The organism is Acinetobacter sp. WU_MDCI_Abxe161 (assembly GCF_025514355.1).
Classification (GTDB): domain Bacteria; phylum Pseudomonadota; class Gammaproteobacteria; order Pseudomonadales; family Moraxellaceae; genus Acinetobacter; species Acinetobacter pittii_E.
This window is the reverse complement of record NZ_JAHPTU010000007.1, coordinates 115,344-173,014: the sequence shown is the minus strand read 5'-3', so window position 1 is coordinate 173,014 and position 57,671 is coordinate 115,344. Positions and strand designations below refer to the sequence as shown.

Sequence of the window (57,671 nt, the reverse complement as noted above, 5' to 3'; positions counted from 1 at the left end):
CTGTAGATATGCCGGATCAAGAGCTATCTAATCAGGGACAAATTAAAATTTCGGTATTACGTTAAAAATAAATAGGAATGATGATGAGTAAAATTTTTTTATTACCTTTTGCATTATCCACATTGGCAATTGTATTAAATGGTTGCGGTGGTGGTGGCTCAACAATTAATGAAGATCCTACTCAAGGTGGAGGTGAAATTCCAACCACTAATTTGGATTGTAAAGCTGCTAATATTTCAGATGAGTCTTGTTTAAACTTTGAATTAAATTATCCAGTTGCTGGATTGAATTTTGATTGTAGCTTATCACCGAATCAGCATTATATTACTAAATTGGTTGGTAACTCGGTGGGTGGTGCTTGTAGTATCAGTAGTAGTAAATCTGATGAAACAATTACGCTTTATCTACAAGGTAGTAATACCCGCAAGATTGCGTTAGGTACGATAAAGCTCGATACATTAGGAAAATACGGAACAACACATTTAACAGTTTTGGACATGGCAACAGCATTAACTGGCCAGCCTCCAGCTTCAATGAGTAGTTCTGATCCAACGATTAAAGTAGCAATTGCTTTAGTTAAGTTATTCCAAAGTATTGGCGTTGAACGTCGCGATAATGTGGTAGGAGATTTACAACCAACCCAATTTACTCAAGATAAGAAAAACCTGTTGACGAGTTTGACACAAGATATAACCGCAACAGAATGGAAAAATGGACAATATGCAACTCTTCTCAAACCTTGGTTAGATGTAAGCAAAGTGTCTGATGCACAAGCTTATGCACTTGTAGTTCAAGTAACGAACTTAGCAAATGCTGCATTATTCCAGGCAACTGAAGCAACTTATGCAGGATTTGCAGATCCTGTAAGTTCTCCACTACCGCTTGGGTTTTATGGTTGTAATCAGGCATTAACAGATTGCTTTAATAAATCTACCACTAATTTACGTCATATGATGGCTAACCTGTTCATGCTGACTGACCGTGAAGGTTATGCAATGGGATATGGTCTGCAATGGCGCGGTGATGCTACTTTCTATAAAGATGATAAAGGAAACGTGACTGGTGTTGCTCCACCAGTTTTATTGTGGACCAAAGCAAAACCAATGCAAATGCTGGTTGCTACCCAACAAAATGGCTGGCTCAACCCAATTTCAAAAGATATTCAATCGACTCAGCCATTACGTTTGAGCGTTGATAGCAATGCGAATAATGATTTGCAAATCTATCAAGGTAAGTTTATGAACGATTATGCTGTTGCGGGTAGTGAAGGTTTTTATAAGCAATTAACACGTTCAACAACAGGGAATATGCAGCATTATGGTTTATGGCGACAAACAGTAGGCACAGAAAACTATAAGGGTTCACTTGATATTATTAAAGCCAATCCAATTAGTTATCTTGGAAAAGAAATCTTTAAGACAGCAGCTAATGTGAGTTCTGGTCAACGTTATGTCTTCCCATTATATGCAACCTTAACATTCAGATTTGATACGACAGGGATAGCTCCTATCGATTTAGGTATTGTTGTTAATGAAAAGGGAGATATTCGTACGGATATTAAACCAACTGCAACTGCAACAGATATGTCTGGTCAATGTGCAACAGTAGCAGACAATAGCTTAATTGATAGTAATGGAGTACAACAATATAGACTTGGTACTACTGGAGGAACGCAGTCATCTGAAAATGATAGCTCTATTCCTGTTCGTATGATTTTATCACACCCTCAGTTAGGTAACCTTAATGGGATTTTGATGGGACTTAACTCTGTAATCAAACCAGATTCTGACCCAGAAGATAAGATAGATGACTCAATTTCAGTGGGTGGCGCTAAGATTAACCTCTATAATCTATTAGCAGGTCAAAACAGCAGTAGTAGTATTAATTTAAGTGATTATGACAACAAGACTGCGCGTTGGGTTAATCTGTATGCTTTCTATCAAGCTGTCTATAATAATATTAAGGATATTAGTCCCGCACCAACAGATGAAGAAAAAGCATTAGCACAACGTATTACTGGAACCGTGTCAATTAAACTTGCCGATCAGTCTATTCCAGCTTGTAAAGCAATTAAAACTAAGTCTTAAAAATAAAAGGTAAATAAAAAAGACCGCTAAAGCGGTCTTTTTTATTATCTAATTGATTAACCTGTATGGTCTAAACGAGTCCCCAAAGTTTCAAGATGGGTTGGGAACACTTGTTTTTTACGGTCTTCAAAATAATGTCTTAAAGTGTGTTCAACACTAGGGAAGGCTAGTTCTCCCCATGGAATTTCATGCTCTTCAAACAGACGACTCTCAATACTTTCTTCACCTGCACCAAAAATGCCATCTTTCAGCTGTGCTTTGAAAAGTACATAAATTTGACCAATACGCGGAATATTGTACATACAGTACAGTTGTTCTATTTCTATCTCGGCTTCTGCTTCTTCACGAGTTTCGCGTGCTGCACCTTGTTCCATGGTTTCGAACAATTCCATATACCCGGCAGGCAAAGTCCATAAACCATAACGAGGTTCAATCGCACGACGACAGAGTAATACTTTGTCTTCCCATAACGCTAAGGCACCGCAGATTACTTTGGGATTTTCATAGTGAATATTTCCACAATGAGTACAAACACGGCGTACTTTATGATCACCTAAAGGAATTTTTTGTTCGGTTTTATGCCCACACGCTACACAGAAACTCATAATTATCATCGAGTATAGAGATGCCTCAGCATAACTGAATTTTTAGACTTACGCATCAACTCTATTCCCTAAGTTTGATTTTCAGATATGATGCAAAGAGAGACAGAATAATAGGTGAAAGGTATGGAAGAGCACTTGCTAACACAAAAGTTACAGCAAAGATTGCGCTTTTCCACCCGCATACAAGAAGCACAAGCAGCAGTACTCATTGCAATTACGAATGAGAATAATCCAAAGGTACTGCTTACACGCCGTTCAATACATATGAACAACCATGCGGGGGAAGTTTCTTTTCCGGGTGGAAAGCGTGATCCTAGTGATACCAGTAATATTGTTGTAGCGTTAAGAGAAGCTCAGGAAGAGACAGCTTTAAATCCGTTTGATGTACAGTTGTTAGGTGATTTGCCGATGCAGCGTGCAAGAAGCGGTTTGTCTGTAAAACCAATCGTTGGGCTTATTCCTCCAGAGGTGACTTTAATACCTCAGCCCACCGAAATTGATCGAATTTTCTTTGTACCGTTACAGCAACTTATCGAGACGCGTCCGACACCCTATGAAGTTCGATATGCTCATCAGTCTTTATATTTTCCAAGCCTACAGATTGATAATGAAATTATTTGGGGTTTAACTGCTCGTATGTTAGTTGCACTGTTTAAATATGGATTAGGTTATCAAAAAGATTGGCCATTTTTACTTAACTCACCAACCTTTGGAATGCCAAAGTTTTCTCATAAAAAATAAAGATCAGGATTGATAAATTATGATGTATAGCTATCAAGGCCAGCACCCAAAAGCCTTACATGAACCATGGGATGGTTGGGTTGCTCCAACTGCAACGCTTATTGGGCAGGTAGAACTAGGCCGTCAGGTCAGTATTTGGTTTGGTGCGGTAGTGCGTGCTGATAACTGTGTCGTTCGAATTGGTAATTTTTCTAATATTCAAGAAAATTCTGTACTACATACCGATGCTGGACTTGAGTTAAATATTGGTGAATATGTCACGGTCGGTCATAAAGTCATGCTGCATGGTTGTACGATTGGTGATAATAGTTTGATTGGTATGAACGCCGTAATTTTAAATCGGGCTGTGATTGGTAAAAATTGTATTATCGGTGCTAATGCTTTAATTCCTGAAGGGAAGGTGATTCCAGATAATTCAGTGGTGATGGGCTCACCTGGCAAAATTGTCAAAACTTTAGATGAAGATGGCGCTGCAAAAATACGATTGAGTGCATTGCATTATGCAGAGCACTTTAAGAACTATGCAGATTTAAAAGAATTCCACTTTTAAAATTTGAGTAAGATATGTTCTGTGCCAAGCACAAGCTTGGCATTTTTATTTAGACAGAGAACAACTCGCCTATCAGAGCCGAGTGGGGTATCATAACCCTCGTTTTTAATCTGATTTAATACTAAGGTTGTGCATGAAATTGCTGGCGTTGGAAACTGCAAATGAGCAGTGTTCTATTTCATTAGTCGATGAAACCCAAGAACTGTTTTTTCAACTCGATACGCGGGCGAAAGCACAAACCCAGACCATTTTGCCCATGATTGAGCAGGGGCTACAAGAAACAGGTCTTGAAGTTGCTGGTTTAGATGCAATTGCCTTTAGCCGTGGGCCAGGTTCTTTTAGTGGTGTCCGAATTAATGCAGCTGTGACTCAGGCATTGGCATGGTCACAAGATTTACTAGTCATTCCAGTTTCTACTTTACAAGCTTTAGCTCAAGCGGCATACCGACTTGAAGGTTTGAAACAAGTGACTGCGGTACTCGATGCGCGTATGAATGAAGTTTATATCGCAAGTTTTGTTCTAAATGAACAAGGTATCATGCAGTGTATTGATGAAGAAAAATTAATGGGTTACGAGCTAGCAGCTATTTACGCAAAGCATTGCTTAATTGGTTCTGGCGCAAAACTACTTCAAGCTGATGCAGAGCATCAAACAATCACCGCAACTGCACAAGATATTGCTTCGATTGCACGTGTTTATGCAGCGCAAAAGCAGTGGGTTGATGCCGAACATGCTTTGCCAGTTTATTTACGTGATGATGCATGGAAAAAGATAGCGGATCAGGGTAAAGCAAAATAAAGGCTAATCATGCACATATATTTTGAAGTAGATTTTCAAGAACAAGCACAGCACTACCAAGCTGTGCTTTGTTCTAGAGGTGTGACTGTCGATTTGCAGTTAGTTGAAAAACTGAATGCACGTTTTTTACGTTTAAATCCTGAGTTGGCACTGTGTGTAGATGAAAATGGATTATGGCTATCTGCAAATGGCATGAAAATGCAGCCTGACTGGAAAGCTGAAATTCCCCGTTTAAAGCGTGCAAGTCTTAAATCAGAAATGATTGCCCGTGCTTGTCAGTTAGGTGAAAAACCCATACTTGTTGATGCTACAGCAGGCTTAGGTCACGATAGTTTACTCATGGCTTACCTTGGTGCACAAATACAATTGGTTGAACGCCATCCAATTTTGTTTACCTTACTTGAAGATGCAAAAGCACAAGCTGAACAAGATAGTTTTTTAAGCCAGTTTATGGATCGGATTCAACTGATCTTTGCTGATTCTGCAACTTATTTACAACAGTTACAGCAGGAAGCCCAAACGGTTGATGTGGTGTATTTAGATCCGATGTTTCCGCAGCGTGACCAGAATCACCAAGCCATCAAAAAACAAGCTCAAGTCAAAAAACAGATGCAGCTTTTACATCTTCTTTTACCCGAAGATGGTGAAATGGATTTAGGGGATAATTTGCTGGTTTTGGCGCAGAAAGTTGCTAAACGTGTAGTTGTTAAACGGCCACGACATGCTATTTTTTTGGCAAATCAAGAGCCAGCTCATCAATGGCAAGGAGATGCTTGTCGTTTTGATGCGTATTTTCAGTAGGCTTATGTAAGGTTAGGTTTTATTGCTTGAATAATGCACAAATATATGTGATATAGTTCAAAAGCATGATTGCTAAAATTCTTAGCAGGCATACACTTAAGATGCCTGTCAAAAACGAAATTTTTGAAAACCTTCTATGATTGATCTTAAACCCTCCATTAACTTTTGGCATGATTTTAAAAGCAACCAAATTGCCGGAATGTGGCTGTTTTTGGGGTCAAGACGTTCTTTACAGATAGTGCATCCATCTATCCTTCAGCTCATCGTTTGGGGGATTTTAGGAGGGTGTACCAACTCTCTTTATAGTTGGCTTGTGGCGGGTCAAATCGGTGATTTCAATTCACAAGGTTTAATTGGTTATGCACTTTGGCCATTTATTGCCTTAATTGTTGGTATTTTCTTATCACAGCGAACCAATCAACCTCGCTTAATGCTAGTACCTGCTTTATTGTGGTTGGTTCTAGATACCAATATCTTATTAATTCAATGTTTAATTCAATATTTAGGTTCTAACGGTTATCTCAACTTTATTCCCGATGCTATTTATAACGGAATATTGCCGAGCTTATTTGTAGCTTTGTTTGTATGGCAAAGTTTAGCAGTAATTTGGGTTTTCTCACGTGAACTCAAGTGGCCTTGGTGGGAACGTGCACTGGTTATGGTTGCGACTATTGCAACGATGGTGGTGTGGCAACTTTCTGTAAAAGACCAACCGATTTGGAAGGTAGAAGATTCTGCTCCAACGTTTGCTGAAGATGCTTTTTATGCGCAAAGTAAACTATTAAATGATTCTTTGGAGCAAGTCCAATATGGTGAACTTGCTAAGAGTCATTGGTATTTTTTAGGTGTTGCTGGCGATAGTTATCAAGACGTTTTTAAATCGGAAGTGGTCCGTATTAAAGAACAGTTTGATACACGCTTTGGAACAATTGGGCGCTCAATGATGCTGGTCAATAATCCAGACACCCGCACAGAAATTCCGATTGCATCTAAAACAAGTATCGAGTTAGCCCTACGCCGTATGGGCCAGCAAATGAACCGTGATAGTGATGTTTTATTTCTATATATGACTTCACACGGTGAACAAAATCATTTTGAAATTGAAAATGCACCACTAGATTTAGGACAAGTCGATCCGAAATGGTTGCGAGAAACACTTGATAAATCTGGTATTCGCTGGCGTGTGATCGTTATCTCAGCCTGCTATTCAGGAAGTTTTATTCCTGCTTTACAGTCTCCAGATACTTTAATTATTACTGCTTCAGCTGCTGATAAAACTTCTTTTGGGTGTAATAACGAAGCTGACTATACCTATTTTGGTCGAGCTTTCTTTGATTTGGCGATGCGAGAGCAATCGTCGATGAAAGATTCGTTTAACACAGCTAAGCAAACTGTAACCAAATGGGAAGTGGCTCAAGGTGTTGAACCTTCAGAGCCTCAGTGGATGATCGGTAAAAATATGGAACTTATGCTACCTCAGTTGGAAAAATATCTATTTCCTCAGCAAAATACGGGTAGTGTAGATATTGCTCAAACAAAAACAGAGGCTAAAAACGATGCAACTCCTGCAAAAAAACCGCTGCTTTGAGGGCGAGCAGCGTATATACCAATTTGAATCTTCTTATTTAAAAGGATCAGCTAAGTTTGGTGTTTATTTACCACCGGCAGCTTTAGAAGGTAAAGCTTGCTCAACTTTATTTTACTTAGCTGGTTTAACGTGTACTGAAGAAACCTTTGCCATAAAAGCGCATGCACAGCATATGGCAGCACAACTAAGCCTCATACTGATTACACCTGATACTTCTCCTCGTGGAGAACAAGTCGCAGCAGGGGATCATTGGGATATTGGGCAAGGCGCGGGCTTTTATATTAATGCAACACAAGCACCTTGGTCTGAGCATTATCAAATGGAAAGTTATTTAATAGATGAGTTATATCCACTCATTTTAAAAAGCTTTCCTGTAAATGCTCAACAAGTCGGTATCTTTGGGCACTCAATGGGTGGTCACGGTGCATTAACTTTAGCGTTTAAATATCCAGAAAAGTTTAAGTCAGTATCTGCTTTTGCTCCGATCTGTGCACCAACTGAATGTGCATGGGGAGACAAAGCCTTTAGCCATTATTTGGGTGCAGACCGCGAAAGCTGGTTGGCTCATGATGCTACAGCGTTGGTCTCAAAAAATGGGGCAGTATTTGACGAAATTTTGGTTGATCAGGGCTTAGATGACCAATTTTATGAACAACTTCACCCTGAAAAATTTAAGCAAGCATGTTTAAAAGCGGGACAGCCTTTAACTTTAAGACAACATGCTGGTTATGACCATGGCTATTACTTTATTCAAACCTTTATGGATGAGCACTTACAGTTTCATGCAATCCAGTTAGAAAAGGTTGGCGGCTAATTAGTGCTGCCACTCTACCTGAAATTCTTGTTGAGCCATACGGTTTAGATGATCAAGGACAACTTTTTCTAAGTGGTCGTGGTCATCTAATTGGCTATCAATAGCAACATTTAACTGCTCTGTTTCTGGTGCAAGTGTAATCGTTGCTGTAGGCATTAAGATTTTAAAGTCTTGTTCAGTTTCTTGTACTTCGAACTTGTGTTTCCAATGATTAACCAGACGTTTTGCAATGCGTTTTCCATCGTTTGTTAATAGATAAGTTGTGCTTTTCATTATCAATCCTCACATTGGTTTAATGTACCTTAACAAATTCGTTTAGACGTTAGCATTCTATTGTTGCAACGTTACGTTTCAAGTTTGAAATGTTGTCATTTAAACAAGGAAGCGCGGGCCAAGTAGTTTCTTTTTTGTTATAATTTTAAGCCTCTCCTTAAATTTTTAGCCAGGTCATTCACCTATGTCCAAGCCCTACTTAATTGCTCCTTCTATTTTATCTGCCGATTTTGCTCGTTTAGGCGAAGATGTAGACAAAGTGTTAGCCGCAGGTGCCGATGTAGTACATTTTGATGTGATGGATAATCACTACGTTCCAAATTTAACTTTTGGTGCAGGTGTATGTAAGGCTTTAAAAAATTATGGGATTACAGCGCCAGTTGATGTGCATCTAATGGTATCTCCAGTTGACCGAATTATTGGAGACTTTTTGGAAGCTGGCGCAGATATTATTACATTCCACCCAGAAGCATCTCACCACATTGATCGTTCACTACAGCTGATTAAGTCTGGTGGTGCTAAAGCAGGCTTAGTTTTCAACCCAGCAACGCCATTGCACTATCTTGATTATGTACTTGATAAAGTTGACCAAATTTTATTAATGAGTGTAAACCCAGGTTTTGGTGGACAAAAGTTCATTCCAATGACTTTAGAAAAATTACGTGAAGCTCGTAAAATCATTGATGCAAGTGGTCGTGATATTCGTTTAGAAGTTGATGGTGGCGTTGGCCCTGCAAATATCCGTGAAATTGCAGAAGCTGGGGCAGATATGTTTGTTGCAGGTTCAGCAATTTTTGGTCAACCAGATTATAAAGTTGTGATTGATCAAATGCGTGCAGAACTTGCAAAAGTAGGTAGCGTAGACGCTTAAAAAAGATATTGATCTGAGAATAAGCTTGTGGATAACTTTGTTTATAACTGTATGGATAACTGTGTTGATAACCGTATGGATAAGGTGTTGGTAAAATAAACAAAATTAGATCAACCGTTTATTCTCTAGACAAAAATGATGAAAAAAGAACGTTTTGGCGTTCTTTTTTTATGCGCACTGTATATTTTATTATCTGGTTTTTTATTAAGCTTTACTAAAAAATAACCTGTGTAAAAAACGAGATGGCTCTGTGTAAAACTTTTTGTGAATAGTTCGGTATAAAACTGTAAAAGTGTCATGAAAAATAAAGCTAAATTTGTTTTAATAAGATTTTAGCCAGAGATTTAGATAATTAATGTCGATAAAAATTTTAGCGGTAGATATGGATGGGACTTTTCTTAATTCTAAGAAGCAGTACAACAAAACACGTTTTTTAAATCAGTACGAACAATTAAAACGAAATAATATTCATTTTGTGGTCGCAAGCGGAAACCAACTCGCAAAGCTTATTACCTATTTCCCAGAAATTAGTCATGAAATTACTTTTATTGCAGAAAATGGTGCGCACGTTGTAGATGCAGGACAAGAGTTAGCATTTGCTCATTTAAGCCAAGAACAATTTACTGAAATTTTAAAAGCGATTGACTCTACATATATTTCTAAAATGGTCATTTGTGGGAAACAAAGTGCTTATGTACATCGCAGTATGAATGCAGAGGACTATGCCAAAGTCGCTCGATATTTTGAAAAGCTGACAGTTGTAGATGACTTTTATGCACTAGATGACTTGGTATGTAAAATTACCTTTACTGCCGATGAGAATGAAAGCTTTACGATTTTTGAACATTTCCAGAAGCAAAGTTTTGTGAAAGATAAGGTCTTAGTACCTGTTTCAAGTGGTTTTAATTTTATTGATTTAATCCTTCCAGACCAACATAAAGCCCATGGTTTAAAGCTATTACTACAAAAATGGCAGGTTGAACCTGATCAGGTAGTCGCGATTGGTGATAACAATAATGATATTCAGATGATTAAAGCTGTGGGGTATGGGTTTGCTGTTGAAAATGCAGTAGAAGCTTTAAAAGCTGTAGCTCCTTATGCAACTGTAAGTAACGAACAAGAGGGGGCATTACATGTGATTGATTTAGTGCTTCAGCAACAAACACCATTTTCTTAATCACCTAAAAACAAACAGTTAAGAATGAAAATTGTATCTGTTTTAAAACTTGGTTATGCTAATGGAGTTAAGATTAATCGTCGGTTCTAGGCAATAAGCTCTAATGACTCTACAACACTTACGCAAGTATGCTTGGTTTGTGTTCCTAATGACTTTGGTCATTGGGTGGAGTGGCGTGTCTATTGCTCAGACGCCGATGCAGCATGATCTTCCTACTATGCCGTGTCATAGTGAAAAAATTTCGCATACCAATATGCATAGTCATGCTAGTGATCAAGCCATATGCCATGAGTCTATGGATCAGGTTTCTCACTCGCATGGTGAGCATTGTCAGGACTGTAACCCGGTTCATTGTCAGATTGTGAATCTGGCATTACAGCAAGCGTTACCGGATCTTGAATCACAATTCATTCCTATTTCCTCTCAATTTAGCAGTATTTATCAGGCTCAGCATTTAGCTGGATACTGGCAAGAGATTTTACGCCCACCTAAAGCTTAATCCTTTCTTACTTATTTTTTTAATTAAAAAGGATTACTGCAATGTCTCATAAAACAATTAGCAGCCTCGTCGCTGTATTTGGTCTATTGGTTTCACCATGGACTCTTGCCGCAATTAAGGAATATCACCTGAATATTAATGAACAACAGGTGAATATTACGGGTCAACCGCTAAAGCGAATTACCGTAAATGGAAAATTTACAGCCCCACTTCTTGAGTTTGAGGAAGGGGATGAGGCTGTGATTCATGTTCATAATCAATTAAAGAATCAAGACACGTCTTTACACTGGCATGGGTTGTTACTGCCAGGGTTAATGGATGGCGTACCGGGTTTCAATGGTTTTAAAGGAATCGCGCCAAATGGAGATTTTGTTTACCGCTTTAAGGTGAAACAAAACGGTACCTATTGGTATCACGCCCATAGTAAAGGCCAAGAGCAAGATGGTTTATATGGCCCGCTCGTGATTTATCCAAAAGGGAAAATACCCGTAGCTGCACATGAAAAAACTGATCGTGATTATGTAGTGATGCTTTCAGATTTTCATCATTCTTCTAGCGATAGCATTATGAAGAATTTGAAAAAATCTGCTGAGTATTATCAAAACCGCCGTGAAACCGTATCGGATGTTTGGAAGCAAGTTAAAGCACAAGGCTTAAAAGCAACTTGGCAAGATCGTTCGATGTGGAATCAGATGCGGATGTTAAAAACCGATATGTCTGATGTGACGGGCTATACTTTCTTAGTCAACGGTAAGACACCACAGCAAAACTGGACAGGTAATTTTAAAGCTGGCGAGAAGGTTCGATTACGATTTATTAATGCATCGGCAATGTCATTCTTTGACGTTAGAATCCCAAATTTGAAAATGACAGTTGTAAGTGCAGATGGGCAGCCAGTTAAGCCTGTAGCAATTGATGAGTTTCGTATTGGTACAGCCGAAACTTATGATGTCATTGTAGAACCTAAACAGCCAAATTATCAGATTGAAGCAGAGTCCATTGACCGTAGTGGTTTTGCCATTGGGACTTTGCACAATGAAAATACTCAGGTGGTTGGACCAGTTCAAATGCCAGAGCCACGTCCACGTTCTTTGCTAACCATGGATGATATGGGCATGAGTCATGGCAATGGGGCGAGTGATAAATATGCTGGCCATCAAATGAACATGCAACATGACATGTCGACTATGCCTGACATGAAAAAAGAGGTGGGCCAGACTAATCATGATCATGCAATGATGAGCATGGATCATGACATGAAAAATATGTCATCTAGCCAACATGATCATTCTATGATGCAAATGAAGCACGACATGTCAGCGATGCCTGAGATGAAGCATGATATGCCGGCAATTCCATCGGGTGAGCATGACCACGCTATGATGAATATGAATCATGAGATGCCGACTCAATCTGAGAATAAGCCTAAAAAGGATGAACCAGTTTATGGCTGGGCAAATGCTTCAACGCCAGCGGGTATGAAAGCACTGCAATATAGCGATTTGCAGTCTTTAAGTCCTCAACCAGATACACGTGCGCCAGAGCGAGAGTTAGTCATTCGTTTAGGCGGCAACATGGAGCGCTATATCTGGACTATTAATGGCAAGAAATTTAGCGAAGCTGCGCCCTTGCAAGTTAAATATGGCGAACGTATTCGCTTGAAGTTTGTGAATGACAGCATGATGGCGCATCCAATGCATTTACATGGCATGTTTATGCAATTGGAAAATGGTCAGCAAGCTGAAAACTTACCGAATAAACATACCGTTATTGTTCCATCAGGAAAGACAGTTACTGCGTTATTGACAGCCGATGCCTTAGGAGAATGGGCGATTCATTGCCACCTGCTTTATCACATGAGTGCTGGAATGATGAATAAATTGATTGTGGCTCAAGTGAATGATGGAGCAGTAGATGCATCTCAAGCACCTGTTCAATCTGAAAATGAAAAAGGAGCGAGTCATGCGCATCACTAAGTTATTTTCTCAAATGATATGTTGCGGTATTTTCTCTGGCATCTCTATATTTAGTTTTGCTCAAGACCCCTTAACGCATGATCATTTACGTGAACATGGTGGTCAGGTTTATCAAGCAACAAAAATTGATACTGGCTGGACTCAAAACGAAGAAGAAGAAGGTAGTTTTTCTTCTGAATTAGAAACTTGGGTGGGAACGGATGAAAACAAATTGTTCATTAAAGCCCATGTTGATAAAGCCGAGTCGGAAGATGCTAATTACGGCGGTTCAGTACTTTACAGTCGAAATATAGCTGACTATTGGGATGTACAGGCTGGGGTAAACTACGAGCGTTCGCAGAGGGAAGATGAAAAGCAAGATCGCTGGGCTGGTGTAGTAGGTTTACATGGCATGGCACCTTACTTTTTTGAAACTGATGCTTATCTTTATGCAGGTGAAGATCAGCTATGGAAGTTAAGTTTAGAAACGGAAAGGGACTTACTCTTTACCCAAAAGTTAATTGGTAAACCTTATTTAAAAGTAGATGTTATTTTGCAAGATGAATCTCGCTATGCAAGTAAAACAGGTTTATCAAATTTACAAGCTGGTTTTCAAACTCGTTATGAAATCAACAAAAAAGTGATGCCGTTTGTTGATGTTGGTTACGGCTATGAAAAAGGTTTAAAACAAACTGCTTGGCAAACTGGAACCGACTCTGAACATGGTTGGTATTATGGAGCAGGGTTAACACTTAAGTTCTAATTGCTGAACAAAAATTAAGCTTAATGACATGCCATTGGTTTATACTAATGGCATTGTTTTTTGTGTCAGTTATGGTGCACAGATGGCTTTAGAAAAACAACAGAATCAAATACATTTAAGTAAAACTAGTTCTAGCTGCGGGTGCTCAAGCGTACCGTCTCAGGAGTATTCCACTCCTAGTGAACCTGTGACTAGAAAGAGTCAATGGGTAAGTTATTATCATATTCCTCGTATGGATTGTGCAGCCGAAGAGCAAATGGTGAGGATGGCTTTGGCCTCTTACGCTGACGATATCCAAGAGCTTCATTTTGACTTGCCAGCACGACATTTGGCGATTTATCACAGTGTTCAAGCTGAAATGATTACTCAAAGTCTACAGCGTTTAGGGCTAGGGGCTGAACTACAACAAACACAGCCACATTATGAACCCGTTGAAAAACCAAAAAAGGTACGAGCCAGTTCTTCAAGTAATGCAGCACAAAAGCAAGTTTTACAATGGTTGTTGCTGATTAATGGGGTCATGTTTGTCATTGAGTTGATGGCAGGCATTATTGCTTCATCGACAGGTTTAATTGCTGACTCGCTTGATATGTTTGCCGATGCTGCAATTTATGGCATTGCTTTATTTGTGGTAGGTAAAAATCTAAATGCACAATTAAAGGCTGCGCATCTTTCTGGATGGTTTCAGTTCGCTTTAGCCATGATTGTGTTAATCGATGTATTGCGTCGTTTTATTTACGGCAGTGAACCTGTTTCAATTCTCATGATTTTAATTGGCGGATTAGCGCTTGCGGCCAATATTAGTTGCCTTTATTTAATGAGAGACCATAAAGAGAGCGGGGCACATATGAAGGCAAGTTATATCTTTTCTGCAAATGATGTCATCGTAAACTTAGGTGTCATTGTTGCGGGAATATTGGTTGCCATGACAGGCTCTCGTTATCCTGATTTGATTATTGGATTAATTATTGTTTTGTTTGTCTTAAATGGTGCACGAAAAATTCTACAGTTAAAAAGTGAATAAGATTCTCTAAGACAGGCAAGCTTTAGATAGGGTTTGCCTTCATTTTTTATTTTAAAGTAAACTGAGTCCTCACATAAAGGAGGAACGACCTCCCCCATATTGGGTAATCATGTCGGGACGACCTGACACTATAAAAATTAGTGAATGTTATGGCTTGGGCTATTTTAATTTTAGCAGGTGTATTTGAAATCATTTGGGCATACTCTATGAAAATGTCCGAAGGTTTTACCCGTTTAACCCCTATTATTATTACCGTAGTTTTTATGATTTTGAGTGTAGTTCTACTTTCAATTTCAATGAAAACGTTACCCCTTGGCACTGCCTATACGGTTTGGACAGGAATTGGCGCAATTGGGTCATTTTTAGTCGGTATTTTCTTTCTTCATGAGCCTATTGGCGCTATGCGAATGATTGCCGCTGTCTTGATTGTGTCAGGTTTGGTTTTAATGAAAATTTCATCGCCGTCCTAAGAGAATAAACTATGTTGCTGTCTTATAAGTATATCAATTCGCCTGTTGGGCAATTAAAGCTAGTTGCGAATGAAAATGCTTTGGTGGCAGTACTCTGGGACAATGAAAATCCAAAACGTGTTCGACTGGCCGAGCTGGTCGAACAACTTGAACATCCCGTTTTATTAAAGACCGAACAACAATTAGAAGAATATTTTGAAGGTAAGCGCCGTGAGTTTACATTGCCACTAGATTTTGAAGGGACTGCATTTCAAAAGCTGGTCTGGTCTGCTTTACTGACCATCCCTTATGGCGAAACAAGAAGTTATAAAGATATTGCTGTTCAAATTGGAAATGAAAAAGCGGTGAGAGCAGTGGGCGCGGCAAATGGCAAAAACCCGATTTCAATTATTGCACCTTGTCACCGAGTCATTGGTGCGGGTGGTGCTTTAGTGGGTTTTGCTGGCGGGCTTGATAAGAAAGATATTTTATTAAAACTAGAGCAACAATGAGCCGTTTTTGCGCTCGATTTTTTTAGACTTTTCTACTAAGCTGTCAATTACGATATTTCATAAGGCTGGTGCTTCATTGCATCACTTTTTTTGAAATATTGATCTTATTCAACAAACTTTGGATGTTCTAAAAATGGCTGTCGGTGACGTAACAATGCCACAAATGCATGTGGTAAAAGGTGTAAAAATTGGCTCAACAGAAGCATATGTACGTTACCAAAACCGACGAGATTTAGTCATTTTTGAGTTTGCAGAAGGTTCAAATGTTGCTGGTGTATTTACTCAAAATGCATTTTGTGCAGCGCCTGTTCATGTCTCTAAAGCCCATCTTGCCGAAGGTAACCCTCGTTATTTAGTGATTAATACGGGTAATGCCAATGCGGGAACTGGGCCTACGGGTTTGAAAAATGCTCAGGATACTTGCGCGAAGTTAGCGGAGCTTGCTGGAGTAAACAGTTTTGAAGTTCTTCCATTTTCTACGGGTGTGATTGGTGAGCAGCTTCCAATGGAGCGTTTACTTGCTGGGCTGCAGCCGGCGTTAAATACTTTGCAAGACACGGCATGGAATGACGCTGCATCTGGCATCATGACGACAGACACCGTACCTAAAGGTGCATCTGAACAATTTGAGCTTGATGGTATGACTTATACCATGACAGGTATTAGTAAAGGCGCGGGAATGATTCGCCCGAACATGGCAACCATGTTGAGCTTTGTGGCCACAGACGCACCTATTCGCCGTGATTTAGTACAAAAGCTATTAAAGACCACGGTTGAGCATTCATTTAACCGTATTACGATTGATGGCGATACCTCAACAAATGACTCTTGTATTTTTGTAGCAACAGGTCAGGCTGGTGGTGCTGAAATTACATCAGAGAGCGATGCACGCTACGCTAAAGTGTTAGAAGTACTTGCTCGTGTAATGAATCGTTTAGCACAGTTAATTGTCCGTGATGGCGAAGGCGCGACGAAGTTTATTACTGTGGTTGTAGAAGGCGGCGCAAATACTCAAGAATGTTGTGACATTGCTTATAGCATTGCGCATTCACCACTTGTCAAAACTGCACTTTTTGCGTCGGACCCGAACTGGGGACGTATTTTAGCTGCAATTGGCTATGCAGGAGTTAAAGACTTAGACGTGTCTAAAATTCAAGTGTGGTTAGACGATGTACAAATCTGTAAAGACGGCGGCGCAGCTGAGGACTATACCGAAGAAGCGGGCGCGCGCGTTATGGCTCAAACCGAAATTACCATTCGTGTTGATTTAGGACGTGGTCAGGCCAAAGACACGGTATATACCTGTGACTTATCTTACGACTATGTCAAAATTAATGCTGATTACCGTTCTTAAATATCAGTTATAATCAAGCCTCGACAAAGAGGCTTTTTTATTAGCCCCATCTTTTGATATTAAATGATTCAATCCATAAATCATTTAAGCAGTAACGTTATATGCGAGCAGGTATGCCAGCATGAAGGATAGAGAAGACGTTTTATGAGTGATGCGACTTTAATTGCCAACGATGCAAAAAACATTGTACAAGCGCATTTAGACCGTTTAGGTGAGCCAAAAGACAATCGCTTAAGTGAAGAAGCAAAACAACAAAAGTTTGCACAGATCGAAGCAGAGCTCAAAAAACGTGATGCTGTCCTTGTTGCTCATTACTATTGCGATCCCGAAGTACAAGAACTTGCCGAAAAAACAGGTGGATGCGTTTCTGACTCTTTAGAAATGGCCCGTTTTGGACGAGATCATGCTGCCTCAACACTCGTAGTTGCGGGTGTAAAATTTATGGGAGAAACAGCTAAAATTCTGTCTCCTGAAAAAACAATTTTAATGCCGACGCTTGAAGCAACCTGTTCACTTGACTTAGGTTGTCCAGTTGACGAGTTCACAGCATTTTGTGATCAGCACCCAGACCACACCGTAGTCGTGTATGCCAATACATCGGCTGCTGTGAAAGCACGGGCAGATTGGGTCGTGACTTCAAGCTGTGCTGTTGAAATTGTTGAGCATCTAGATAGCTTAGGTGAAAAAATTATTTGGGCACCAGATCAGCACTTAGGTCGCTATATTCAAAAGAAAACTGGTGCAGATATGTTGCTTTGGGATGGCGCATGTATTGTGCATGAAGAATTCCGTGCACGTGGCATTGCCAACATGAAAGCACTATACCCAGACGCTGCGGTATTGGTACATCCGGAGTCACCAGAGTCGGTTGTAGAAATTGCCGATGCGGTAGGTAGTACTTCTCAACTGATTAAAGCTGCGCAGACTTTGCCAAATGAAAGACTCATTGTGGCAACTGACCGTGGTATTTTCTACAAAATGCAGCAAGCAGTGCCTAATAAGATTTTAGTTGAGGCACCAACAGCGGGTGAGGGAGCAACTTGTCGTTCATGTGCTCACTGTCCGTGGATGGCAATGAATGAACTCGACGGAATTTTAGAAGTTTTACAAAAAGGTGATCAGGAAATACACGTTGATCCAGCGCTTGCTGAGCGTGCCAAAATGCCTTTAGATCGAATGTTAGCCTTTAGCGCATCGTTAAAACGTTAAAAAACCTCAAAATGCTTGTTAAATATACATTTGATAAGGATTTTTAACTTTTTTTGAGAATAGGTGTTGACGTCTGAGGGCGTCGCGCCTAGAATGCACACCGTACCGCACGATGTGCGATACAGCAAAAGCTGAGATAGATCGGAGCATAGCACAGCCTGGTAGTGCACCTGGTTTGGGACCAGGGGGTCGTAGGTTCGAATCCTACTGCTCCGACCACTTAAAATAATATTTTAAGATCGGCGAAGTATCGCATGATAAGCATCATCGGTTAAGCGCCTGTAGCTCAGTTGGATAGAGCATCCGCCTTCTAAGCGGATGGTCACAGGTTCGAATCCTGTCAGGCGCGCCATTCGGTAGCTTGGTACATAGAACTTATTTGATGGTGGATGTAGCTCAGTTGGTAGAGCCCTGGATTGTGATTCCAGTTGTCGCGGGTTCGAATCCCGTCATTCACCCCAATTTCGGAGCATAGCACAGCCTGGTAGTGCACCTGGTTTGGGACCAGGGGGTCGTAGGTTCGAATCCTACTGCTCCGACCATATTTAAAAGCGTTCAAGCTTTCTAAAATATCCCAAATATTAAAATCATTTCTTCTAGTCTTACAGATAGAAGGGATTTTTTTGTTTTCTAGTTCGAAATTTTAATTCATACATACTCCAATCTTTGAATTTCTTTATATAAGCTCTGTTCTCTGTTCTCTGTTCTCTGTTCTCTGTTCTCTGTTCTCTGTTCTCTGTTCTCTGTTCTCTGTTCTCTGTTATTGATATTTTTGCCTTAACTCATCTTTTTCTTGTTCTGATAAGAATGCGATCTTTAGTCCATTTTCTTGAGCTGTATAAATTTGCTCAGGACTTAAACCAGCTAAAGGGGCAGCAGTTAAATACTCATGTTGTATCTCAATGCCTTCTACCGCAGGGTCATCTGTATTAATAGTGGCAAGTACACCATGTTCTAAAAAAGTCTTTAATGGGTGCTCTGCTAAAGAAGGCACTGTGTTAGTTTGAATGTTTGAAGTGAGACAAGACTCAATACCAATCTGGTGTTTAGCTAAATAATCTAAAAGTTTTAAATCCTGAACTGCTTTAACACCATGTCCAATTCGTTCAGCACCTAATTCTTCAATGGCTTGCCAAATACTTTCAGGACCAGCAGCTTCGCCTGCATGTACTGTAATATGCCAACCTGCATCACGTGCTCTTTTAAAGTGATCAATAAATAAATTGCCCGGAAAACCAAGCTCATCTCCAGCGAGATCCAACGCTTTAATATCATTTTTATGGGCGAGTAGAGCATTTAACTCTTTTTCGCAGGCTTCTTGACCAAAAGTACGGCTCATAATGCCAATTAAATTCGCTTTTACCCCGTAAGCTTGACTGCCTTCTTTCACACCAGCAATAACTGCTTCGACAACACCTTCAAGGGGGAGTTGATGTGTCATTCCCATATAACCCGGTGAAAAACGCAGCTCTACATAATCTAGCCCTTGTTGTGCTGCATCTTGCATGTTTTCAAAAGCAATACGTTTGCAGGCATCTAGGCTCGCTAATACCTTTACGCCCCAATCGAGCTTTGATAAGAAACTTAATAAGTCAGGTTGGTTATCCATCACTTGTACATGCGGGCGTAAAGATTCAATGTCGTAGGCAGGTAAATCTAAATTGTATTGTTGCCCCAAGTCTAAAATGGTTTGAATGCGGATGTTGCCATCAAGATGACGGTGTATATCTGTAAGCGGGAGCGTTTTTGTAATCATAAATCTCTTCTTATCTGTTTGTATTAATTCATCATGCCTGTTTAAGACTGCTGATAAAAGTTTGGTTTTGCTATGTTTTTGTGAAAAGCGTTGAGTTGAGTTTTTTGAACTTACTATATTTGTATAAGTTTTAATTTTGATGAAATTGTTCTGGCCTAAGAAGATAACGCAGTCTGTGTAAGATACAAGCACCAAGATTTTTACTGTTTTTAACTTCGCTGAGCCTATTTTTTGTTGACTCTTCAAGAGTGGAATGGCTGAAGAATGGTCATTGGTATTTTGCCTTTTAGTTGTAAAGATGAATAAAGGCTTGCTAAAGACCAAACTGATAAAGCGATTAATTTATCTGTAGAAATCTATTTCTGGCAAGTAAATGGAAAAAGAAGAAATAGGAAGCACTCAAATGAAGTCGGTACTTTGTCATCAAGCAAAATTACAAGTGGTGGACCAACCGAACTTAACGCCTGCAAAAGGGCAGGTGTTATTGGAAGTGGTGCGATGTGGAATTTGTGGCTCTGATTTACATATGCAGCATCACTGCGACCACATGCATGATCTGGCGGCACGTGTCGGGTTTCATGGTTTAGCCAAGTCTACAGATCCGTTTGTACTAGGACATGAGTTCTGTGGCAAGGTTTTAGATTATGGTCCAAAAACACGCCACAAACTTAAAGCCGATACACTTGTTTGTGCAATGCCACTTTTAAATGTAGATCAACATGGTTATTTGTCTACGGGACTTTCTCCAAATGCTTCCGGCGGTTATGCCGAGCAAGTATTGGCTCAATCAAGCTTGATGTTTGAAGTGCCCAATGGTCTAGATGCAGATAGTGCCGCCATGACTGAACCTATGGCGGTTGCATTGCATGCTGTTCGCCGTAGCCGTGTGAAAACCAGTGAGCCTGCTATTGTGATTGGCTGTGGTCCTGTCGGGTTAGGTGTCATATTAATGCTTAAAGCAGCTGGGGTAAAAACCGTAGTTGCCAGCGACTTTTCACCTAACCGCCGTAAGCTTGCTGAGCAATGCGGTGCCGATATTGTGGTAGACCCTAAAGAGACATCACCATTTGCTAACTGGAAAGAATTTGGTTTGCTTGGCAATGTTTCTGATGCCATTAACATGGGCATGGGGCTGTTTGATAAGTTACAAGCGACTCGCTTACCGTGGTGGCATGGGTGGCGCATGATTGATAAGTTAGGCGCTCTGCCAAAACGTCCAGTTATTTTTGAATGTGTAGGCGTACCGGGTGTTTTGCAGCAAATTATTGAAGGTGCACCTTTGTTTTCCCGAATTGTTGGGGTGGGTGTGTGTATGCAAAGTGACAAAATCGAACCCGCACTTGCGATTAATAAAGAGTTAGAAATTCAGTTCGTATTGGGATATACACCGCTTGAGTTTAGAGATGCGCTGCATATGATTGCAGAAGGTAAAGTGAACTGCTCACCGCTCATTACCGGTGTTGTCGGCTTAGAGGGTGTTACGAGTGCATTTGAAGCATTACGTGACCCTGAACAACATGCCAAAATCTTGATTGACCCTAAACTTAGCGGTTCAGATATTCAATTGATGAGTCATTAATTCAAAGTCATTTATGCTTAACTAAAAAGATTGTGATCTCATCAATTACAATCTTTTTTTATGCGTATAGATCGCACAAAGTGACTCAGCTAATTTGAATTGCTCTTTAGTTGTTCTAACTCTTGGTAAATCCACTCAACAAATTTTTGAATAGTCGGTGAGATGTCTTGGCTTGAGTGAATGAGATAGTACTTTCGGCTGCCTTTTAGTTTTTTATTAGAAACAATCACCAGTTCTTTTTTTTGTAGTTCAGATTCAATCAACATTTGCGGAATTAAAGCCATTCCCATGTCATGACTGGCGGCAACGGCAAGCATTGAAAATAACTCATGGCGCTGTCCATCAAAAGGTTTAGGGTGCTGCATGTGATGAGTCAGAAACCATTCTTGCCAAATGCTAGGCCGAGTCGTTTGTTGTAGGAGAGGGATTTTTAATAAATCTTCTGGGCTTAAATCATAGGTATTTTCATTAATCATCACCACATCTGGAAAATACTTTTCGATGAGTCTTGGTGAGCACACAGGTACAATTTCTTCATCCATTAAATAATGTGCTTGTATGCCGGGCCAGTGGTCAATTTGCTGCTGTGTACCCGCAAAAATAGCGGCATCAAAAATATTGTCATTAAATAAAAATGGCTTGGTACTCGTTTCTAAATGAACGGTAATTTCAGGATACTTTTGATTTAAAAGATGAAGTTTAGGTAACAGCCAGCGCGTTGCAAAGGTAGGAACGACGCCTAATTTTAGAGTTCCGCCTAAACCTTTGTGAGAAATCACATCGGCCGTACATTTCTCTAACCCCAATAAATAGGGCTTAATACTTTTGAAATATTGTTGTCCTGCAATGGTCAGCTCAACACCATGTCGAGTACGAATAAATAATTCAACTCCTAAGAAGTCTTCTAACTGCTGAATTTGACGAGAAACTGCACTTTGCGTAATACATAACTCTTGCGCAGCATAGGTATAACTTAGATGTTTTGCTGCACTTTCAAAGCAAATCAGACCCTGAATGGATGGGATACTTCTTCGCATACATAAAATCCTTTTATTTGTCGTCATATTTCAAAACGACATATGACCTAAATGCAGATATTAGAGTTTAGTATAAAAATAAGCCATTTTTAATGAAATACAACGAATTAAATATCTAAATTGAAAATGACTTATTTAAAATATGCTTAAGTCGCATATCTGCATGAACATTTATCGTTTGATTACTGCATTTTTCACGCATAACATCGAGTTAAATAAAGAAGATTAAATCAAGCAGAGGATGCGATGAATCACATGGTGACAACAAAAAAAGCAAAAGTTCAATTTAACTGGCAAGACCCATTTTTAATTGAGCAGCAGCTTACCGAAGATGAGCGCATGATTCGTGATGCGGCTCATGCCTATTGCCAAGAACGACTGCAACCCCGTGTACTTGAACAATTCCGTCATGAAAAAACAGATCCGTCTATTTTTCGTGAAATGGGAGAGCTTGGTTTACTTGGTCCAACCATTCCTGAGCAATATGGCGGCGCGGGTTTAAACTATGTGAGTTATGGTTTGGTTGCGCGTGAAATTGAATATGTCGATTCGGGCTACCGCTCTATGGCGAGCGTGCAAAGCTCATTGGTGATGGTCCCAATTAATGAATTTGGTACCGAAGAACAAAAGCAAAAGTACTTACCTAAACTGGCCACTGGTGAATATATTGGTTGTTTTGGTTTGACCGAACCTGATCATGGCTCAGACCCGGGCAGTATGATTACCCGTGCTAAAAAAGTTGACGGTGGTTACCGTTTAAGTGGCGCAAAAATGTGGATTACCAACAGTCCGATTGCCGATGTATTTGTCGTCTGGGCAAAAGAAGTTTCTGCTGAAGGTAACGTTGGTGATATTCGAGGCTTCATTTTAGAAAAGGGCTGGGAAGGTTTATCTGCGCCAGCAATCCATGGCAAGGTCGGTTTACGTGCATCGATTACGGGTGAAATTGTAATGGATAACGTATTTATACCTGAAGAGAACGCATTCCCTGAAATTCGAGGTTTAAAAGGCCCATTTACCTGTCTAAATAGCGCCCGTTATGGTATTGCATGGGGCGCAATGGGAGCTGCCGAGTTCTGCTGGTATACTGCCCATCAATACACCATGGACCGCAAACAATTTGGCCGTCCGTTGGCTGCAAATCAGTTGATTCAAAAGAAACTGGCAGATATGCAAACTGAAATTGCGTTGGGTCTGCAAGTGGCGTTACGTTTCGGTCGTATGAAAGATGAAGGCATTGCTTCAGTTGAAGGTACGTCTTTAATTAAGCGCAATAACTGTGGGAAAGCGCTTGATATTGCTCGCATGGCACGTGACATGATGGGTGGAAATGGCATTAGTGACGAATTCGGCGTAGCACGCCATTTGGTTAACCTTGAAGTCGTAAATACCTATGAAGGTACACATGATGTTCATGCTTTAATTTTAGGCCGCGCACAAACAGGCATTGCCGCATTTAGTAACTAACTCATTCATTTTTAAAAGATCGAGGTGTTCTTTCGAGAGCACCTTTAGGGATTTTTACGCAAAAATTTATGGAAAATGACAAGATTCATCGTAAGGATACTCATGTAAAGATGCGCCTCTGTGTACTTAAAACCAAATGTAAAATGATGAAAATATAAAAGATTAAGTCATACAGAAAACATAAGTAGGCTACCGATGACTCATTTGGGAAAATGAGGAACTAAAGATGAACAATGACGTTCAAGTAATATCGAAAGAGTTAAGAACTACATTTCCAAGTAACCTTGGAACATATGAAAAGATTGGACCAAATACATGGAAATGGGCGTTGTTATTTGCCTATTTTGCAATGGTGGTCGATGGCATTGATATTATGCTGCTGTCTTATAGCTTGACCAGTTTAAAGGCAGAGTTTGGTTTAAGTACCTTTCAAGCAGGTGCTTTAGGCAGTGCTTCTTTGGCTGGGATGGGTATTGGCGGTATTTTGGGTGGTTGGGCATGTGATAAGTTTGGTCGTGTACGAACGATTGCTAACTCGGTAACCTTCTTTTCGGTAGCGACCTGTTTATTGGGTTTTACGCAAAGCTTCGAGCAATTTATGGCTTTACGTTTTATTGGTGCTTTAGGAATTGGAGCACTCTATATGGCATGTAATACCTTAATGGCTGAATATGTGCCAACCACTTACCGTACAACGGTCTTGGGTACGCTACAGACGGGTCAGACCGTAGGTTATATTGCGGCAACATTATTAGCAGGGGCGATTATTCCAGATCATGGCTGGCGCGTTTTATTCTTCCTGACTGTAGTACCTGCTTTCGTCAATATTTTCCTACAACGATTTGTGCCGGAGCCAAAATCTTGGCAGCTCACCAAAATTGAAAGCTTGCAAGGCAACAAACAGCCTAAAGAAATAGCTGTAGCTGAAAAGCCCAAGAGTGGCAGTATCTACAAACAAATTTTTAATAACTTTAAGCACCGTAAAATGTTTTTGTTGTGGATGACCACAGCATTCTTCTTGCAGTTCGGTTATTACGGCATTAACAACTGGATGCCAAGTTATTTAGAAACAGAAGTGCATATGAACTTTAAAAACTTAACCAGTTATATGGTGGGTTCATATACCGCAATGATTTTAGGCAAAATTTTAGCAGGGTATCTTGCTGACAAATTTAATCGCCGTGCTGTTTTTGTGTTTGGCACAATTGCCAGTGCTGTGTTTTTGCCAATCATTATTTTCTTCAATACCCCGGACAATATTTTGTATTTATTAATCACTTTTGGCTTCTTATATGGCATTCCATACGGTGTGAATGCGACTTATATGGCTGAAAGTTTTTCAACTGATGTGCGCGGAACAGCCATTGGCGGTGCTTATAACATTGGTCGTGTCGGGGCAGCGATTGCACCAGCTACCATTGGTTTCTTGGCATCGGGCGGTACGTTTACCATGGCCTTTATTGTGATGGGCGCTGCGTATTTTGTTGCAGGTGTATTGCCGGGCTTATTTATTAAAGATCGTCAGTACGATCCGCAAAAACAATCATAAACAATGACAAGAAGGTGTGTTGAGTACCTTCTAAAAAGATAAGGGTATCGTTATGGGTGCATTACAAGGAATTCGGGTTTTAGATTTAAGTCGTGTGCTTGCAGGGCCTTGGTGCGGACAGATCTTGGCAGACCTTGGCGCGGAAGTCATTAAAATTGAACGTCCTCGAGTCGGTGATGACACCCGTATGTGGGGGCCACCATGGATGCCCGATCAAGATGGAAACATGACTCGTGAATCTGGTTATTTTCAGTGTACTAACCGCAATAAATATTCGGTTGCAGTGGACATTACCACACCTGAAGGTCAGGCTTTAATTTATGAAATTGCTAAAACTGCCGATGTCGTTATTGAAAATTACAAAACAGGGTCTTTGGCTAAATATGGCTTGGACTATGCGTCATTAAGCGAGCTCAACCCAAATATTGTTTATTGCTCGATTACCGGTTTTGGACAGGACGGACCTCGTGCAGAAGAACCTGGCTATGATTTCATTATTCAAGGGATGTCCGGCTTAATGAGCATTACCGGTGAACCTGATGATGTGGCAGGCGGTGGTGCACAAAAAGTTGGCGTGGCTGTTGTAGATATTCAAACGGGGTTGTATTCCACCATTGCGATTCAAGCTGCCTTGATTGCACGCTCGCACACGGGGCGCGGCCAATATATTGATATGTCACTCCTTGATGTGCAGGTCGCGGCACTGGCAAATCAGGGAATGAACTATTTAGCTTCAGGTAAAGCCCCGCAGCGCATGGGTAATCAACATCCGAGTATTGTGCCGTATCAAACTTTTAAGGCTAAAGATAAAGAATTTATTATTGCGTGTGGTAACGACAAACAGTTTAAAGATTTGTGCATTGCGATTGATTATCCAGAACTGCTCGAAAATGAAAAGTTTGTGCGCAACCAAGACCGCGTCAAGTATCGAAATGAATTGATTCCTTTATTGTCGGAGCACTTTCTGCAGAAAACTGCCAAAGAATGGGTCGACATGATTCATGCCTTAAAAGTACCTGTAGGTGTTATCAACTCTATTGAGGACGCTTTGGCTGAACCACAAATCGTACATCGCAATTTGGTAGTGAATATTCCTCATCGTTTAAATGAAAACTTCCAAACCATTGGCTCACCCATCAAGCTATCTGATACTCCCGTTGAATATCATCATGCACCGCCAGAGCTGGGTGAACATACTGCTCAAATCTTATCGAGATTTAAAACAGCAGAAGAACTGGCCGCGTTAAAGGAAAACGGCATTATTGATGGAAAAATTGCTTAATCAAAATCTCATCTATTCAATTGCAGCTCTAGGGCTGCAATTATAAATTTTGATTGATATTACATAATTGATTAATCGAATTTTTCATGTTTATCGCAAGTGTTTCATCGAAACCATCGACTAAAAAGCGGCTAATTAAGCCTTCAATCACCGTATAGATCAGCTCAGATAAAGCTTCACCATTTGGCATATTACAGTTTGCGACGATGAGTTCTTTAATCCATTGTTTATGGGCTTTTGAAATCGAAATGATGTCTTGATCATCTTGGTTAGATTCTGCGACTGCTCTTACAAATAAACAGCCTTTAAAAAAATCTTGCCTAAACCAGTTGGTGTGCCAATCCAGAATCTTATTGATGGCTTCTAACCCAGTTGCATCTCCCACATAGCCCAAAAGGCTTTGCTTAAACCGTTCATCACGAGCAACGAGCACGGACTTAACCAGTTGATTTTTATTTTTATAGTAGGTGTACATCGTGGTTTTAGAGCAGCCGGATTCATCGCGAATCAGGTCGACGCCAACTCCGACAAAACTATTTTCATTAAATAACTTCTCGGCTGTATCTAATATTTTTAAGGCAGATTTAGACATAAAACTTTTCCAAAAAATAAAATAGTACAGATCTGTACTATTTGGAATTTTATCTATATGCTTTTTAAAAAGCAATGTCTGTTTAAGGAAAAAAACCATGTTCTCGATCTTTTATGGCAAAGAAAAACTGGCTTCATCGCCTACTAAAATTGATATTTTACGAAGTCTTATTGGGGGGACGGTCAGTATTTTTATACTTTTGTGGTTGAGCAAGCTCACACACAATATCTTTATCATGGCACCGTTTGGTGCGACCTGTGTATTGCTCTATACCGTGTCTCAGTCACCTTTGGCGCAGCCGAGAAATATTATATTTGGGCATCTTATTTCGGCTTTTGTAGGTTTGTTTTTTCTAAAATTTGTTGGTGTTTCCATTTTTACAATTGCTTTATCAGTGGGCTGTGCTATTGCACTCATGCAGATTTTTAAATGCGTTCATCCACCTGCTGGGGCCAATCCTTTAGTTATTTTGCTTACCGCAAACACCATATATTACGAGTGGAGTTTCTTAATTTTCCCTGTTTTGGTCGGTGCAGTGTCTTTAGTTTTGGTGGCGATGTTCATTAATAATATTAAAGCGAGTACCAAGTGGCCGATGTATGGCTTAGGAATTTTAAATAGTAAAAAGTAGGGAAGGTATGAAGTATTTTGAGCTTAAAAATAATAAAAGTATTCACTATGCCAAGATAGTGAATACTTTTGAATGAAATTATGACTTCTTGGAAATACGTTCTTCGATGGCAAATTTGAGTAAAGAGGCACTGCGGTAAAAACCATGTGCGAACTTTCCAAATGGTATGGTAATGAAGAATGTCATGACTGTAGCTAAATGGAAAATCAGTAAAAGTGCCATGTAAGGGGTATTGCGAAATGCCATGAGTGCTAGCCCTGAAGCACTAACGATAAGTAGAAGGAAAATAAAGCCTCGATCTACAGGTTTTTGCTCACGGTCACCATGCAACGGATGGCGTTTAAGATTTAAATAGAGTAAGCCAGATGGTCCGACAACTAAGCCGATTCCACCCAAAGTTCCTAAAATGACAGGCAAGCTTAGGTAAGGATAAGGTGCATGTAGGTCAAGAAAATAATGATATAAAGTCGCTACCCCTGTAGCTGCAAAGCAGAGCATAAAGCCATAAAAAGTCAGGTGATGGAACACACGGCGGATTTGTGTGTAACGGTCATCTTGTTCATTACAACCTTTGCCATGCCCACCATCTAAATATTTAAGTGTTAATACATTTTGGGTGGCTTGAACTAGGTCTGGTTTCTCAACTTTGCCGTGAATGACTTTAGAGGTTTGTCGCCAGAATTTGCTAATTCCAATGCCGAGCAGAACAATCGCAACTGTAAAGGTTGCTCCAAACAATAGGGCTAAAAAGTTATGCGGGAAAATCGCATAGAAATTACCTTGGTAGCCTGCAAACAGGTCGATGCCTTTGTACCACACCACAGCTAACATGCAAAAGAAGAAAATAAGTGTTAAAGCCGAGACAAAAGGAATACCTACAGACTTATAAAGTCGACCTAAAGGCTGAGGGGGCGCAAATTCTTGATAAGTTTCTAAACGTACTTGCGCCATCGCTTTTGGAATATTTACACCAAACTCATGTGGTGGGGCATATTGGCAAGCATGTAAACAAGCACCACAGTTATGGCATAAGTTTGCGAGGTAATGAATATCGGCTTGGTTAAACTCAAGGCGTTTGGTCATGGCCGCAAATACAGCACAAAAAGACTCACAGTAACGACAAGCATTACAAATTTGTAGTGCTCTTTGAACTTCTTGCTCATAGTCAGAGAGCTGAACAACTGGAATTAGGGCTTTGCTATTAGCATTCATGTTCAACTCCTTGTGAAAGTGCATAGTGGGCTGCATTTTTTCCGGCAATGCGTCCAAACGTCGTTCCGATCGACATACCAACGCCTGCGGTATAACCCTGACCAAGTACGTTACCTGCCATCATTTCACCTGCGACAAATAGGTTGCGGCTTGGCTTATTGTTAAAACGCACAGCAGCATCGTCTTCGACTTTTAAACCTAAATAGGTAAAGGTAATGCCGGGTTTAAGGGCATAGGCATAGAAAGGTGGTTGATCGAGAGGAACGGCCCAATGAGTTTTGTTGGGAACAATATTTTCGGTGGTGCAGTCATCTAAAACGGTATGGTTAAAGGCGCCTTGCACACAGGCTTGATTAAATTCTTCTACGGTATGGCATAAGGTTTTGACATCTAGCCCGATTTTTTCGGCTAACTCTTGAATGCTATTTGCTTTTACGCCAGCAAATACAGGTGGCATAAAACGACCAATGGCTTTTGAATCAATAATCGAATAAGCAATTTGCTGTGGCTGTTTGGCAACAAGACGGCCCCAAATCGCATAACGTTTTGGCCAGAAATCTTCGCCTTCATCATAAAAACGTTCGGCTTTGTTATTGACCACAATTCCCAAGGAAACGCAGTCAATACGAGTGCATATTCCGCCGTCATATAATGGTGCGCGTGCATCTACAGCGACACAGTGCGATTGCGATGGGTCACCAACAATATCGGCGCCTTGATCTATCATAAATTTAAGCAAGTTACCTTGATTAAAGCGAGTTCCACGAATAATGAAGTTATCGGCAGGCCATTCGCCGTTTTCATTTTGCCCCCATGCTTCTCTTAACCATTCCAGATTTGACTCAAAACCACCTGCGGCCAATACACAGCTTTTGGCTTTAAACACACGGCCATCTTCCGCAATTGCGGCTTCAAAGTGTCCTTGGTTTAACTTTAGATCTTTAATTTTTGTGTTGTATAAAATCTCAATACCAAGTTCTTGGGCACTACGGTAATACGCATTAATAAGAGCTTTACCGCCACCCATAAAAAAGGCATTGGTGCGTGCAACGTGCAAAGCACCCGATAGCGGTGGCTGAAAATTCACACCATGTTGACGCATCCAGTCGCGGCAGGTTGCCGTGCTACGAATGACCAGACGGGCTAAGTGCTCATTGGTTTTGCCCGCAGTCACTTTAAGTAGGTCCTGCCAATATTCTTCTTCGGGGTAGGCATCGACCAATACATCTTGAGGAGCATCATGCATGCAACGGAGGTTACGAGTGTGTTGTGAGTTACCACCACGCCATTCTTTAGGTGCTGCTTCTATGACAAGCACAGAAGCGCCACTTTCTTTTGCTGTGAGCGCGGCACACAGTGCGGCATTCCCACCACCAATTACAATCACATCATGCATGGATTTCTCCCTTTCTCAGCTAAGGCTAATGTAGCTTTAAAAGGGAAAGTGAAGTGAGAGGCTAGGCTTGAATGGGTGTTTAGTAAAAATAAACACTAATGGCTTAAGTGTTTATGAGTTTCGCACCGGGCCAGCGTTTTTCATTAATCAAATTAGTTACACAGGCACGAATTACTACTTTGGTGGCTAAAGTAGCAGGCGAGAGTTCTTCTTCAGAGAGACTAATTAAATAATTAATGCGTTCAATAGCAGGTTCTACAATGCGCAGTAAACATAGGTCTTGCCTTGAGTTTAATGATGCACCCGCAGGTTGAATCGTTGCCATTTCGAGTTGGCTAATACTTTCCATTAATAAGTGCAGCCCATCAATTTCATAGGCCACTTTAAGCTGATGAATTTTCTGTTCGAGCAACAAACGCAGTCCATGTCGTTGACTCGGTAAAATTAGCGGAAGTTCTTTAAGCTGTGAATGGTTAATGGTTTGAGTGTCTATACAGCTTTCAAGATGGTACTGACTCAGCACTTCTTTCGGTGAGATTAAAAACATCTGTTCTTTGACTAAAGGCTGTATGGCCCACTGTGGATCGACATCGTCACTAAAGATAATGGCAACATCGAGCTGTCTTGCATTAACCAAAGCTTTGAGGTCACCCGATAAGCCTTCGATTAAACGGACTTTAATGTCGGGGTAACGGTTTCTCATGAGTTTTAAAAAGTGTGTGCCAATAACAGCCGCAACACTTGGTGAAAAACCGACGGTGACGTGACCACTTAAACGTGAAGAATGCGCAGAGTCTACGGCATGGTCTAAGTGCCTAAGCGCCAGTTGCACTTGTTGAAAAAAAGCTAAGCCCGCAGGGGTAGGAACTGTACCCAAAGCAGTACGTTGTAAAAGGCGAATAGAAAGCTCGCTTTCTAATTTTGAGATTTGCTGGCTTAATGCAGAAGTTCCAATATCGAGATTTTTTGCAGCTTTACCCAAGCTTCCTGACTCGATCACTGCAATAAAATACTTTAATTGTTTGAGTTCCACGGCAAATACTACATTAACCTTTATGGATTAATTCTACACTGGTTTGTCGCTATAGTTTTTACTCTATTGCTTTGAGTAAACTGGCAATAGAGTAAAGGCAACATCACCTCAAGACGCTGCCTTTTAGAGCTTTTATTCTTTAACCTGCTCAAGACCCTGTTCTTCAATAATTTGTGTTGCTTGTGGTGACTTCACAAATTTGATGAGTTCTTTTGCAACTTTTGCATGTTCCGAGTTTTTACCAATGCCCGCTGCAAATACAGTGACTTTTTGGTAAGGCGCAGGAATTGGACCGACTAAATCAACTTGACCATATTGGCCGGTAAAAGGTTTGATTTCACTAATTTGTTGGAACCCAATATCAAACTGACCTTCAGCAATACGTTTTGCAACGCGGTCACCAACCACTTTTTCTGCTTTACCAGCAATCACTTTGTATTCGACAGGTGGGAAGCTTGGGAAAACATCTTTTTCAAGATGCGTACCGCTGGCACTTGCTGAATAGCCGATGTGCTTGGCATTTAATAAAACCTTTTCGAATTTTGCCGCAGAGCTAATATCCGGTTTTTGCGCACCTTTAGGCACAGCCATGCCAATGCTTGAATTCACTAAAGCGCTTTGTGAATTTGGGTCTACATAACCTTTTTCTGCAAGCTTGTTCAGTTCAGGAGCTGCCAGTACCACCATGTCAAAACGTTCACCGCGGTCGAGTCGATTTGGAATTGCAGTTGGCGACGCGCCCATGGATGAACCAGACGAAAGATGAACCGTGTGACCAGTTTGCTTTTCAAATATTGGAATGAGTTTTTCCATAGATGAATAGAAACCGCCTGAGCTAATCACTTCGAGCGTATCTGCGTTAGCAAAAGTTGAGCTTAAGCCTGCACCAGCTAAGCAAATGGTCAGGAAGATAGGGGACTTTTTCATAATGCCTCACTTTAGTTGCGAGAGAGCACAGTACGGAGACTGAAAATCTGCCGTACTGTTCATTAAAATTTCAGATTAAAGTGTGAGTTTTTAAGCGCTGACTTTTGCAGGTTCAGTAATTGCGTCAGGTTTGTTCTGTTTAGAACCGCGACATAGATATAAACTTGAGATGAGGCTACATACCGCAGCAAGCATTAACCAGAAAGCGGGTGTACTTGGGTTGCCTGTGTTTTCCACAAGGTAAGTACACGCCATTGGGGTCATACCACCAAAAATAGCGGCTGCCAGACTGAACGCTAAAGAGAAGCCGACGGTACGCACACGTTTTGGCATTACTTCGGCAAGTGTTGCGACCATGGTGCCGTTGTACATACCAAAGAAGAATGAGAAGTAAGCAAGCGTAATTAGAAGATTTGTAAAACTGATATCGCTGACTAACCAGCTTAAAACTGGATAACTTGTAAAGAGAGCAAGTGTGGTAATACCGACTAAAACAGGGCGACGACCAATTTTGTCTGAAAGTAAGCCCCCCATTGGTAACCAGAAGAAATTAGACAAGCCAACAAACACAGTTGCTAAAAGGCTATCTGTTACTGACATTTCTAAAGTACGTTTTGCATACACTGTGGTGTAAACCGTAATGAAATAGAACGTGGTTGTGGTCATGGCACTCATCATCATGCCCGCAAGTACGATGCGCCAGTTACTCACTAGTGTGCTGAAAATTTCTTTTGAAGATGGATGAGTCTTTTGTGCCTTAAAGTCTTCAGTTTCTTCTAAAGTACGGCGGAACAAGAAGATTAAAGGAATAATCAAACAACCAATTAAGAACGGAATACGCCAGCCCCATTCACCTACTTGAGCATGAGTTAAAATGGTGTTGAGCCAGTAGCCAAGCAATGCTGCAAATACAACAGCAATTTGTTGGCTGCCAGACTGCCAGCTGGTAATAAATCCACGGTTTTTATCTGTTGCAATTTCAGCGAGATAAATCGATACACCGCCAGATTCAACACCGGCCGAGAAGCCTTGTAGTAGACGTCCAATCACCACCAAAATTGGTGCGATAATACCAATGGTTTCGTAACCCGGCACAAAGGTAATAAAGATGGTTCCGATTGCCATAAGGCTTAAAGTTACAATAAGGCCTTTACGTCGACCCACTCGATCTACATAAGCACCTAAAAAAATAGCGCCAAGAGGACGCATAAGAAAGCCCGCAGCAAATACGGTAAATGTCATCATTAACGAAACATATTCATTTTCAGAGTGAAAAAATTTTGCTGCAATATAAGTGGCATAGAAACCAAAAAGAAAAAAATCGTACTGTTCTAAAAAGTTGCCACTCGTTACATTTAATATTTTTTTAAAAGTAGCCCTACGGTTATTCACGACATCCATTGGAGACCTCCTTGGCCTGACAAAATGGAAACATTCACGATTTTCAATGTTTGGACTTAAATCCGCTCATTCAATAAACCTACCTATAAGTGGGCTAGAGAAGAGAATTAGTAAGGTCCTTTACAGAAAATGTGATGCCTTGTTTCCAGTTCAAACTACACATCTATAATTCGATAAACAGAAATCCACTTATCATTCGAAAGAAAATGTAATCTCAAACAGAAGGAGGGAGTGAGAGGGCAAAATTAATTAGGTCTTTAATAAAATTAATGACCCTTTATAGAATAATTTCAGAACACGGCCAAATTTGGTTTTGAATTAGTTCTTTTACACAGGCTTTAATTGCCGACTTTGCAGCGAGTGCAGCAGGTGATAATTCTTCTTCGGCAAGGCTGACTAAATAATTAATACGCTCAACCTCAGGATCAATTAACTTCAATAATTGCAGCTTGTGTTTGTATTCTTGCAAGCAAGCACTTCCGGGCCGAACACTGGCAAGGTCAAGGTGAATCAAGCTGTCCATAAGTAAGTGTAAGCCATCAATTTCATAGACGACATTAAGCTGTCCAATCTTGTGTTCAAGCAACTTTCTTAAGCTATGGCGCTGACGTGGCAACACTAAAGGAATATCACCAATTTGCTGTGACTGAATAACTCCACTTTTGATGCACTCGGCAAGACCGTATTTCTCAAGCACTTCTTTTCGTGCCATTAAGTACATTTGCTCGCGTACCAAGGGTTGTATTGACCACTGCTTATCAATTTCATTAGTAAAAATAATGGCAATATCAAGCTGACGCGAGTTAATCGACTGAATCAGATTGCCCGAAAGTGTTTCCACAATCTCTAGGCGAATGTCTGGATAGCGTTCAGACATTAGTTTCATTAAAGGGATGCCAATTAAAGCGGTAATGGTTGGTGGAAAGCCAAGGCTGACATGGCCTGACAGCCGTGCTGAATGCGCAGCATCTATGGCAAAGTTCACTTGACGCAAAATAAGTTGAGAGTGTTTTAAAAAGGCCAAACCCGCGGGTGTTGGGGTCACACCAAAAGCATTACGCTGCAACAAGCGAATACTTAACTCTTGTTCGAGTTTACTAATCTGCTGACTAATGGCCGAAGCACCCACATCGAGTTTTTGAGCAGCTTTACCAATACTGCCTGATTCAACGACCGTCAAAAAATACTTTATTTGCTTGATTTCCATAATAAATGTATTCGCTCATCATCCTTGATTTGTAGAGGTATGAAGGATTGGGAAATCTATCATGCACTTTAATATTAACAGCAATAAACACAAATGTTTCTTAAAAAAATTGCTCCGCATATTAAAAACTTGAGTACTTTTTATTGTGATTAAAAAGATAATACTCGGGTTGCAGCTACACAAACCCTAATTTTTCAATATGGCATCCATAGTCAAAGATTTGGCGTTTGGAGCTAAGCAGAACTTTAAAAATCTACCTAAAGTGAGGAATCAAAATAAGAAATATCCAGGATGGATTTATGAATTTTGTTGTGAATAAAAAAATATTTATCTTAGGAATAACTTCAATTTGCACAAGCACCTTAAATGCCGCCGCTTTTGATAAAACAGGACAATCCATATCGGCTTTTTTACAACCGGGCAATTATTTTGAAGCAAATTTAGGAATTACAGATACCGATTTAAGTGGTGTAGAGTCGGGCACTAACCCTTCACATCATTCCATTTCAGATATCGCCAACACAGATTATCGACCTACAGCGGCCTTAAAACTTCAGTTGGCGCCGCAGTATTCATTTGGTCTACTTTACGATCAGCCTTTTGGTGCCGACACAGAATATTCTGGTCTGAATGGTTTTGTCGCAACGTCAAAAGACACGGTGATGCTACCCGGCATTACCACCGCAGGGCTTGCCAATGCTACTTCTGGTCAAGTGCCTACAGGAAATGCAAAATCAGAATTTGATATACAGAATTTAAGCTTTATCTTGGGATATCAACCCACAAAAAACTGGAATCTTTATGCGGGGCCAGTCTATCAGACCTTTAAAAGTCAGGTTGAATTAAGAGGCAATGTATTTAGTCTTTACAACGGTTATGACTTTCATACCAAAACTGTAGGTGACTTGGGGTGGCTAGCAGGGCTTGCCTATCAGATTCCTGAAAAAGCTGTGAAAGTGTCATTAACTTACCGCTCAGCCATTACTCACAAAGTAAACGCGACTGAAAATGCTCCACTCATTGAGATGCTAAGCACGCAGCAAGGTCGTGATTTAGTAAATCAGCACCTAGATTATATGATTTCTATTGGACAAATGACCGAGCAGAAAAAAGCTTATTTAAATCGTATTCTTGCCGAGTTACCAAATGTAGAAGAGTCAGGCACAACCAAGTTTAAATCTCCAGATTCAGTCAATTTAGAGTTTCAAACAGGCCTTCGTCAGGGGACTTTATTGTTCGGGAGTGTACGCTGGGTAAATTGGAGTGATCTTGCTCTACAGCCTTACCGCTTTGGTGAAATCTCAAAAGTTGTTGGTGGACTATCTACTCCAAGCCGCCCAGAAGGTTTCAACTTGGTTCGTTACTACGATGACCAATGGTCTCTTAATTTAGGCTTAGGGCAACGCTTTTCACCTAAATGGTTAGGCTCGGTGTCAGTTGGTTGGGACTCGGGAGCAGGTGATAAGGTCTCGACGGGTGGGCCAAGCAAAGGGTATTACAACTTAGGCGTGGGTGCTCAATATAGCCCGACATCGCAATATTTTATTTCAGGTGGTGTGAAGTATTACTGGTTAGGCGATGCAAAAGCTCAGCTTGGCGCACAGGCGGGTAGTGACTATTATGTAGGTGAGTTTAAGGATAATCACTCAGTCAGCTATGGCTTAAAAATTGGATATAAATTTTAAAATTAAATCATACATTTATAAGGTTTTTACTACATGAATAAAATATTCAAAAACAGTCTATTTTTAGGTTTGTCGACTTTTATTGCAGGTTATGGAACGGTTCTGCATGCAGAAGCAAGTCCAACAGCTTTACCTACAGTTTCACAAAAAGCGTTAACGATTATTGATGGGCAAACAGAGTGGTTAAATAAGGTCTATAAAGACATTCATGAACACCCTGAACTCGGGTTTATGGAAACGCGAACCTCTACCATTGTTGCCAAAGAGCTTAAGTCATTAGGTTTTGACGTTAAAACGGGAATAGCCAAAACAGGGGTGGTCGGCATTTTAAAAAACGGTGACGGGCCAACGGTCATGTACCGTGCCGATATGGATGCCAACACAGTTCAAGAAGCCACAGGTTTACCCTACGCAAGTAAAGTAAGGGTAAAACTCGATGATGGAACCGAAACACCTGTAGCACATATGTGTGGTCATGATGCCCATGTGACATGGATGTTGAGTATGGCAAAAACTCTAGTTGCTTTAAAAAAGGAATGGAGTGGAACTATTATTTTAGTCGCGCAACCTGCTGAAGAACCGGTAACGGGGGCAAAAGCTATGGTGAGCGATGGTTTATGGACCAAATATAACTTACCAAAACCTGATTATTTCTTTGCAGTTCACACTACCCCTGCACCTGTGGGAACGATAATTAACGCACCGGGTCCACGAATGGCAGGAACCGATCAACTTGATATTCTATTTAAAGGGGTGGGTGGACATGGGTCACTTCCATATTTAACCAAGAACCCAATTAGCATGGCGGCCAATGCCATTACCCAATATCAAACCATTATGGGTAACGCAGTGAATACTCAGCAACCTGCTGCTTTATCTATTGGTTCAGTTCAAGCTGGAAACTCAAATAACGTGATTCCTTCAACCGCGTTAGTCAAAATGAATATGCGCTGGTTTGACCCGAAAGTGCGTGAAACCATGTTAAATAATATTAAGCTCATGAGTGAAGGCGCGGCCGAAATGCAGGGGATGGGTAAAGATCAATTACCTACTTTAACGCTCAAAGGTTCAACCAACCCAGTCATTAATAACAAAGAGTTTTCTGCACGTTTAAATGGGCCGTTAAAAGCATTGTTAGGTGATAAGCAAGTTTTAACCGACTTTCCTCCATTTATGGGTTCGGAAGATGTTCATCACCTCTTAGGCGACCAAAAAGACATTCCTTTTAACTTTATGTTTATTGGCGTGGCGGACCCAGTTGTATTTGCCAATGCAGTAAAACAAGGAAAACCTGTGCCTTATATTCCACATAGTCCTAACTATATTGTGGACTTAAAGGCCTTGCCAGTGGGGGCCAAAGTCACAACGGTTTCCATGTTAGAGCTGCTCACTAAAAAGTGAACTGACCATAAAAAAGATGCATTCATATGCATCTTTTTTTGCTTAAAGTTTTAAAAAATTAAGAGCAAGCCAGATGTTTTTCTCGATAGTGGACGGGCGATAAATTGGTCCAGCGACGGAACGCACGTGTAAAGCTACTCACGTCGGTAAAGCCAAGAATATAAGCAATTTCAGTAATATTATGGCTTGAGTTTTTAATATACGACAAAGCCAGTTCATGCCGAGTTTGATCAAGTAGCTCACTATAAGACGTGTTTTCTGCGGAGAGTTTCCTTTGCAAGCTACGAATACTTAAACCTAAGCTTTTCGCAATTTCTTGCTGTTGAAAATCACCCGTCGATAATTTTTCAATAAGTTTCACTTTCACCCGTGCCAATATATTTTCTTTATCAAACCGAGCCAGATAACGATTAATAATCTCATCATATTCTTGAGTGAGGGTTGGATTTGCACCTTCTAGTGGCTGTTCAATGGTGGCTGTATCAAACACAATCATGTCTTTGGGTGCATTAAACACGATCGGGGCTTTTAAAATACTTTTAAACGTTTCCAGATCTTCCGGTTCCGAACGCCTTAACTCAATGCGTAACGGTGAAAAAACAGATCCCTGTAATGCACGGCTTGAGCGAATAAAAACGGAAATAAAAGCATCTATTGATTCGGGTTGAACTTCGTCCGGAACATGAATAACGAAATAATGATTTTTGCCATCTCCATAAAATTCGAGTTCAGGAATGTCCGTTACCACACGAAAATAACGAATAATTCTTAAGAACATTTCTTTTAAGGTGGTGCTGGTAATCAGTGAATGCCCTAACACATGAAAAGTATTTTGATTTGCTTGGTTGGCAACTTTAAGGCCAAAACATGAATCTTGAGTTTTCTGAACTGCTAGTTTCCATAAATTTGCTGTTTGTTTTAATGAATAACGTGCATCAGGATTACCGAGAGCCTGAATATCTAAACCTGCTTGTTCTAATAAAGGTTGACTATCAACACCGGCTTTTTCGAGCGCTTTTTGAATCGCTTTCACCCAGCTAGCCAGTGCCGTTGCTGTCTGTGGCATGTTATGTCCTATAACTTGTGACTCATATTCCTGTGAACAGTATAAAAGATTTCAAAACTAAAAAATCTTTTGTTTGTTTTGAATCTTTCTATTTTGGCATCCATAGCCAATAGATTGGCGTTTCGAGCTAAGCACACCTAAAGCGATCTAAATAAAGTAGGGACATGAAAAAACTGAGGAATAACGGATGACCTACATTTATAAAAATCCTGCCGGAATGACCGATAGCGAAAAAACAGAGCATATTAAAAAAGTAGTAACCGCAGAAGGTGTGGCTTTACGCAAACGCCATCCTATTTTGAACCATCAAAATGCCATTGGAGCGATGATTTTATTGATATCTTTGGTGGGTATGATTACGGCTGCCATGCTCTATATCAATCATCAACTTTCAGCTTGGTTTGCAATTCCGATTATTGCTTTTTTTGCATCGCTCACCCATGAGTTAGAGCACGATTTAATTCACTGGATGTATTTTAGAAAGAAACCATGGGCACATCATTTAATGATGGGATTAGTCTGGTTAGCTCGACCAAGTACTATTAACCCGTGGAAACGTCGCGAACTGCACTTTAACCATCATAAAAACTCGGGTACTGAAGTCGATTTAGAAGAAAGAGCTTTAACCAATGGCGAAAAGTGGAACATACGTCGACTTATCGCGATTGGTGATAATGGTTTTGCAGTTTTACTACGCATTATTGCCTCAAACAATTGGGCGGTTAGAAAAGTCATTTTTAAACGTGCTTTTTTAGCTTATTTCCCGCTTGGCATTATTCACTGGTCACTGTGGTATATCTTTTTAGGATTTCACGCAATTGACGCAGTTTCGGGGTGGGCAAATGCACCAATTGCTTGGTCGGCGACCACTTTAAATATCATGCATGTGATTAATATTTTGACTGTGGTTTGGATTGCACCAAATGTGCTGCGTACCTTCTGCTTGCACTTTGTGACCAGCAATATGCATTACTATGGCGATGTTGAATTGGGCAATGTCATTCAACAAACTCAAGTATTAACGCCGTGGTGGATGATGCCATTCCAATTGTTTTGCTTTAACTTTGGTTCAACGCATGCCATCCATCATTTTGTAGTGAAAGAACCATTTTACATTCGCCAAATGACCGCGCCAGTTGCCCATAAAGTCATGCGTGATATGGGCGTACGGTTTAACGATGTCGGTACTTTTAAAAGAGCAAATCGTTGGAACGTAAATGATTTATCAGAGTCAAAAAGTTAAGAAATAGCTGTTTATCTTACTCAAATGGACTAAGTTCTCTATGAAGAAATTGGTCCATTTATCATAATTTCACTATACAGTTTCTTAAAAATAACTAGCTCTACTGAAACTTGGTAAAAAGCAAAATCACACCTAACACACATAAAATTGAACTAATCACCCTATTAATCTGTACTTGCTTGGCTAACATTTTTTGTCTCAGTAGCTTCATTTGGGGTAAAAGTTCTAAAAGCATTAGTATCATATAAGTGAGAAAAAATTTGATATGGTATCTCATAAAGAGTGCTATCAAAATTGGCTAATAAACCATATTTATTTATATAGCGATAAAGTTTTGAATTATAGAAACCATAAGTTGCAATAATAACTAACTCATCATGACTTATATAGGATTTTAAGAAAGCAATATCTGTTTCTATATTTTTAGGATTTGCTTTTTTATCGATTAAATCTAAAATATTAGTAATTAATTCAAAATATAAGGTTGCTTCAAACAAATTATCAGAACGTTCTGAAGCATCGTGATAGAAACTTTTTATAAAGCTTCTGTAAGCATCCAGTACTTCTGATGGAGTCATTTCATCAGTAATAAATATATTTAAAGTATCTGCACTTCTTAAAATATTTTTACTATAAAAAATAAAACATTCTTGTTTTTTATATGAATGCCCATTATGTGAATCTTTAAAGTAAAATAAATTAATTTTATTAGTTTTTTCATCTAATAATTTGAATAAAAGTGAATAAAAGCTTTGTTGAGCTAATAATTCTGATTGTTGCTTTGTAATATTTCTTTGAGACTCAGCAATTTCATTTGCTTTTGTTATTTCATCTCTTTGTGCAGCTAATTCTTTTCTTTGTTCTTGTAATTCTCTTCGTTGCATAAATAATGAAATTAATAATAGAGCAAAAGCCCAACCACTAAATAAAGTATTTAAAGAACCATACATATCACCATAAGTACCTTATTTTTCACCTATTTTTTGTGCATATGATTTCTTTTCATCATAGGGAAAATCAATGGCGTTATTCTGTTCAAAAGGAACAGTAACTGGTGTTTTTTCTTGATCAATTTCTCGTAAGATATCAGGATAAATTTTCCAGATGTAACCAATTAACACTAGAGCAGCAAATATTGAAAGGATTTCAATATTTTGCCATCTGCGTTCTTTACGTTCAACTTCACTTTCTTCTTTTTTTTTGATCATATCCATCTCTAATAAATAGTAAATAATAGAATTAAACATATAAAATTACCTTTCAATCAGTCATTCAGATAAACTTTCTTATAGGTAAATCATCAATAATTGGCTTAGAGAAGTTTATTAAAAAAACTATAAAGGTTTGTTTCCACCTTTTGATTTTTCGAATAGTTCTAAAATCAATATCTAATTTAACTTTCATAATTTTATAGCACATCACTCGGTTTAATTGGTTTACTTAATAATGCATTAATAGTTTTAATAGCTTCAGTTGTAGCTTTGGTCTGCTCACTTACATTGCTGTTATCACTCTTTTTATCATTATAGAGCTCTTGGCCAAAAAACTTATCAGCCATTTTTATACGCATTTCCCGCCGATCTTTTAGCTCTAAATCTGCTATATAGAATGGTAAAGCAGCCAATTCTGCACTTACAATCTTAGCTTTATACGCGACTTGACGATGTTTTGCTGATTCTCTAGCAAAATACCAACCCGGTGCTGTTAATAAAAGCAGGAAGATTGTTCTTACAAAAAATAAAATACTAATTGGAGATGTTTGAAATTTATTTATTTTAAAATAATTAATTATTCCTTCAATAGTTGGTAATAGAAAATTAATTAATGCAAATATAGCAATTATCAAAAAAACTAAAATTGCATATTTTCTATATTTGTCAGCTAATGCATATTCCGTATTATAAATTTCTGCATAAATTTCTTTGGTATGATCATTATAATTTTGTTCGGTATAAATCTTAAAATTGGAATTGTTAATTTTAAATTCTTCAAGAAGACCTTCCATTTGCTTTGATTTATCTAATGTTTTTTTTAATTCTTCATTAACTCTATTAATTTCATTTTCTATCTTCTTTGACTCAATTGCATTGTCATAAATAAGTTTAATACTTTTAAACTCTGGAGTCATTGATAAATAAAGACTAGTAGTTTCTATACGAGCAAATCTTTTACTCTGTTTAACACTTAAAAACTCACTAATTTCTTTTTGAATTTTGATAATAGAGGGTAGGTCTTCCTCATCCCTTAATATTTTTGTATCAAATATATTTGATGTAAATGGTAAAATTCTATTTAACCTTATACACCAGTCTTCCAACTTAAGATTAGTGATTTCTGTCGGTTGAAAAAACAGTGGAATTTGACTGATGTTATAAGCAGTATCATCAAAAATTTTATATAAAGTATGAGATTCAGAACTCTGAGATTCTATTTCTTCTTCTCCATATGCCATATTTCTTAAAATTAGAAAAGTTTTATAAAGTTCTAGAATACAACTTTTATATTTAATGGGTTCTATATTTTTATTTGGATTTTCAAAAGAAAAGTTTTCATCAGGCATTTTATTGAATTCCAAGTTCTAAATTAAAAGTTCTATTATAATATAGACTTAACCGCACACCATCGACAATGTGGAGAAGCACAGCAAAATCGGTGACAGAGGTGGTGATCCCTTTAATTCAAAAAACAGCATAAAATATCTGTTTTAAAGCGGCTTTTTTGCCTAAAAAGTCTGATCGACTATATTTATTATGGCAGATCGGGCAGGGCAGCTTTTAGCTGGATGTTATATTCTGCCGAAATGACTTTGCTTGGGGAGAGCATATTTATAGCGAGAAAATTGCCGATGAATATATCGCTCTAGTTCAAGCAACCAAGCCATCGGAAACCAACGACGTACTCATTTCGACTTCTAGACCGAATTTTTTTAAAAGCATGAGTCGTATTACTGAATTAAAGCAGAGTTTGAAAGGGTACACCAAAGTTGAACTCGAGCATTTTTATTTATGTTTAGAAGGTTGTTTGGCTGGACTTGGCGCGACAGTCATCTCAATTTATATGATTGAAAAAGAGCTTGAGTGGAACGTACTGCAAAAAATTTCACCTGTTGTGCAAGATAATTCAGCCTATTTTTTACTTTCTCATAGTGCTTTTGAGGAGGATTCACGCAAAACCATATTTTTAGAATGGCTAAAAGCAGAGATGAATGAGAGTCAGCATAATTTACTTTAGTTTGATTCTTTTTAACTTGAATTTTTACTATTAAGTATTTGAAAGTGATAGTTAATATTTAAAATTATTAAGGTACAGTATGAGCACCGTATATTGAATTTCTGTTGTCTAAAATTCCCAAAGATGAAAAATATTTAACTTCATACTTATTTATTAAACCCTAAACATGAATTTCACTCAGTTTGTAATGAGACTAAATCATTTTTATTCATGTTGTGATTGCGGTATAAATCTATTCATGCTCTGAAGCGCTCCAGTTATTCACTTTGATAAGACCATAAGGCACAAATCTGACCAGTCTGGAAAGTTTAAAAAGAGCAAAAGATTTTTTAGGTTTATCTCAGAAATTAGGGTACTGATCACAATGAGTAAAGAATTTACATTTACGATTAAGAGTATTTGTTTCGATGAGAACTATCGTCCAGCAGACAATACACGTATTACAACCAACTTTGCTAACTTGGCAAGAGGGATGAGCCGCGAAGAAAATTTGCGCAATACATTGCAGATGATCGACAATCGTTTCAATGCCTTAGCTCATTGGGACAACCCTAAAGGCGACCGCTATGGCGTTGAACTTGAAATCATTTCAGTTGAAATGAACATTGATGCCGAAAACCGTGCAAGCGGACTTCCTCTCATCGAAATATTAAAAACCAATATTGTTGATAAAAAGACCAATGAACGCATCGAAGGGATTGTAGGTAACAACTTCTCGTCTTATGTACGTGACTATGACTTTAGTGTGCTGTTGTTAGATCACAACAAAAACAAGTCGACTTTTAGCACGCCAGAAAAGTTTGGTGAATTGCACGGTAACTTGTTTAAGAGCTTTATTAACTCTCAAACTTATAAAGCCAACTTTAAAAAGGCACCAGTGATTTGCTTAAGCGTTTCGACGACTAAAGAGTACCACCGTACTGAAAACGAACATCCTGTTTTAGGCGTGGAATACAAGCAAGAAGACTATTCATTAACTGATGAATATTTCCAAAAAATGGGCTTAAAAGTTCGCTACTTCATGCCGCCAAATAGCGTTGCGCCGTTAGCATTTTACTTTACTGGCGATTTGCTTAGCGATTACACCAACCTTGAGTTGATTAGTACCATCAGTACGATGGAAACCTTCCAAAAGATTTACCGTCCTGAAATTTATAACGCAAATTCAGTGGCTGGAAAATCTTATCAACCAAGCTTGAAACACGAAGATTATTCACTTACTCGAATTGTGTATGACCGTGAAGAACGTAGCCGTCTGGCTATTGAGCAGGGAAAGTTTGTTGAAGAGCAATTTATCAAACCATACCAAGCGATTCTTGAGCAGTGGTCTGCTAATTACGCTCCTAATTAATCAACATACGGGTCATTGATCATGAAAAAATTATTACCAACTTCAACTGCTGGCAGCTTACCAAAACCATCTTGGCTTGCAGAACCTGAAAAGCTTTGGTCGCCTTGGAAACTTGAAAACGAAGGCTTAGCCGAAGGGAAAAAAGACGCGTTACGTTTGGCTTTGCACGAGCAACAACTTGCAGGCATCGACATTGTGAGCGATGGTGAACAAACCCGCCAACACTTTGTGACTACGTTTATTGAACACTTAAATGGCGTAGATTTTGAGAAGCGCGAAACAGTTCGTATTCGTGACCGTTACGATGCAAGCGTGCCATCTGTGGTCGGTGCGGTGTCTCGTCAAAAGCCTGTGTTTGTTGAAGATGCTAAGTTTTTACGTCAGCAAACTGATCAACCAATTAAGTGGGCATTACCTGGCCCAATGACCATGATTGATACGCTTTACGATGGTCACTACAAGAGCCGTGAAAAACTTGCTTGGGAATTTGCAAAAATCTTGAACCAAGAAGCGCGTGAGCTAGAAGCTGCTGGTGTAGATATTATTCAGTTTGACGAACCTGCATTTAACGTCTTCTTTGACGAAGTAAATGACTGGGGCATCGCGACTTTAGAACGTGCAATTGAAGGTCTAAAATGTGAAACTGCGGTCCACATTTGCTACGGTTACGGCATTAAAGCCAACACTGACTGGAAAAAAACACTCGGTTCAGAATGGCGCCAGTACGAAGAAGCTTTCCCGAAACTTCAAACGTCTAACATTGATATCATCTCGTTAGAATGTCACAACTCACATGTGCCTATCGATTTACTCGAACTTATTCGCGGTAAAAAAGTGATGGTCGGCGCAATTGATGTTGCATCTAACCAGATCGAAACACCAGAAGAAGTGGCTAACACATTGCGTAAAGCACTTCAGTTTGTAGATGCTGACAAGCTTTACCCTTGCACAAACTGCGGTATGGCGCCTCTATCACGTGAAGTGGCACGCGGCAAGTTAAATGCTTTAAGTGCAGGTGCAGAAATCGTTCGCCGAGAACTGACTGGTTATGATCTTACTGCTTAATATTTACCAATAAGTGGTATAAAGGGTTACTTTTTTGATGACAGTTGATAATCAAACAAGTAACCCTCATTTTACTTACTACATGTCGCTCTAATTAGATCGCATGTCGATAGTACCTTCCTGATGGAGTTGGGCGGTATAGCAAACACACAGGACAAGGTACGGTTCAATTTAGGAATAATGTCATGGTTCAAGCAACAGACTTTAGAAATGCAATGTCTTTACTCACAAGTGCGGTTAGTGTTGTGACTACGGCAGGCATGTCTGGCCGTTTTGGATTTACTGCCTCTGCTGTTTGTAGTGTGACTGACACACCTCCGACATTATTGGTGTGTATGAACCAATCTGCGAGTTCACATGCACATTTCCTAGATAACAAAATCTTAACTGTGAATGTTTTAGGCGCACAGCACGAACATATTTCAAAAGCATTTTCATCTAAGCTCACGCCAGAAGAGCGCTTTAAACATGGCGCATGGATAGAGTTAGAAACGGGTTCACCTGTGTTGGACGATGCTTTGGTGAGTTTCGATTGTGAGATTGAGCAAATTCAACAAGTCGGCACACACACGATTTTTATATGTCCGATTGTGGCGATTAAACAAAGCCAACATGACCAAAGTTTGGTTTATTTTAACCGTGCTTATCACCAAGTGGGGCAGACAGAGATTGTCTAATCTCACTCGTTTTGTTGTTTCTGAAATGGTGAAATGAGGGCCTAGGAACAAGCCTATTTACAGGTTGTTTCACCAGGTTCCGGTTCTCGAATTTCTAGCTTATTGTTATGTTCTACTACACAAATACGTGTATCAAAAGTTTTGAAGATATCCAAAGTAATGTCATAAACCACATTTTTTTCAAACTCTTTTAGAGGAATTTTTACACAATCTTTTTCTTCTATTGGCAAAGGAACATTGGAATATTCTTTCTCATAAGTGCTTTTGAAGCCGTTTGTATAGTCAACCTTCCCCATAAAAATCAAAAATTTATTATCAAAAGAATAATTCGTTTTTTTAGGGTTATTGGTAAAGGCACATACATAATCCTGATGTAGTGTAACTTCTAATGGAAGAGGGCCTTGGCTACAACCATTCAATAAACACCCAGTTGTTAATAATAAAATGGACTTTGAAGATAGTCTTATCATTTATGATCTCGTAAAGTAGTATAAAAATGATCAAAATCAAAAAGTAAAAAATTATAAGTATTAGCTTACTGTATTTAACTCTTTTTAAAAAATATATAAATACAATTAAATATAATATCTTAAATAATAATTAAGTTAATCTAATGAAAAATAATAAGAAATTTAATCACTTGGCATAAAAGCTACATTGACACTTCTAAACTCTCAGATTATCCTTTGCGTGCTGGCCACATTGCCAGCCGGTTTTAGCAGACCGCATAGTAAGAGCATCAGATTATTCCTTCTGAGGAGTAGTCTCATGTGTATCAATCGTCCCTCGCTCGTTGCGGTAGGACGAGTGAGGGACACCTCCGGGTGTGCTGATTTCTTACTATCAGTCTGCTAACCCTTGCTCGTTCTGCCACCATAATTCTCTAATGCTTTGGCAGAACTCCCAAAATTAGGAGTTGGCTATGCACATCCATTATTTCTTGGCCTTGAGCGCCAAAGGCTATAACGACACAGCTTAAAAATTTAAAGCAGCTTGAACGCCATAAGGTTTTCAGGCTTTAAGTCTTTTTTACTTAAAACTTAGCAATAACAAAACTTGAGATGTGCCAAGCACTGTCTTATGGCTTTGCTGTGCCTTTTTTTCTCCCAAAAAGGGCACAGGCTTTTTATCTCATTTAGAAACAACAAGAATTTATAACGGTAAAACGATGCCAACTTTAGAAATATCTTCCAAAAAATTACAGGTTGTTCAAACCGCTATCCAACTTTTTACCACGCATGGATTTCATAATGCAGGCGTAGACCTGATTATCAAAAAATCCAAAATTCAAAAAGCCACGTTTTATAACTACTTTCACTCGAAAGAACGCCTTGTTGAAATGTGCCTCATCTTTCAAAAAAGTCGACTCAAAGAAGAAGTTCTGGCAATTGTCTATTCACACCGCTACCCAACCGCAGCCGATAAACTCAAAGAAATTGTGCGTTTACATGTCGATGTAAATAGCCTTTACCACCTTTTGTTTAAAGCCATTTTTGAAATAAAACAGCTTTACCCAAGGGCTTATCGCATGGCAGTTGAATATCGAAAATGGCTGCTTCGAGAGCTTTTTGATTTAGTTTTTAGTCTGGAAACCAATGCATTCAAACCCGATGCCAACATGGTTTTAAACTTGATAGATGGCTTGATGCTACAAGTCTTGAGTTCGAATCGTGTAGATGAACGGGATGTGGTGTTGGAGAAGTTTTGGGGGAGGGGGATAAATAACAAGATAGTATATGGTGGCTACAATTAAGGTTATTCAATAAGATTTTATTTTTATGCTAATATTTCTCTGCTAAGGGTATATAAAATATATTTGTATATTATTTTGTGGGTTAATGTGAAATTCGTTATTTTGGTCAGGATATATTAATAATGAAATTATTTATAAAAATTATTTTATCATTATTAGCTGTTTTTCTTATTCTATTAGTTGTAACTTCATCTTTTAATCTGCAATCAAAAGTTTTTAAATTATTACATCCTGACTGGGTTGAATTAGAAGATTATGAAATTTTAGATTATAACGTTTATTGTAAAAGAAAATATTGGCGACGAGGAATGGATAGAAGTGCACGCGGAGATATAAAGTATCAATATATATATCAAAATAAATTTTATAAAGCAGAAGAAAAAGATTTTTTAGTTGTATATAGATTGATAATTTCGGAGAATTGTGATGAGATGAAAGACCAAAACATATCTATATTTAATGAGATAAAGAAAAATAATGAAATAAAAATTTTTATTTCACCAGACACAAAGAAATCGAAAATATTAATAATAAAAAAAGGTTTATCATTTAGAAATTCTTGGATGATAAATCTTATATTAGAAATCCAATTAATAATTTTGGTCTTAATCGGTTTAATTATATATCTGACTGTCACTTCTAAAAAATAATAGAGGACTAATTTACATGTTAATAGTATATAATTATCCGTCATTTGCTAAAAATTAATCTATTATAGTTTTGAGTTATGAATAAATTTTTCTATAGCGGCCTCTATGTTGTGCTGTTTTTACTTGTTGTAATATTTTTTTGTACAAGCATTCCTGCTGCTAAGTTAAAAATCTTTAATGTAACTCATCCAAATTGGATACAGCTAGAAAAATTTCAGATCTTAAATTATGAAATTAAGTGTTCAAGTCCTTGGGGGCGAGGCGGGGACAAAATGGCAAATCTAGCTGTGTCATATCAATATAATTATGGAAATAAAAGCTATTTTCAACAAGACCAAGTTTTTTATAGAATATATAAAACATATATTTTTGAAGGTTGTGATTCTTTTAAAGAAAAAAATAAACAGCTTTTTAATAGAGCTGTAAAAGATCAGACAATAAAATTATTCATAAATGAGAACTCCCCCAATAAAGCTAAGTTATTTCTTACGAATAAAGAATTTAACTATAGATTATCTTGGTTAAGTATTTTCTTTTCAGAAATACAAGGAATTCTATTAACCTTACTTGCGATTGTTACTCTTTATAGTATTTATATGTTATTTAATAGAAGATAACCTTTCTAATGCTTGATCTGCCTCAGGGATATGGTTTTTTGAAGCTTCCATATACCAAAATTTAGCCTTTTCCAAATCAGGGAAAATATTTTCATACATATAAGCTAAATTATATTGTGCTTGAGGAAAGCCTTGCTGAGCTGCTTTAGAAAAATACTCTAAAGCTTTCTTATTGTCTTGGGTAACCCCTTCACCGTCTGCATACATATTACCTAAATTATAGGATGCTTGAGGAAGATTTTGCTGTGCTGCTTTTGAGAAAAGTTCTAAAGCTTTCGTATTATTTTGTGGGACACCATCTCCATTTGCATAAGCATTACCTAAATTATATTGAGCCTTAGCGTAACCTTGTTCAGTTGATAATTCATAAAGCTGTAGGGCTTTTTTTCTATCTTTTTGAATATAAAGACCCTTATCATACATGAGGCCAAGATTATATTGAGCTGCTGCTAATTTTTGGTTAGCTGCACTATCAAAATATTTAAAAGCTTTTTGATAATCTTGGGTTGTTCCTAGACCTTCGAAATACATTCCCCCCAGATCATTTTGTGCTTCAGCTAATCCTTGATCAGATGCTTTTTGAAATAATTCTAAAGCTTTTTGATAATTCTGCTTAACATCTTTACCTAAAAAATATTTTTGTCCTTCCTCATATAATCTCAGAGCTTCTGAAGGTTTTTCTTGTACAAGATTTTGTGACGAGGGTTGCTTGGCACATCCAGATAGTAAAAAACTATTAGATAAAATTAAACACCCAGCAATAATCAATAATTTCGATTTCATCTTTAGTCCAGATTAATAGTTAATCAGCTCCTATTATGTGCCATTCTAACATAGGATCTTTTTCAAGCTGTCTTTGTCTTTCCGCTTCAGCAGTTGCTTTTTCTTGTGCTTCCATTAAGTCTGCTGCATCTGCTAACCCATTAACAATAGTCACTGCCGCTTGAGATTCACCAAGTTTTTGTCCAACTTTTGATCCGCCTATAGCTTTACCAGTAGCATCCCCAACTTTGTTTCCGATATAAAATAATGCTCCAAAACATGATGCACCAACAAGCGCTGCCTTTTGTGGAGAACCTTTTGCTAATTTGGGACATACTTTACCAGCTATTGCTAATCCACGATTACCCACATAAGTTGAACCAGTCATGGTTGCTGCTTTCACAACTAATCCTTTAGAATCACGTTCTCTGGTTAATATTCCAATTTCTGCAATATCTCCTGCTTTTCCTAGCCTTCCGCCTATTTTGTCAAACTTTTTTGCTACTTCGCCCACATTGGATACACTTGTGTTAGGGTTTCCTCGAAATACCTTATTTCCTACATTATCAGGTTTATAAAAATACATACGCGCATTGGTAGACTTTTTAATACGTTCTAAACTAAACGGAGGAGTATTTTTCGAATGTAGAAGTCCCCAAGCAAAGTTATTTTTCTCTATAAGTTTAGTTGAATTAGTTAACACGCCAATATACGTTGAAGTATCTTGTGCTGTACTCGCTGCTTCTTTTTGGCTTGGCGAGAATAAATAAACAGGTCTGCCATTCTGATTTACTTTTTGATTTCCATCACTCATGATTCAATTTTCCTATATAGTTTATTCTGAATAATTACTTCTTAAATAATCGCCTTTTTCTTCTGTTTCAGGCAATAATTCGATTTCTTTTAATATTTTAGGACTAATTAAAATAATTTCTCGAACAAAATTATTTTCAATACGCATCATAGGTTTATAGGTTTGATCTATAAAATTTTTAATAGATAAAATAGGAAAGTCATCATTAGGGCTACTAAATTTCGCTTCTCCATTTTGGTCAGTTCGACAAGATGTTATTAATTTATTGTTGTCATTAGTGATTTGGAACTCTAAATTACTTATTGGATTCCCTAAGAAATCTAAGAATTTTATATATGTTTCATCATTCTTAGTTCCACCTAGTTTGTCGATATAATAATGCCAGTCATCACCTCCGATCAGAACTTTAACCTTTTCTTTTTCATTAGATTTGATGCGTCCAGTCCTACCATACTGGTCAAGAAAGCCAGTTTTTACTTGCCCATTTGAATGTAAAACAGAATATTCAATATTAGATATATCAGGGAATAAATTATAAACATCTAATTTATTACTAAAAGGAAGTTGAATATTAGGAATTTCAGGTAAAGAATAGTTAGCTTTTTCACCACCTTTAAAAAGGTGTTGTCCAGCTTTCGGCTCAAATTTTCCTGGTGTAATCAGGGTAATACCATCTTTATTAATAATAATTTGAGAACCACCAGCCATCAATAACCTCAATTTTTATAAAAAAATATTCAGAATTTTGTATGGATATAGCCTAAAATAAATGTATATCAAATGTCTCGTTATTTTACGTAAAATATGACTTTCATCTTAGCTATTCAATTAAACGATAGCATTATCGTTGCAGCTGATAATAAAAGAGTAACTGTAAATGAAACCTTAGATGTTGAACTGTCTACTACACATTACTCGAAGTTATATGCTTGGGAGCAAGGTATTATTACGGGTACGGGTGAATCAAGAGTGGTTCAGCAAACAGTTGATATATTTAAAAATATAGCAAAATCTAAATTAATAACTTTACCTGAATGTCTAGATATTTCTAAGAGAATACGTACCTTGGAATTAGGTCAAAACCTTGATCAGGTTTATAATGGGAAACTACTTTGCTCTAGTTATAGTCAAGAAGGTGCACAATTATATAAAATTGAAAGATTTGATAAAACATCTCAGCATACACTGGAAAAAGTTTCTCCCATGGAGATTATTATCTGGTTGTTTCATCCAAATGTAGATTTGATTGCGGGTAACTTAAATAGCCTATATTTTGACCTTAAAGATTATTCTTATTTTTCAAATCAAGTTGATTGGATCAATTATTATATCAATAGACTTATACCAATTTATCAAAAACAAAGTGAAGTCGATCCATTTATGAGTCAAAGCTTTGATATTTTTTTTCAAACAAAAGATGAGCATTTCTTTGGGCATATACCTAATACACAAAATATTCCTTTAACTTTTCAATAAGTTTTTAAAAAGAATAGCAATATTTTATAGATATAAAAAATTCGAAATAAAGCTGGAATTTTATCGTGGCTATTATCTTAGGCATGGCCATAACATTACTGGCTTGATGCATCACTGGTTTGATAAAAAGTTATACGCGTTTTACGAGAAACTTTCTTCATACTCCATATACCCATCTTCAATTGCAGGAATAATTTCTACAAACTCAAAGTAGAGTACTGTGCAAAATTCAGAGTCTCGAATCGCATTAATCACAAAATAATAATCTTGCAAAGATGTCGTCTCAAACACAAGAATATCACTCGCTTTAGTGCTAAATGCTTCAACGTCATATCACCGAACTTTTGCAGTCGGGTACTTCTCAAAAATAGGTTCGAGCGTTTAGGTTGTTACACACTTCAGCATAATTTTCCCAATAAAAAACACCTTCCAAATACGAAATTTAAAAGGTGCTTTTATAGGGTTTTTATCTTTACGAATAAATTAGACAGTCGGTAAAGCGTGCAATAGTTGATCAGTTAACTGATTTACCGATGTGAAAGAAATCGTGTTAATCAAACTGCCGCCTGTTGGGTCAGGTTCACCAACAGCAATACCTTGATTTGAACCTACCGAGCCGAGAATATTTCCTAAAATTGTATCAATACCAAGGCTGTTATCGTCAGAACTACCATTGTCGATAGAGATTATTCCGTCTAGACCACCTAAGAATCCACCGTCGCCACTGTCAACGCCACCAATAATCGTAGTGATTGAACCCAAGAGACCACCGTTTTCAGTCACAAGGTCATCACCTACAATATGCTGAATAATAGTCGAAGCCGTTGAACCATTAGTAAGCAGTGTATTAATTACACCAGTGAACGAGCCACTCGCACCATCAAGGTCAACGCCTGCAAGGTCAGAAATAGCCTCAAGTGTGCCGTTAACACTATCGCGTGAAGTCTCAAAAAGTAGTTTTCCAAGGTCGGCAAAATCACCTACAGGATGCTCTGCATCTGGGAATACCCCAATAATTGTGTCGGCAATCGTATCAATACCTGTGTTAATCACACCTGTTTTTAGACTCTCTAAATTTTGTAGAACGTCGATACCGCTTTGAATAATACCTGTAATTGGATTATCGCCTAGATCACCACCAATACCGCCAATCCCACCGATAATGCCAGTAATCGGGCTTAGGATGTCGCCATCACCACCAATGCCACCGATAATGCCAGTAATCGGACTTAGAATGTCGCCTGTACCTTCACCACCAATAAATGAGAAAGAGTTGCCTAATACATTAATTGGTGTGGTGATAGGAGCAATAACATCAACATCATCGCCATTACCGTTGCCAATACCGTAATTATGTTCGCCGTTACCTGATGAAATACCATTTAATAAGCCATCACCAGAGCCATTGCCTGAATCACCAGAGCCAATCACACCACCTGAAGTGTTGCCGTTATTAGTTGTGTCGTTGTCATTGACTGTATTTGAAGTAGTTGTCGGTGAAATATTGATAGAGTCGCTCGAAGAGCCACCTATCCCTGATAAAGCATTACCTAAAATGTTCAAGCCACCAGTAAAGGGAAGCGTAAAGTCTGCGTCGTCACCATTTCCGTTACCAATGCCATAGTTATGTTCGCCATTACCAGACGCTGCACCATTAAGTAAACCATCGCCAGAGCCATTACCAGAATCACCAATGAGGCCGCCCGAATTAGCATTATCAATAGTGTCATTATCATTGACTGTGTTAGTCGTTGTGGTTGGTGCAATATTTACCGAGTCACTAGATGAGCTACCAAAGCCTGAAATCGAGTTTCCAGAAAAGTTGAGTACGCCAGTCAGTGGGAATGTGAAGTCTGCATCGTCACCATTTCCGTTACCAATGCCATAGTTATGTTCGCCATTGCCAGAAGCGGCGCCATTGAGTAGGCCGTCACCAGAACCGTTTCCAGAACTTGCGCCTACAAGTGCACCACCGTTATTGCCATTATCAGTCACGTCATTGTCATTAACCGTGTTGGTGCTTGTGGTTGGGGCAGTATTAATCGAACTAGAAGATGAGTTTCCAATGAGCGAGAAAGAGTTACCAGAGAAATTCAAAACACCAGTAATTGGAGCAGTGATATCAGCATCATCACCGTTGCCATTACCAATACCGAAGTTTTGTTCGCCGTTGCCAGAAGCTGCACCGTTTAAAAGACCATCGCCAGAGCCATTTCCTGAGCCACCGCCAATTCCGCCACCGTTGCCATTATCAATAGTGTCGTTGTCATTGACCGTATTTGAAGTCGTTGTTGGGGCTGTGTTGACTGAACTTGATGAAGAATCACCAATTAAAGTAAATGAATTTCCAGATAAGTTCAGAACACCGGTAATTGGGGCAGTAATATCAACATCGTCGCCGTTACCATTGCCAATACCGTAGTTGTGTTCACCATTACCTGAAGCTGGGCCATTGCCCGCGCCATCACCAGAACCATTGCCGGAGCTGCCAAGTGCACTCACGCCACTATCACCATTGCCGTTATCGGTGGTGTCATTGTCATTAACCGTATTTGAAGTAGTGGTTGGTGAGGTATTTACTGAACTAGAAGATGAGTTGCCAATTAAAGTAATTGAATTACCAGAAAGGTTGAGGGGAATAGTAATTGGCGCGGTAATGCTTGCATCGTCAGCAATACCATTTCCGATTCCATAATTATGTTCTCCGTTGCCAGAGGCAATTCCATTGAGCAAGCCATCACCAGAACCATTGCCTGCACCCGAGCCATTACCGTTATCGGTAGTGTCGTTGTCATTGACCGTGTTCGACATGTTGGTTGAAGAATTGTTGACCGAGTTTGAAGATGAATCACCAATTAAAGTGATTGAGTTACCCGCAAGATTAATTGGAATTGAAAGTGGGGCAGTAATGCTTGCGTCATCGGCAATGCCATTACCAATCCCAAAATTTTGTTCGCCGTTACCCGAAGCAATGCCATTTAATAGACCATCACCAGAGCCATTGCCTGCACCGCCACCAACTGTAGAGCCATTACCGTTAATAGTAGTGTCGTTGTCGTTAACATTATTTGAAGTGGTTGTTGGAGAAGTATTGACTGAACTTGAAGATGAGTTGCCTATGAGTGTAATTGAATTACCAGAGAGGTTTAGGGGAATGGTAATTGGGGCAGTAATACTGGCGTCATCACCAATTCCATTTCCAATACCGTAGTTATGTTCTCCATTACCTGAGGCTGCGCCATTTAATAGCCCATCGCCAGAGCCATTACCTAAATTATTGCTTGTGTTACTGTTTTCAGGAAGTGGGATAATATTAGTAATCGAAGATAAAATACTTTTAATAAACATAATCTATTTCCATGTGATTTGTTTGAGACGTTTTTATTACTATTGTTTTATTATGTGCGTTAAACCACATAATTGAGAAAGAGTATTTAATTTTTTACTATTTGGTGTCAAGTTGTGTAATGGGTCACTGCTAATACCGAAAATTTTTAAATATATTCAAAATCAACTAAATAAAAAGTACGATTATTTTTGATAACATTTTTAAACACAAAAGAGAGGTGAGTTAATAAAAAATATTTTAAGAATAAAATAATATATTTATTTATAAAATATAGACTAAATATTATTTATCTTGTTGAAATAAAATAATTTTATTAAATATGGAAGTTATGATTTTTTATAAATTATTGTTTTTTATATTGGTTTTATATTGAGTGTTTAATTTAATAATATTAATTTAAATAATTTTAATGACTTAAATAATAGGGCTGGGCTTTGTAATATTTTTAATTAATTATCTTTTTTAATTTGTAAAATAAACGTATTGATAGGAGCTGTTGTAATAATAATTTGGTATATGTACGCCGTCGGCTGAGATTTCCTTCGTTTAAAAGCTAAATTGGGTCAGCCGGCACCCTAATTTAAAGAATTAAAAAATCTTTTTTAAAACAAGAGAATTTCTATATTTATAAAATATTCTTATATTTATATTGTTTGTTTTTAAAATCATAAAATATATTTTAATGGTTTGAGTGTTAATCTGAATTTATTGAAATTAAATAATTTTAATAATAAAAAAGCCACTCGAATAGAGCGGCTTTTTTGATTTGATAAGCGTCACGTGACACATAAGTTGTCATTGGATGAAATAGAAAATCAAATATTTAGGTATTATCAGTGAAACTTAATGACAACTTCTGCGACATATAAACTGTCATTGTTCAAGTTTAGTGACACATAAGCTGTCATTTTCTGAACAGCTATTAAGATTGGTATAGCGAGAATTGTATAAAATCCATTTATATAGTCTAATCAATACTCAAAGCCATAATAAGAGATAAACAAATTCCTTTGGCAGCCTGCTCAATTTCTAATAGGGAAGGATAACTAGGTGCAATGCGTATATGTCTATCATCAGGATCAATACCATAAGGAAAGGCTGCACCCGCTGGTGTTAAGGTAATGCCTAGTTCCTTTGCTAAGCTAATAGTCTTTTTTGCATATCCTTTAGGAGTTTTTAAATCAATAAAGTAGCCACCTTTAGGGTAAGTCCATGAAGTATCTTCAAGATTTGTTAAATATTTTGTAAATTGAGCAAGAACCATATCAAATTTAGGTTTAAGTATTAGTCGATGCTCCTCCATCAATTTTTCAACAGTATTTTTATCCTTTAAAAAATTTACATGTTGTAGTTGATTTACTTTATTTGGTCCAATACTCCGAATATTAGAA

The 57,671-nt window shown here is 38.6% G+C and carries 54 protein-coding genes, 4 tRNA genes and 3 pseudogenes (2 of these 61 cut by a window edge); 38 read left to right on the top strand and 23 right to left on the bottom strand.

Features of this window, described 5'->3' with window-relative positions:
* Both filE and KTI78_RS10330 read left to right on the top strand, forming a co-directional pair.
* Positions 1-65, top strand: the 3' end of a protein-coding gene (filE, locus tag KTI78_RS10335) for a putative pilus assembly protein FilE (RefSeq protein ID WP_262446034.1). The gene continues 1,186 nt to the left of window position 1, outside the view; the window shows 65 of its 1,251 coding nt (coding positions 1,187-1,251); the start codon falls outside the window, past its left edge; it ends in the stop codon at positions 63-65.
* 12 nt (positions 66-77) lie between these two features.
* Complete coding sequence (locus tag KTI78_RS10330) at positions 78-2,087, top strand: protein FilF (RefSeq protein ID WP_262446033.1); 2,010 nt, start codon at positions 78-80, stop codon at positions 2,085-2,087.
* Between the two features lie 56 nt (positions 2,088-2,143).
* Here the strand turns inward: KTI78_RS10330 and KTI78_RS10325 are convergent, their stop codons facing one another.
* Positions 2,144-2,692, bottom strand: coding sequence for an NUDIX hydrolase (locus tag KTI78_RS10325; protein WP_002115876.1), 549 nt, complete (start codon positions 2,690-2,692; stop codon positions 2,144-2,146).
* Positions 2,693-2,806: 114 nt separating this feature from the next.
* Between KTI78_RS10325 and KTI78_RS10320 the strand changes: the two genes are divergently transcribed.
* The 6 genes from KTI78_RS10320 to fghA all read left to right on the top strand — a co-directional run bounded on the left by KTI78_RS10320 (position 2,807) and on the right by fghA (position 7,985).
* Positions 2,807-3,433: a CoA pyrophosphatase gene (locus KTI78_RS10320; RefSeq protein WP_080649504.1), complete on the top strand. Its 627-nt coding sequence runs from the start codon at positions 2,807-2,809 to the stop codon at positions 3,431-3,433.
* 22 nt (positions 3,434-3,455) lie between these two features.
* Positions 3,456-3,983 carry a gamma carbonic anhydrase family protein gene (locus KTI78_RS10315; protein ID WP_080649728.1) on the top strand — a complete coding sequence of 176 codons (528 nt, stop codon included), beginning with the start codon at positions 3,456-3,458 and terminating at the stop codon, positions 3,981-3,983.
* A 133-nt stretch (positions 3,984-4,116) separates the two neighbouring features.
* Positions 4,117-4,782, top strand: coding sequence for a tRNA (adenosine(37)-N6)-threonylcarbamoyltransferase complex dimerization subunit type 1 TsaB (tsaB, locus tag KTI78_RS10310; protein WP_262446032.1), 666 nt, complete (start codon positions 4,117-4,119; stop codon positions 4,780-4,782).
* A gap of 9 nt (positions 4,783-4,791) precedes the next feature.
* Positions 4,792-5,583, top strand: a complete 792-nt coding sequence (locus KTI78_RS10305) for a class I SAM-dependent methyltransferase (RefSeq protein ID WP_262446031.1) — start codon at positions 4,792-4,794, stop codon at positions 5,581-5,583.
* Positions 5,584-5,719: 136 nt separating this feature from the next.
* On the top strand, positions 5,720-7,171 hold the full coding sequence (locus tag KTI78_RS10300; RefSeq protein WP_005071224.1) for a C13 family peptidase: 1,452 nt from the start codon (positions 5,720-5,722) through the stop codon (positions 7,169-7,171).
* Entirely contained in the window at positions 7,140-7,985 is an 846-nt protein-coding gene (gene fghA / locus KTI78_RS10295) for an S-formylglutathione hydrolase (RefSeq protein ID WP_016142135.1), read from the top strand. Before KTI78_RS10300 ends, fghA begins: the two co-directional genes overlap by 32 nt.
* Here fghA and KTI78_RS10290 read toward each other — a convergent pair whose 3' ends face one another.
* A complete protein-coding gene (locus KTI78_RS10290; protein WP_004794449.1) occupies positions 7,986-8,258 on the bottom strand; it encodes a DUF2218 domain-containing protein in 273 nt (90 codons plus the stop codon).
* Between the two features lie 184 nt (positions 8,259-8,442).
* On the opposite strand from KTI78_RS10290, the gene rpe reads away from it, so the two are divergent.
* The 14 genes from rpe to KTI78_RS10220 all read left to right on the top strand — a co-directional run bounded on the left by rpe (position 8,443) and on the right by KTI78_RS10220 (position 18,613).
* The gene (rpe, locus tag KTI78_RS10285) at positions 8,443-9,129 is read left to right on the top strand and encodes a ribulose-phosphate 3-epimerase (RefSeq protein ID WP_000043044.1); all 687 of its coding nucleotides are present in this window, start codon (positions 8,443-8,445) and stop codon (positions 9,127-9,129) included.
* A gap of 355 nt (positions 9,130-9,484) precedes the next feature.
* Positions 9,485-10,306 carry a Cof-type HAD-IIB family hydrolase gene (locus tag KTI78_RS10280; RefSeq protein WP_016142134.1) on the top strand — a complete coding sequence of 274 codons (822 nt, stop codon included), beginning with the start codon at positions 9,485-9,487 and terminating at the stop codon, positions 10,304-10,306.
* A gap of 103 nt (positions 10,307-10,409) precedes the next feature.
* Entirely contained in the window at positions 10,410-10,805 is a 396-nt protein-coding gene (locus tag KTI78_RS10275; protein ID WP_262446030.1) for a hypothetical protein, read from the top strand.
* Positions 10,806-10,846: 41 nt separating this feature from the next.
* On the top strand, positions 10,847-12,781 hold the full coding sequence (locus tag KTI78_RS10270) for a copper resistance system multicopper oxidase (protein WP_262446029.1): 1,935 nt from the start codon (positions 10,847-10,849) through the stop codon (positions 12,779-12,781).
* Positions 12,768-13,523: a copper resistance protein B gene (locus tag KTI78_RS10265; RefSeq protein WP_224993372.1), complete on the top strand. Its 756-nt coding sequence runs from the start codon at positions 12,768-12,770 to the stop codon at positions 13,521-13,523. Before KTI78_RS10270 ends, KTI78_RS10265 begins: the two co-directional genes overlap by 14 nt.
* Before the next feature lie 28 nt (positions 13,524-13,551).
* Entirely contained in the window at positions 13,552-14,547 is a 996-nt protein-coding gene (locus KTI78_RS10260; RefSeq protein WP_224993370.1) for a cation transporter, read from the top strand.
* A 149-nt stretch (positions 14,548-14,696) separates the two neighbouring features.
* Positions 14,697-15,017 carry a DMT family transporter gene (locus tag KTI78_RS10255; RefSeq protein ID WP_262446028.1) on the top strand — a complete coding sequence of 107 codons (321 nt, stop codon included), beginning with the start codon at positions 14,697-14,699 and terminating at the stop codon, positions 15,015-15,017.
* 11 nt (positions 15,018-15,028) lie between these two features.
* Positions 15,029-15,508, top strand: a complete 480-nt coding sequence (locus KTI78_RS10250) for a methylated-DNA--[protein]-cysteine S-methyltransferase (protein WP_016144407.1) — start codon at positions 15,029-15,031, stop codon at positions 15,506-15,508.
* A 133-nt stretch (positions 15,509-15,641) separates the two neighbouring features.
* On the top strand, positions 15,642-16,862 hold the full coding sequence (gene argJ, locus KTI78_RS10245; RefSeq protein WP_262446027.1) for a bifunctional glutamate N-acetyltransferase/amino-acid acetyltransferase ArgJ: 1,221 nt from the start codon (positions 15,642-15,644) through the stop codon (positions 16,860-16,862).
* Positions 16,863-17,006: 144 nt separating this feature from the next.
* Positions 17,007-18,071, top strand: a complete 1,065-nt coding sequence (gene nadA, locus KTI78_RS10240; protein ID WP_002115913.1) for a quinolinate synthase NadA — start codon at positions 17,007-17,009, stop codon at positions 18,069-18,071.
* Positions 18,072-18,213: 142 nt separating this feature from the next.
* Positions 18,214-18,290 (top strand) — tRNA-Pro (locus tag KTI78_RS10235).
* Between the two features lie 56 nt (positions 18,291-18,346).
* Positions 18,347-18,423: transfer RNA gene (locus KTI78_RS10230), tRNA-Arg, on the top strand.
* A gap of 33 nt (positions 18,424-18,456) precedes the next feature.
* Positions 18,457-18,532, top strand: a tRNA-His gene (locus tag KTI78_RS10225).
* Between the two features lie 4 nt (positions 18,533-18,536).
* Positions 18,537-18,613 (top strand) — tRNA-Pro (locus KTI78_RS10220).
* Positions 18,614-18,831: 218 nt separating this feature from the next.
* Here KTI78_RS10220 and add read toward each other — a convergent pair.
* Entirely contained in the window at positions 18,832-19,827 is a 996-nt protein-coding gene (add, locus tag KTI78_RS10215; RefSeq protein ID WP_239968772.1) for an adenosine deaminase, read from the bottom strand.
* A gap of 403 nt (positions 19,828-20,230) precedes the next feature.
* Between add and KTI78_RS10210 the strand changes: the two genes are divergently transcribed.
* Positions 20,231-21,406, top strand: coding sequence for a zinc-binding dehydrogenase (locus KTI78_RS10210; protein WP_239968774.1), 1,176 nt, complete (start codon positions 20,231-20,233; stop codon positions 21,404-21,406).
* An 89-nt stretch (positions 21,407-21,495) separates the two neighbouring features.
* Here KTI78_RS10210 and KTI78_RS10205 read toward each other — a convergent pair whose 3' ends face one another.
* Positions 21,496-22,443, bottom strand: coding sequence for a LysR substrate-binding domain-containing protein (locus KTI78_RS10205; RefSeq protein ID WP_239968776.1), 948 nt, complete (start codon positions 22,441-22,443; stop codon positions 21,496-21,498).
* Positions 22,444-22,689: 246 nt separating this feature from the next.
* Here KTI78_RS10205 and KTI78_RS10200 point away from each other — a divergent pair, with 246 nt between their 5' ends.
* From KTI78_RS10200 to KTI78_RS10190, 3 genes are all read left to right on the top strand, one after another.
* Entirely contained in the window at positions 22,690-23,910 is a 1,221-nt protein-coding gene (locus KTI78_RS10200; RefSeq protein WP_262446026.1) for an acyl-CoA dehydrogenase, read from the top strand.
* Between the two features lie 226 nt (positions 23,911-24,136).
* Complete coding sequence (locus KTI78_RS10195) at positions 24,137-25,459, top strand: MFS transporter (RefSeq protein ID WP_262446025.1); 1,323 nt, start codon at positions 24,137-24,139, stop codon at positions 25,457-25,459.
* Positions 25,460-25,511: 52 nt separating this feature from the next.
* Positions 25,512-26,741 (top strand): CaiB/BaiF CoA transferase family protein, encoded by a 1,230-nt coding sequence (locus tag KTI78_RS10190; protein WP_262446024.1) that lies wholly within the window; start codon positions 25,512-25,514, stop codon positions 26,739-26,741.
* 40 nt (positions 26,742-26,781) lie between these two features.
* Here the strand turns inward: KTI78_RS10190 and KTI78_RS10185 are convergent, their stop codons facing one another.
* A complete protein-coding gene (locus tag KTI78_RS10185) occupies positions 26,782-27,333 on the bottom strand; it encodes a TetR/AcrR family transcriptional regulator (RefSeq protein WP_262446023.1) in 552 nt (183 codons plus the stop codon).
* A gap of 97 nt (positions 27,334-27,430) precedes the next feature.
* Between KTI78_RS10185 and KTI78_RS10180 the strand changes: the two genes are divergently transcribed.
* Entirely contained in the window at positions 27,431-27,964 is a 534-nt protein-coding gene (locus KTI78_RS10180; protein ID WP_262446022.1) for an HPP family protein, read from the top strand.
* 78 nt (positions 27,965-28,042) lie between these two features.
* On the opposite strand, the gene tcuB is transcribed toward KTI78_RS10180, so the two are convergent.
* The 6 genes from tcuB to KTI78_RS10150 all read right to left on the bottom strand — a co-directional run bounded on the left by tcuB (position 28,043) and on the right by KTI78_RS10150 (position 35,140).
* Complete coding sequence (gene tcuB, locus KTI78_RS10175; protein WP_262446021.1) at positions 28,043-29,176, bottom strand: tricarballylate utilization 4Fe-4S protein TcuB; 1,134 nt, start codon at positions 29,174-29,176, stop codon at positions 28,043-28,045.
* Positions 29,166-30,572: an FAD-dependent tricarballylate dehydrogenase TcuA gene (tcuA, locus tag KTI78_RS10170; RefSeq protein WP_262446020.1), complete on the bottom strand. Its 1,407-nt coding sequence runs from the start codon at positions 30,570-30,572 to the stop codon at positions 29,166-29,168. The genes tcuB and tcuA overlap by 11 nt, the downstream gene beginning before the upstream one ends.
* Before the next feature lie 103 nt (positions 30,573-30,675).
* Complete coding sequence (locus tag KTI78_RS10165; protein WP_032007286.1) at positions 30,676-31,605, bottom strand: LysR family transcriptional regulator; 930 nt, start codon at positions 31,603-31,605, stop codon at positions 30,676-30,678.
* Positions 31,606-31,737: 132 nt separating this feature from the next.
* A complete protein-coding gene (locus KTI78_RS10160) occupies positions 31,738-32,532 on the bottom strand; it encodes a substrate-binding domain-containing protein (RefSeq protein ID WP_262446019.1) in 795 nt (264 codons plus the stop codon).
* A 90-nt stretch (positions 32,533-32,622) separates the two neighbouring features.
* Positions 32,623-33,933 carry an MFS transporter gene (locus tag KTI78_RS10155; protein ID WP_262446018.1) on the bottom strand — a complete coding sequence of 437 codons (1,311 nt, stop codon included), beginning with the start codon at positions 33,931-33,933 and terminating at the stop codon, positions 32,623-32,625.
* Between the two features lie 277 nt (positions 33,934-34,210).
* Positions 34,211-35,140 (bottom strand): LysR family transcriptional regulator, encoded by a 930-nt coding sequence (locus KTI78_RS10150; protein ID WP_239976179.1) that lies wholly within the window; start codon positions 35,138-35,140, stop codon positions 34,211-34,213.
* A 299-nt stretch (positions 35,141-35,439) separates the two neighbouring features.
* Here KTI78_RS10150 and KTI78_RS10145 point away from each other — a divergent pair, with 299 nt between their 5' ends.
* Positions 35,440-36,825, top strand: coding sequence for an outer membrane protein transport protein (locus KTI78_RS10145; RefSeq protein ID WP_262446017.1), 1,386 nt, complete (start codon positions 35,440-35,442; stop codon positions 36,823-36,825).
* Positions 36,826-36,858: 33 nt separating this feature from the next.
* Positions 36,859-38,226, top strand: coding sequence for an amidohydrolase (locus KTI78_RS10140; protein ID WP_262446016.1), 1,368 nt, complete (start codon positions 36,859-36,861; stop codon positions 38,224-38,226).
* Between the two features lie 58 nt (positions 38,227-38,284).
* On the opposite strand, the gene KTI78_RS10135 is transcribed toward KTI78_RS10140, so the two are convergent.
* Positions 38,285-39,292, bottom strand: a complete 1,008-nt coding sequence (locus tag KTI78_RS10135; RefSeq protein ID WP_262446015.1) for an AraC family transcriptional regulator — start codon at positions 39,290-39,292, stop codon at positions 38,285-38,287.
* A 217-nt stretch (positions 39,293-39,509) separates the two neighbouring features.
* Between KTI78_RS10135 and KTI78_RS10130 the strand changes: the two genes are divergently transcribed.
* A complete protein-coding gene (locus KTI78_RS10130) occupies positions 39,510-40,535 on the top strand; it encodes a fatty acid desaturase (protein ID WP_224993406.1) in 1,026 nt (341 codons plus the stop codon).
* 100 nt (positions 40,536-40,635) lie between these two features.
* Here KTI78_RS10130 and KTI78_RS10125 read toward each other — a convergent pair.
* From KTI78_RS10125 to KTI78_RS10110, 4 genes and pseudogenes are all read right to left on the bottom strand, one after another.
* Positions 40,636-40,746, bottom strand: a pseudogene (locus tag KTI78_RS10125) (LysE family translocator); the annotation flags it as partial.
* Positions 40,700-41,113 carry a putative phage abortive infection protein gene (locus KTI78_RS10120; protein WP_262446042.1) on the bottom strand — a complete coding sequence of 138 codons (414 nt, stop codon included), beginning with the start codon at positions 41,111-41,113 and terminating at the stop codon, positions 40,700-40,702. The pseudogene KTI78_RS10125 and the gene KTI78_RS10120, both read right to left, overlap by 47 nt.
* Positions 41,114-41,500: 387 nt before the next feature.
* Complete coding sequence (locus KTI78_RS10115; RefSeq protein WP_262446014.1) at positions 41,501-41,782, bottom strand: hypothetical protein; 282 nt, start codon at positions 41,780-41,782, stop codon at positions 41,501-41,503.
* A 161-nt stretch (positions 41,783-41,943) separates the two neighbouring features.
* Entirely contained in the window at positions 41,944-43,095 is a 1,152-nt protein-coding gene (locus KTI78_RS10110; protein ID WP_262446013.1) for a hypothetical protein, read from the bottom strand.
* 230 nt (positions 43,096-43,325) lie between these two features.
* On the opposite strand from KTI78_RS10110, the pseudogene KTI78_RS10105 reads away from it, so the two are divergent.
* The 4 genes and pseudogenes from KTI78_RS10105 to KTI78_RS10090 form a co-directional block, all read left to right on the top strand.
* Positions 43,326-43,766, top strand: a pseudogene (locus KTI78_RS10105) (LysR family transcriptional regulator); the annotation flags it as partial.
* Positions 43,767-44,130: 364 nt separating this feature from the next.
* Positions 44,131-45,117 carry a DUF1852 domain-containing protein gene (locus tag KTI78_RS10100; protein ID WP_262446012.1) on the top strand — a complete coding sequence of 329 codons (987 nt, stop codon included), beginning with the start codon at positions 44,131-44,133 and terminating at the stop codon, positions 45,115-45,117.
* 21 nt (positions 45,118-45,138) lie between these two features.
* A complete protein-coding gene (locus KTI78_RS10095; protein WP_005803291.1) occupies positions 45,139-46,182 on the top strand; it encodes a methionine synthase in 1,044 nt (347 codons plus the stop codon).
* A gap of 185 nt (positions 46,183-46,367) precedes the next feature.
* Positions 46,368-46,859 carry a flavin reductase gene (locus KTI78_RS10090; RefSeq protein ID WP_016142102.1) on the top strand — a complete coding sequence of 164 codons (492 nt, stop codon included), beginning with the start codon at positions 46,368-46,370 and terminating at the stop codon, positions 46,857-46,859.
* A 53-nt stretch (positions 46,860-46,912) separates the two neighbouring features.
* Here KTI78_RS10090 and KTI78_RS17655 read toward each other — a convergent pair whose 3' ends face one another.
* Positions 46,913-47,329, bottom strand: coding sequence for an NF045616 family extracytoplasmic (lipo)protein (locus KTI78_RS17655; RefSeq protein WP_410374416.1), 417 nt, complete (start codon positions 47,327-47,329; stop codon positions 46,913-46,915).
* Between the two features lie 698 nt (positions 47,330-48,027).
* Between KTI78_RS17655 and KTI78_RS10080 the strand changes: the two genes are divergently transcribed.
* The 3 genes from KTI78_RS10080 to KTI78_RS10070 all read left to right on the top strand — a co-directional run bounded on the left by KTI78_RS10080 (position 48,028) and on the right by KTI78_RS10070 (position 49,879).
* On the top strand, positions 48,028-48,612 hold the full coding sequence (locus tag KTI78_RS10080; RefSeq protein ID WP_262446011.1) for a TetR/AcrR family transcriptional regulator: 585 nt from the start codon (positions 48,028-48,030) through the stop codon (positions 48,610-48,612).
* 122 nt (positions 48,613-48,734) lie between these two features.
* Entirely contained in the window at positions 48,735-49,262 is a 528-nt protein-coding gene (locus KTI78_RS10075) for a hypothetical protein (protein ID WP_262446010.1), read from the top strand.
* Between the two features lie 77 nt (positions 49,263-49,339).
* A complete protein-coding gene (locus KTI78_RS10070) occupies positions 49,340-49,879 on the top strand; it encodes a hypothetical protein (protein WP_262446009.1) in 540 nt (179 codons plus the stop codon).
* Here KTI78_RS10070 and KTI78_RS10065 read toward each other — a convergent pair.
* From KTI78_RS10065 to KTI78_RS10055, 3 genes are read right to left on the bottom strand one after another with little or no spacing between them, the layout of a single operon-like run.
* The gene (locus tag KTI78_RS10065) at positions 49,862-50,662 is read right to left on the bottom strand and encodes a tetratricopeptide repeat protein (protein WP_262446008.1); all 801 of its coding nucleotides are present in this window, start codon (positions 50,660-50,662) and stop codon (positions 49,862-49,864) included. The two genes, KTI78_RS10070 and KTI78_RS10065, sit on opposite strands and share 18 nt — an antisense overlap.
* 19 nt (positions 50,663-50,681) lie before the next feature.
* Positions 50,682-51,455 (bottom strand): hypothetical protein, encoded by a 774-nt coding sequence (locus KTI78_RS10060; protein ID WP_262446007.1) that lies wholly within the window; start codon positions 51,453-51,455, stop codon positions 50,682-50,684.
* A 21-nt stretch (positions 51,456-51,476) separates the two neighbouring features.
* Positions 51,477-52,163, bottom strand: a complete 687-nt coding sequence (locus tag KTI78_RS10055) for a type IV secretion protein Rhs (RefSeq protein WP_017387519.1) — start codon at positions 52,161-52,163, stop codon at positions 51,477-51,479.
* Between the two features lie 96 nt (positions 52,164-52,259).
* On the opposite strand from KTI78_RS10055, the gene KTI78_RS10050 reads away from it, so the two are divergent.
* Positions 52,260-52,931: a hypothetical protein gene (locus tag KTI78_RS10050; RefSeq protein WP_262446006.1), complete on the top strand. Its 672-nt coding sequence runs from the start codon at positions 52,260-52,262 to the stop codon at positions 52,929-52,931.
* Positions 52,932-53,072: 141 nt separating this feature from the next.
* On the opposite strand, the pseudogene KTI78_RS10045 reads toward KTI78_RS10050, so the two are convergent.
* The 3 genes and pseudogenes from KTI78_RS10045 to KTI78_RS10035 all read right to left on the bottom strand — a co-directional run.
* Positions 53,073-53,309: pseudogene (locus tag KTI78_RS10045) on the bottom strand (darcynin family protein); the annotation flags it as partial.
* Between the two features lie 105 nt (positions 53,310-53,414).
* A complete protein-coding gene (locus KTI78_RS10040) occupies positions 53,415-56,279 on the bottom strand; it encodes a beta strand repeat-containing protein (protein ID WP_262446004.1) in 2,865 nt (954 codons plus the stop codon).
* A gap of 968 nt (positions 56,280-57,247) precedes the next feature.
* Positions 57,248-57,671, bottom strand: partial view of an aminotransferase class I/II-fold pyridoxal phosphate-dependent enzyme gene (locus KTI78_RS10035; protein ID WP_262446003.1) — the 3' portion only. It continues 794 nt past the right edge of the window; the window shows 424 of its 1,218 coding nt (coding positions 795-1,218); its start codon lies beyond the right edge, outside the window — the gene reads right to left on this strand; it ends in the stop codon at positions 57,248-57,250.

What these genes read in the sequence shown, in the direction of transcription:
- KTI78_RS10300 (WP_005071224.1), top strand. Translation starts at nt 5,720, where the DNA reads ATGATTGATCTTAAACCCTCCATTAACTTTTGGCATGATTTTAAAAGC.
- KTI78_RS10100 (WP_262446012.1), top strand. Translation starts at nt 44,131, where the DNA reads ATGAGTAAAGAATTTACATTTACGATTAAGAGTATTTGTTTCGATGAG.
- KTI78_RS10120 (WP_262446042.1), bottom strand. Translation starts at nt 41,113, where the DNA reads ATGACTCCATCAGAAGTACTGGATGCTTACAGAAGCTTTATAAAAAGT.
- argJ (WP_262446027.1), top strand. Translation starts at nt 15,642, where the DNA reads ATGGCTGTCGGTGACGTAACAATGCCACAAATGCATGTGGTAAAAGGT.
- KTI78_RS10205 (WP_239968776.1), bottom strand. Translation starts at nt 22,443, where the DNA reads ATGCGAAGAAGTATCCCATCCATTCAGGGTCTGATTTGCTTTGAAAGT.
- fghA (WP_016142135.1), top strand. Translation starts at nt 7,140, where the DNA reads ATGCAACTCCTGCAAAAAAACCGCTGCTTTGAGGGCGAGCAGCGTATA.
- KTI78_RS10200 (WP_262446026.1), top strand. Translation starts at nt 22,690, where the DNA reads ATGAATCACATGGTGACAACAAAAAAAGCAAAAGTTCAATTTAACTGG.
- KTI78_RS10075 (WP_262446010.1), top strand. Translation starts at nt 48,735, where the DNA reads ATGAAATTATTTATAAAAATTATTTTATCATTATTAGCTGTTTTTCTT.
- KTI78_RS10195 (WP_262446025.1), top strand. Translation starts at nt 24,137, where the DNA reads ATGAACAATGACGTTCAAGTAATATCGAAAGAGTTAAGAACTACATTT.
- KTI78_RS10090 (WP_016142102.1), top strand. Translation starts at nt 46,368, where the DNA reads ATGGTTCAAGCAACAGACTTTAGAAATGCAATGTCTTTACTCACAAGT.
- KTI78_RS10160 (WP_262446019.1), bottom strand. Translation starts at nt 32,532, where the DNA reads ATGAAAAAGTCCCCTATCTTCCTGACCATTTGCTTAGCTGGTGCAGGC.
- KTI78_RS10265 (WP_224993372.1), top strand. Translation starts at nt 12,768, where the DNA reads ATGCGCATCACTAAGTTATTTTCTCAAATGATATGTTGCGGTATTTTC.
- KTI78_RS17655 (WP_410374416.1), bottom strand. Translation starts at nt 47,329, where the DNA reads ATGATAAGACTATCTTCAAAGTCCATTTTATTATTAACAACTGGGTGT.
- tcuA (WP_262446020.1), bottom strand. Translation starts at nt 30,572, where the DNA reads ATGCATGATGTGATTGTAATTGGTGGTGGGAATGCCGCACTGTGTGCC.
- KTI78_RS10130 (WP_224993406.1), top strand. Translation starts at nt 39,510, where the DNA reads ATGACCGATAGCGAAAAAACAGAGCATATTAAAAAAGTAGTAACCGCA.
- KTI78_RS10135 (WP_262446015.1), bottom strand. Translation starts at nt 39,292, where the DNA reads ATGCCACAGACAGCAACGGCACTGGCTAGCTGGGTGAAAGCGATTCAA.
- KTI78_RS10050 (WP_262446006.1), top strand. Translation starts at nt 52,260, where the DNA reads ATGACTTTCATCTTAGCTATTCAATTAAACGATAGCATTATCGTTGCA.
- tcuB (WP_262446021.1), bottom strand. Translation starts at nt 29,176, where the DNA reads ATGAATGCTAATAGCAAAGCCCTAATTCCAGTTGTTCAGCTCTCTGAC.
- KTI78_RS10305 (WP_262446031.1), top strand. Translation starts at nt 4,792, where the DNA reads ATGCACATATATTTTGAAGTAGATTTTCAAGAACAAGCACAGCACTAC.
- KTI78_RS10155 (WP_262446018.1), bottom strand. Translation starts at nt 33,933, where the DNA reads ATGGATGTCGTGAATAACCGTAGGGCTACTTTTAAAAAAATATTAAAT.
- KTI78_RS10330 (WP_262446033.1), top strand. Translation starts at nt 78, where the DNA reads ATGATGATGAGTAAAATTTTTTTATTACCTTTTGCATTATCCACATTG.
- KTI78_RS10115 (WP_262446014.1), bottom strand. Translation starts at nt 41,782, where the DNA reads ATGTTTAATTCTATTATTTACTATTTATTAGAGATGGATATGATCAAA.
- KTI78_RS10270 (WP_262446029.1), top strand. Translation starts at nt 10,847, where the DNA reads ATGTCTCATAAAACAATTAGCAGCCTCGTCGCTGTATTTGGTCTATTG.
- add (WP_239968772.1), bottom strand. Translation starts at nt 19,827, where the DNA reads ATGATTACAAAAACGCTCCCGCTTACAGATATACACCGTCATCTTGAT.
- KTI78_RS10190 (WP_262446024.1), top strand. Translation starts at nt 25,512, where the DNA reads ATGGGTGCATTACAAGGAATTCGGGTTTTAGATTTAAGTCGTGTGCTT.
- KTI78_RS10250 (WP_016144407.1), top strand. Translation starts at nt 15,029, where the DNA reads ATGTTGCTGTCTTATAAGTATATCAATTCGCCTGTTGGGCAATTAAAG.
- KTI78_RS10140 (WP_262446016.1), top strand. Translation starts at nt 36,859, where the DNA reads ATGAATAAAATATTCAAAAACAGTCTATTTTTAGGTTTGTCGACTTTT.
- KTI78_RS10280 (WP_016142134.1), top strand. Translation starts at nt 9,485, where the DNA reads ATGTCGATAAAAATTTTAGCGGTAGATATGGATGGGACTTTTCTTAAT.
- KTI78_RS10290 (WP_004794449.1), bottom strand. Translation starts at nt 8,258, where the DNA reads ATGAAAAGCACAACTTATCTATTAACAAACGATGGAAAACGCATTGCA.
- KTI78_RS10095 (WP_005803291.1), top strand. Translation starts at nt 45,139, where the DNA reads ATGAAAAAATTATTACCAACTTCAACTGCTGGCAGCTTACCAAAACCA.
- tsaB (WP_262446032.1), top strand. Translation starts at nt 4,117, where the DNA reads ATGAAATTGCTGGCGTTGGAAACTGCAAATGAGCAGTGTTCTATTTCA.
- KTI78_RS10260 (WP_224993370.1), top strand. Translation starts at nt 13,552, where the DNA reads ATGCCATTGGTTTATACTAATGGCATTGTTTTTTGTGTCAGTTATGGT.
- KTI78_RS10275 (WP_262446030.1), top strand. Translation starts at nt 10,410, where the DNA reads ATGACTCTACAACACTTACGCAAGTATGCTTGGTTTGTGTTCCTAATG.
- KTI78_RS10255 (WP_262446028.1), top strand. Translation starts at nt 14,697, where the DNA reads ATGGCTTGGGCTATTTTAATTTTAGCAGGTGTATTTGAAATCATTTGG.
- KTI78_RS10210 (WP_239968774.1), top strand. Translation starts at nt 20,231, where the DNA reads ATGAAGTCGGTACTTTGTCATCAAGCAAAATTACAAGTGGTGGACCAA.
- KTI78_RS10080 (WP_262446011.1), top strand. Translation starts at nt 48,028, where the DNA reads ATGCCAACTTTAGAAATATCTTCCAAAAAATTACAGGTTGTTCAAACC.
- KTI78_RS10145 (WP_262446017.1), top strand. Translation starts at nt 35,440, where the DNA reads ATGAATTTTGTTGTGAATAAAAAAATATTTATCTTAGGAATAACTTCA.
- KTI78_RS10180 (WP_262446022.1), top strand. Translation starts at nt 27,431, where the DNA reads ATGTTCTCGATCTTTTATGGCAAAGAAAAACTGGCTTCATCGCCTACT.
- KTI78_RS10110 (WP_262446013.1), bottom strand. Translation starts at nt 43,095, where the DNA reads ATGCCTGATGAAAACTTTTCTTTTGAAAATCCAAATAAAAATATAGAA.
- KTI78_RS10185 (WP_262446023.1), bottom strand. Translation starts at nt 27,333, where the DNA reads ATGTCTAAATCTGCCTTAAAAATATTAGATACAGCCGAGAAGTTATTT.
- rpe (WP_000043044.1), top strand. Translation starts at nt 8,443, where the DNA reads ATGTCCAAGCCCTACTTAATTGCTCCTTCTATTTTATCTGCCGATTTT.
- KTI78_RS10325 (WP_002115876.1), bottom strand. Translation starts at nt 2,692, where the DNA reads ATGAGTTTCTGTGTAGCGTGTGGGCATAAAACCGAACAAAAAATTCCT.
- KTI78_RS10150 (WP_239976179.1), bottom strand. Translation starts at nt 35,140, where the DNA reads ATGGAAATCAAGCAAATAAAGTATTTTTTGACGGTCGTTGAATCAGGC.
- nadA (WP_002115913.1), top strand. Translation starts at nt 17,007, where the DNA reads ATGAGTGATGCGACTTTAATTGCCAACGATGCAAAAAACATTGTACAA.
- KTI78_RS10315 (WP_080649728.1), top strand. Translation starts at nt 3,456, where the DNA reads ATGTATAGCTATCAAGGCCAGCACCCAAAAGCCTTACATGAACCATGG.
- KTI78_RS10065 (WP_262446008.1), bottom strand. Translation starts at nt 50,662, where the DNA reads ATGAAATCGAAATTATTGATTATTGCTGGGTGTTTAATTTTATCTAAT.
- KTI78_RS10070 (WP_262446009.1), top strand. Translation starts at nt 49,340, where the DNA reads ATGAATAAATTTTTCTATAGCGGCCTCTATGTTGTGCTGTTTTTACTT.
- KTI78_RS10060 (WP_262446007.1), bottom strand. Translation starts at nt 51,455, where the DNA reads ATGAGTGATGGAAATCAAAAAGTAAATCAGAATGGCAGACCTGTTTAT.
- KTI78_RS10040 (WP_262446004.1), bottom strand. Translation starts at nt 56,279, where the DNA reads ATGTTTATTAAAAGTATTTTATCTTCGATTACTAATATTATCCCACTT.
- KTI78_RS10055 (WP_017387519.1), bottom strand. Translation starts at nt 52,163, where the DNA reads ATGGCTGGTGGTTCTCAAATTATTATTAATAAAGATGGTATTACCCTG.